At 65.5% G+C, this 55,682-nt stretch carries 52 protein-coding genes (1 of these 52 only partly in view); 35 read left to right on the forward strand and 17 right to left on the reverse strand.

Going from position 1 to position 55,682, the window contains the following annotated elements; genetic code table 11:
• The 7 genes from arnT to AC07R1_RS05020 form a co-directional block, all read left to right on the forward strand.
• Nucleotides 1-1,352, forward strand: the 3' portion of a protein-coding gene (arnT, locus tag AC07R1_RS04990; RefSeq protein WP_495110220.1) for a lipid IV(A) 4-amino-4-deoxy-L-arabinosyltransferase. Its footprint begins 298 nt before the window's first position; only the last 1,352 of its 1,650 coding nucleotides appear in the window; the start codon falls outside the window, past its left edge; the stop codon is at nt 1,350-1,352.
• Nucleotides 1,349-1,693, forward strand: coding sequence for a 4-amino-4-deoxy-L-arabinose-phosphoundecaprenol flippase subunit ArnE (gene arnE / locus AC07R1_RS04995; protein ID WP_011061336.1), 345 nt, complete (start codon nt 1,349-1,351; stop codon nt 1,691-1,693). Before arnT ends, arnE begins: the two co-directional genes overlap by 4 nt.
• A complete protein-coding gene (gene arnF / locus AC07R1_RS05000; protein WP_015635644.1) occupies nt 1,690-2,103 on the forward strand; it encodes a 4-amino-4-deoxy-L-arabinose-phosphoundecaprenol flippase subunit ArnF in 414 nt (137 codons plus the stop codon). The genes arnE and arnF overlap by 4 nt, the downstream gene beginning before the upstream one ends.
• Entirely contained in the window at nt 2,100-3,464 is a 1,365-nt protein-coding gene (locus AC07R1_RS05005) for a UDP-glucose dehydrogenase family protein (RefSeq protein WP_368994948.1), read from the forward strand. Before arnF ends, AC07R1_RS05005 begins: the two co-directional genes overlap by 4 nt.
• Nucleotides 3,465-5,090, forward strand: a complete 1,626-nt coding sequence (locus AC07R1_RS05010) for an ArnT family glycosyltransferase (protein ID WP_368994949.1) — start codon at nt 3,465-3,467, stop codon at nt 5,088-5,090.
• Nucleotides 5,091-5,131: 41 nt separating this feature from the next.
• Nucleotides 5,132-5,647: a GNAT family N-acetyltransferase gene (locus AC07R1_RS05015; RefSeq protein ID WP_495110221.1), complete on the forward strand. Its 516-nt coding sequence runs from the start codon at nt 5,132-5,134 to the stop codon at nt 5,645-5,647.
• Between the two features lie 289 nt (nt 5,648-5,936).
• Nucleotides 5,937-6,641, forward strand: a complete 705-nt coding sequence (locus AC07R1_RS05020) for an HPP family protein (RefSeq protein ID WP_015635647.1) — start codon at nt 5,937-5,939, stop codon at nt 6,639-6,641.
• Between the two features lie 91 nt (nt 6,642-6,732).
• On the opposite strand, the gene AC07R1_RS05025 is transcribed toward AC07R1_RS05020, so the two are convergent.
• From AC07R1_RS05025 to AC07R1_RS05060, 8 genes are all read right to left on the reverse strand, one after another.
• A complete protein-coding gene (locus AC07R1_RS05025) occupies nt 6,733-7,596 on the reverse strand; it encodes a LysR family transcriptional regulator (RefSeq protein WP_011061341.1) in 864 nt (287 codons plus the stop codon).
• Nucleotides 7,597-7,655: 59 nt separating this feature from the next.
• Nucleotides 7,656-8,690 (reverse strand): arginine N-succinyltransferase, encoded by a 1,035-nt coding sequence (gene astA, locus AC07R1_RS05030; protein WP_015635649.1) that lies wholly within the window; start codon nt 8,688-8,690, stop codon nt 7,656-7,658.
• The gene (ctlX, locus tag AC07R1_RS05035) at nt 8,687-9,625 is read right to left on the reverse strand and encodes a citrulline utilization hydrolase CtlX (protein ID WP_011061343.1); all 939 of its coding nucleotides are present in this window, start codon (nt 9,623-9,625) and stop codon (nt 8,687-8,689) included. Before ctlX ends, astA begins: the two co-directional genes overlap by 4 nt.
• Before the next feature lie 256 nt (nt 9,626-9,881).
• The gene (locus AC07R1_RS05040; protein WP_011061344.1) at nt 9,882-10,361 is read right to left on the reverse strand and encodes an Lrp/AsnC family transcriptional regulator; all 480 of its coding nucleotides are present in this window, start codon (nt 10,359-10,361) and stop codon (nt 9,882-9,884) included.
• 12 nt (nt 10,362-10,373) lie between these two features.
• Complete coding sequence (locus tag AC07R1_RS05045) at nt 10,374-11,135, reverse strand: ABC transporter ATP-binding protein (RefSeq protein WP_015635651.1); 762 nt, start codon at nt 11,133-11,135, stop codon at nt 10,374-10,376.
• Between the two features lie 64 nt (nt 11,136-11,199).
• A complete protein-coding gene (locus AC07R1_RS05050) occupies nt 11,200-11,910 on the reverse strand; it encodes an ABC transporter permease (RefSeq protein WP_011061346.1) in 711 nt (236 codons plus the stop codon).
• Nucleotides 11,907-12,632 carry an ABC transporter permease gene (locus AC07R1_RS05055; RefSeq protein ID WP_011061347.1) on the reverse strand — a complete coding sequence of 242 codons (726 nt, stop codon included), beginning with the start codon at nt 12,630-12,632 and terminating at the stop codon, nt 11,907-11,909. The genes AC07R1_RS05050 and AC07R1_RS05055 overlap by 4 nt, the downstream gene beginning before the upstream one ends.
• Nucleotides 12,633-12,704: 72 nt before the next feature.
• A complete protein-coding gene (locus tag AC07R1_RS05060; protein WP_011061348.1) occupies nt 12,705-13,484 on the reverse strand; it encodes a transporter substrate-binding domain-containing protein in 780 nt (259 codons plus the stop codon).
• Nucleotides 13,485-13,944: 460 nt separating this feature from the next.
• Between AC07R1_RS05060 and AC07R1_RS05065 the strand changes: the two genes are divergently transcribed.
• A complete protein-coding gene (locus tag AC07R1_RS05065; protein ID WP_495110222.1) occupies nt 13,945-15,051 on the forward strand; it encodes an enoyl-CoA hydratase/isomerase family protein in 1,107 nt (368 codons plus the stop codon).
• Nucleotides 15,052-15,055: 4 nt separating this feature from the next.
• Nucleotides 15,056-16,207, forward strand: a complete 1,152-nt coding sequence (locus AC07R1_RS05070) for an acyl-CoA dehydrogenase family protein (RefSeq protein WP_011061350.1) — start codon at nt 15,056-15,058, stop codon at nt 16,205-16,207.
• A 161-nt stretch (nt 16,208-16,368) separates the two neighbouring features.
• Here AC07R1_RS05070 and AC07R1_RS05075 read toward each other — a convergent pair whose 3' ends face one another.
• From AC07R1_RS05075 to AC07R1_RS05100, 6 genes are all read right to left on the reverse strand, one after another.
• Nucleotides 16,369-17,142: an enoyl-CoA hydratase gene (locus AC07R1_RS05075; RefSeq protein ID WP_011061351.1), complete on the reverse strand. Its 774-nt coding sequence runs from the start codon at nt 17,140-17,142 to the stop codon at nt 16,369-16,371.
• A 20-nt stretch (nt 17,143-17,162) separates the two neighbouring features.
• On the reverse strand, nt 17,163-18,290 hold the full coding sequence (locus AC07R1_RS05080) for an acyl-CoA dehydrogenase (RefSeq protein ID WP_065364088.1): 1,128 nt from the start codon (nt 18,288-18,290) through the stop codon (nt 17,163-17,165).
• Between the two features lie 12 nt (nt 18,291-18,302).
• Entirely contained in the window at nt 18,303-19,493 is a 1,191-nt protein-coding gene (locus tag AC07R1_RS05085) for an acetyl-CoA C-acyltransferase (protein ID WP_011061353.1), read from the reverse strand.
• Between the two features lie 12 nt (nt 19,494-19,505).
• Nucleotides 19,506-20,267, reverse strand: coding sequence for an SDR family NAD(P)-dependent oxidoreductase (locus tag AC07R1_RS05090; RefSeq protein WP_011061354.1), 762 nt, complete (start codon nt 20,265-20,267; stop codon nt 19,506-19,508).
• Nucleotides 20,268-20,281: 14 nt separating this feature from the next.
• Nucleotides 20,282-21,946 (reverse strand): AMP-binding protein, encoded by a 1,665-nt coding sequence (locus tag AC07R1_RS05095; protein ID WP_011061355.1) that lies wholly within the window; start codon nt 21,944-21,946, stop codon nt 20,282-20,284.
• A 454-nt stretch (nt 21,947-22,400) separates the two neighbouring features.
• Nucleotides 22,401-23,423, reverse strand: coding sequence for an AraC family transcriptional regulator (locus tag AC07R1_RS05100; RefSeq protein WP_041120647.1), 1,023 nt, complete (start codon nt 23,421-23,423; stop codon nt 22,401-22,403).
• Between the two features lie 385 nt (nt 23,424-23,808).
• Here AC07R1_RS05100 and AC07R1_RS05105 point away from each other — a divergent pair, with 385 nt between their 5' ends.
• The 7 genes from AC07R1_RS05105 (at nt 23,809) to AC07R1_RS05135 (ending at nt 32,260) form a co-directional block, all read left to right on the forward strand.
• On the forward strand, nt 23,809-25,080 hold the full coding sequence (locus AC07R1_RS05105; RefSeq protein ID WP_259652304.1) for an ABC transporter substrate-binding protein: 1,272 nt from the start codon (nt 23,809-23,811) through the stop codon (nt 25,078-25,080).
• A gap of 157 nt (nt 25,081-25,237) precedes the next feature.
• Nucleotides 25,238-26,164: a carbohydrate ABC transporter permease gene (locus AC07R1_RS05110; RefSeq protein ID WP_495110223.1), complete on the forward strand. Its 927-nt coding sequence runs from the start codon at nt 25,238-25,240 to the stop codon at nt 26,162-26,164.
• A gap of 10 nt (nt 26,165-26,174) precedes the next feature.
• Entirely contained in the window at nt 26,175-27,005 is an 831-nt protein-coding gene (locus AC07R1_RS05115) for a carbohydrate ABC transporter permease (RefSeq protein ID WP_011061359.1), read from the forward strand.
• Nucleotides 27,006-27,028: 23 nt separating this feature from the next.
• Complete coding sequence (locus tag AC07R1_RS05120) at nt 27,029-28,132, forward strand: ABC transporter ATP-binding protein (protein WP_174394696.1); 1,104 nt, start codon at nt 27,029-27,031, stop codon at nt 28,130-28,132.
• A gap of 16 nt (nt 28,133-28,148) precedes the next feature.
• On the forward strand, nt 28,149-29,630 hold the full coding sequence (locus AC07R1_RS05125) for a mannitol dehydrogenase family protein (protein WP_495110224.1): 1,482 nt from the start codon (nt 28,149-28,151) through the stop codon (nt 29,628-29,630).
• 181 nt (nt 29,631-29,811) lie between these two features.
• Nucleotides 29,812-31,308: a xylulokinase gene (gene xylB / locus AC07R1_RS05130; protein ID WP_495110225.1), complete on the forward strand. Its 1,497-nt coding sequence runs from the start codon at nt 29,812-29,814 to the stop codon at nt 31,306-31,308.
• Between the two features lie 13 nt (nt 31,309-31,321).
• Nucleotides 31,322-32,260 carry a carbohydrate kinase family protein gene (locus tag AC07R1_RS05135; protein ID WP_041752264.1) on the forward strand — a complete coding sequence of 313 codons (939 nt, stop codon included), beginning with the start codon at nt 31,322-31,324 and terminating at the stop codon, nt 32,258-32,260.
• 90 nt (nt 32,261-32,350) lie between these two features.
• Here the strand turns inward: AC07R1_RS05135 and AC07R1_RS05140 are convergent, their stop codons facing one another.
• Nucleotides 32,351-33,652 carry an OprD family porin gene (locus tag AC07R1_RS05140; RefSeq protein ID WP_053158615.1) on the reverse strand — a complete coding sequence of 434 codons (1,302 nt, stop codon included), beginning with the start codon at nt 33,650-33,652 and terminating at the stop codon, nt 32,351-32,353.
• 644 nt (nt 33,653-34,296) lie between these two features.
• Between AC07R1_RS05140 and AC07R1_RS05145 the strand changes: the two genes are divergently transcribed.
• From AC07R1_RS05145 to AC07R1_RS05225, 17 genes are all read left to right on the forward strand, one after another.
• Nucleotides 34,297-35,649 (forward strand): UDP-glucose dehydrogenase family protein, encoded by a 1,353-nt coding sequence (locus AC07R1_RS05145; protein ID WP_011061365.1) that lies wholly within the window; start codon nt 34,297-34,299, stop codon nt 35,647-35,649.
• Nucleotides 35,646-36,665 (forward strand): NAD-dependent epimerase, encoded by a 1,020-nt coding sequence (locus AC07R1_RS05150; RefSeq protein WP_495110226.1) that lies wholly within the window; start codon nt 35,646-35,648, stop codon nt 36,663-36,665. Before AC07R1_RS05145 ends, AC07R1_RS05150 begins: the two co-directional genes overlap by 4 nt.
• Before the next feature lie 57 nt (nt 36,666-36,722).
• The gene (locus AC07R1_RS05155; protein WP_077934151.1) at nt 36,723-37,475 is read left to right on the forward strand and encodes a sugar transferase; all 753 of its coding nucleotides are present in this window, start codon (nt 36,723-36,725) and stop codon (nt 37,473-37,475) included.
• 1 nt (nt 37,476) lies between these two features.
• A complete protein-coding gene (locus AC07R1_RS05160) occupies nt 37,477-38,121 on the forward strand; it encodes a CpsD/CapB family tyrosine-protein kinase (protein ID WP_011061368.1) in 645 nt (214 codons plus the stop codon).
• Between the two features lie 22 nt (nt 38,122-38,143).
• Nucleotides 38,144-39,163, forward strand: a complete 1,020-nt coding sequence (locus AC07R1_RS05165; RefSeq protein WP_011061369.1) for a polysaccharide biosynthesis/export family protein — start codon at nt 38,144-38,146, stop codon at nt 39,161-39,163.
• An 11-nt stretch (nt 39,164-39,174) separates the two neighbouring features.
• Nucleotides 39,175-40,767, forward strand: coding sequence for a GumC family protein (locus AC07R1_RS05170; RefSeq protein WP_495110227.1), 1,593 nt, complete (start codon nt 39,175-39,177; stop codon nt 40,765-40,767).
• An 11-nt stretch (nt 40,768-40,778) separates the two neighbouring features.
• Nucleotides 40,779-41,879 carry a glycosyltransferase family 4 protein gene (locus AC07R1_RS05175; RefSeq protein ID WP_495110228.1) on the forward strand — a complete coding sequence of 367 codons (1,101 nt, stop codon included), beginning with the start codon at nt 40,779-40,781 and terminating at the stop codon, nt 41,877-41,879.
• Nucleotides 41,876-43,246, forward strand: a complete 1,371-nt coding sequence (locus AC07R1_RS05180) for an O-antigen ligase family protein (RefSeq protein ID WP_015635672.1) — start codon at nt 41,876-41,878, stop codon at nt 43,244-43,246. The genes AC07R1_RS05175 and AC07R1_RS05180 overlap by 4 nt, the downstream gene beginning before the upstream one ends.
• Before the next feature lie 144 nt (nt 43,247-43,390).
• Entirely contained in the window at nt 43,391-44,356 is a 966-nt protein-coding gene (locus tag AC07R1_RS05185; protein ID WP_123430743.1) for a glycosyltransferase family 2 protein, read from the forward strand.
• Nucleotides 44,349-45,485 carry a glycosyltransferase gene (locus tag AC07R1_RS05190; protein WP_053158618.1) on the forward strand — a complete coding sequence of 379 codons (1,137 nt, stop codon included), beginning with the start codon at nt 44,349-44,351 and terminating at the stop codon, nt 45,483-45,485. Before AC07R1_RS05185 ends, AC07R1_RS05190 begins: the two co-directional genes overlap by 8 nt.
• 1 nt (nt 45,486) lies before the next feature.
• Nucleotides 45,487-46,485 (forward strand): polysaccharide deacetylase family protein, encoded by a 999-nt coding sequence (locus tag AC07R1_RS05195; protein ID WP_053151723.1) that lies wholly within the window; start codon nt 45,487-45,489, stop codon nt 46,483-46,485.
• On the forward strand, nt 46,482-47,792 hold the full coding sequence (locus AC07R1_RS05200; RefSeq protein ID WP_495110229.1) for a lipopolysaccharide biosynthesis protein: 1,311 nt from the start codon (nt 46,482-46,484) through the stop codon (nt 47,790-47,792). Before AC07R1_RS05195 ends, AC07R1_RS05200 begins: the two co-directional genes overlap by 4 nt.
• Nucleotides 47,789-49,717: a hypothetical protein gene (locus tag AC07R1_RS05205; RefSeq protein WP_495110230.1), complete on the forward strand. Its 1,929-nt coding sequence runs from the start codon at nt 47,789-47,791 to the stop codon at nt 49,715-49,717. The genes AC07R1_RS05200 and AC07R1_RS05205 overlap by 4 nt, the downstream gene beginning before the upstream one ends.
• Entirely contained in the window at nt 49,714-50,418 is a 705-nt protein-coding gene (locus tag AC07R1_RS05210; protein WP_011061378.1) for a GNAT family N-acetyltransferase, read from the forward strand. Before AC07R1_RS05205 ends, AC07R1_RS05210 begins: the two co-directional genes overlap by 4 nt.
• A complete protein-coding gene (locus AC07R1_RS05215; protein ID WP_495110231.1) occupies nt 50,415-51,539 on the forward strand; it encodes a GNAT family N-acetyltransferase in 1,125 nt (374 codons plus the stop codon). Before AC07R1_RS05210 ends, AC07R1_RS05215 begins: the two co-directional genes overlap by 4 nt.
• Nucleotides 51,536-52,315 (forward strand): carbohydrate deacetylase, encoded by a 780-nt coding sequence (locus AC07R1_RS05220; RefSeq protein ID WP_495110232.1) that lies wholly within the window; start codon nt 51,536-51,538, stop codon nt 52,313-52,315. Before AC07R1_RS05215 ends, AC07R1_RS05220 begins: the two co-directional genes overlap by 4 nt.
• A gap of 155 nt (nt 52,316-52,470) precedes the next feature.
• Entirely contained in the window at nt 52,471-52,728 is a 258-nt protein-coding gene (locus AC07R1_RS05225; RefSeq protein WP_011061381.1) for a DUF2790 domain-containing protein, read from the forward strand.
• A gap of 124 nt (nt 52,729-52,852) precedes the next feature.
• Here the strand turns inward: AC07R1_RS05225 and AC07R1_RS05230 are convergent, their stop codons facing one another.
• Complete coding sequence (locus tag AC07R1_RS05230) at nt 52,853-53,116, reverse strand: DUF1652 domain-containing protein (RefSeq protein ID WP_011061382.1); 264 nt, start codon at nt 53,114-53,116, stop codon at nt 52,853-52,855.
• 517 nt (nt 53,117-53,633) lie between these two features.
• Here AC07R1_RS05230 and eco point away from each other — a divergent pair.
• A complete protein-coding gene (gene eco, locus AC07R1_RS05235) occupies nt 53,634-54,110 on the forward strand; it encodes a serine protease inhibitor ecotin (protein ID WP_015635680.1) in 477 nt (158 codons plus the stop codon).
• A 27-nt stretch (nt 54,111-54,137) separates the two neighbouring features.
• Nucleotides 54,138-54,443 carry an NIPSNAP family protein gene (locus AC07R1_RS05240; RefSeq protein WP_011061384.1) on the forward strand — a complete coding sequence of 102 codons (306 nt, stop codon included), beginning with the start codon at nt 54,138-54,140 and terminating at the stop codon, nt 54,441-54,443.
• 74 nt (nt 54,444-54,517) lie between these two features.
• Here the strand turns inward: AC07R1_RS05240 and ilvA are convergent, their stop codons facing one another.
• Nucleotides 54,518-55,555 (reverse strand): threonine ammonia-lyase, biosynthetic, encoded by a 1,038-nt coding sequence (ilvA, locus tag AC07R1_RS05245; protein WP_495110233.1) that lies wholly within the window; start codon nt 55,553-55,555, stop codon nt 54,518-54,520.
• Nucleotides 55,556-55,682 lie beyond the last annotated feature (127 nt).

The following is a 55,682-nucleotide window of genomic DNA, read 5'->3' on the forward strand; positions in this document are numbered from 1 at the left end:
TGCTGGCCCGGCGCCTGTGGAACGATCCGCGCAAGAGCCTGGCCAGCGCCCTGCTCTACATGAGCTTTACCGTGGTCGCGCTGCAGGCCGGCTACGCCAACCTCGATCCGCAATTCACCTTCTGGGTCAACCTGAGCCTGGTGGCGCTGTGGTTCACCTTCGACTGCCGGACAACCCGCGGCCAGGTGCTGGCCTGGGTGGCGCTGGGCCTGGCCTGCGGCATGGGCTTCATGACCAAGGGCTTTCTGGCCTGGCTGCTGCCGGTGCTGGTGGCCCTGCCCTACGCCATCTGGCAGAAGCGCCTGCGCTCGCTGCTGATCTATGGCGGCATCGGTGTGCTGGTGGCCATTCTCATCAGCCTGCCCTGGGCCCTGGCGGTGCACTCCCAGGAACCGGACTACTGGCGTTTCTTCTTCTGGCACGAGCACATCCGCCGTTTTGCCGGTGATGATGCCCAGCACGCCTCGCCCTGGTGGTACTACCTGCCGTTGCTGGTGGGGTTCAGCGTGCCCTGGGTGCTGCTGCTGCCGGCCGGCCTGAAGCAGGCCTGGCAACAGCGGCGCCAGAACAGCAGCGGCTTCCTGCTGCTGTGGCTGGTGCTGCCCCTGGCCTTCTTCAGCCTGAGCAAGGGCAAGCTGCCGGCCTATATCCTGCCGTGCCTGTTGCCCCTGGCGTTGTTGATGGGCAACACCCTGGTGGACCGCCTGGCTGCCGGCAAGACCCGGCTGCTGGCATTCAACGGCGTGCTCAACCTGGTGGCCGGCCTGCTGGGGCTGCTGGCCCTGGTGTACTTCCAGATGAAAAAGCCGGTGTATGTGGACGAGCCGCAGCACCTGGTGCTGGTGTATGTGTTGCTGTTGGGCTGGATCCTCAGCAACCTGCTGCAAGCCATGCGCCCCCTGACCCTGTGGGCGGCGCCGGCCCTGGGCAGCTTCCTGCTGGTGGCCCTGGCCCCGGCAGCGCTGCCCAACTCGGTGGTCTACAACAAGATCCCCGACCAGTTCATCATCGATCACGTGGCCGAGCTGGGCCAGGCCAAGGCCCTGCTGAGCAACGACCTGGGAGCTGCCTCCGCCCTGGCCTGGCGCCTGCGTCGCCCCGACGTGACCCTGTACAACACCGAAGGCGAAGTGAAATACGGCCTGGGCTACGAAGACACTGCCGCGCGCAAGGTCGACCTCAATCAGGTCCAGCCGTGGATCGCCGAGGCCCGCAAGCAGGGTTCGATCGGCGTGGTGATGCGGGTCAAGAGCAGCGACGAGGAACATGAAGTCGAGCTGCTGCCCAAGGATGCCAAGCGCTACGAGCAAGGCAATATCGTGATCTTCATCATTCCCCAGAGCCGGCCATGAGCCTGCTGCTTTTGTTGCTGGCCTGCGGGCTGACCTGCCTGGGCCAGGTGGCGCAGAAGTTCGCCGTGGAAAGCTGGCGCGGCCAGCCTTCCAGCGCCCTGCAGAAACTGCGCTCGGGCTGGCTGTGGCTGGCTCTGTTCAGCCTCGGCCTGGGCCTGCTGGTGTGGCTCCTGGTGCTGCAACGCATGGAGGTGGGCGTGGCCTACCCGATGCTCAGCCTGAACTTCGTCTTCATCACCCTGATTGCCCACTTCGTATTCCGTGAGCACATCGACCGGCGCCACTGGTTCGGCGTGGCCCTGGTGATCGGCGGCGTGCTGCTGTTGAGTCGCCACGCATGAGCCGGGCCAAGGGGTTTGCCTTCGCCCTGGGCAGCGTGGCCCTGGTCAGCGGCGCCCAGCTGGGCATGCGCTGGAGCATGACCCGCCTGCCCGCTCCGGATCAGTGGTTGCCGGCGTTGAGTGCCGGCAGCGTCGACCTGGCCGCCCTGGCGGTGGTGGCAGCGGCCATCGCCGCCTATGCGCTGTCGATGCTCTGCTGGCTGCTGGCCTTGCGCGACCTGCCGCTGGGCCGGGCCTATTCGCTGCTCAGCATCAGCTACGCCCTGGTCTACCTGCTGGCCGCCAGCCTGCCGTTGTTCAACGAACCTTTCACGCTTTCCAAAACCCTCGGGGTGGCCCTGGTCATCCTCGGGGTCATCACCATCAACTCTCGATCTGCACCCGCGACAAGTCCCAGGAATACCCCATGAAAATCAGTGTATTTGGAAGTGGTTACGTCGGCCTCGTACAGGCTGCCGTGTTGGCTGAAGTCGGCCACGATGTCATCTGCATGGACATCGACGAGCAAAAGGTCAAACAGCTGCAACAGGGACACGTGAGCATCTTCGAGCCGGGGCTGGCCAGCCTGGTCAAGGAAAACCTCGAAGCCAAGCGCCTGCACTTCACCCACGATGAAAAACTCGCGGTGCAGCATGGCCAGGTGCTGTTCATCGCCGTGGGCACGCCTTCCAGCGAAGACGGTTCGGCGGACCTGCGCTACGTGCTGTCAGTGGGCGACGCGGTGGCCCGTCACCGTGAGCAGCCGGTAATCCTGGTGGAAAAATCCACCGTACCGGTGGGCACGGGCGACACCTTGAAGGCCCACATCGAGAAGGTCCTGGATGGCCGTGCGCTGCAATTCGATATCGTCTCCAACCCGGAATTCCTCAAGGAAGGCTCGGCGGTCACCGACTGCCGCCGGCCGGACCGGATCATCATCGGCTGCGAGCGCGAAGAAGTGCGCGATGTGATGCGCGACCTGTACGCACCGTTCAACCGCAACCATGACCGCATCATGTTCATGGACCTGCGCAGCGCCGAGCTGACCAAGTACGCCGCCAACTGCATGCTGGCGACCAAGATCAGCTTCATCAACCAGATCGCCGAGCTGGCCGAACACCTGGGGGCCGACATCGAATCGGTGCGCCTGGGGATCGGCGCCGACACCCGCATCGGCTACCACTTCATCTATCCGGGCTGCGGCTACGGCGGTTCGTGCTTCCCCAAGGACATGCGCGCGCTGATTCACAGCGCCCAGGAAGCCCATTGCTCCAGCGACCTTTTGCAAGCGGTGGAAGCCATCAACGAGCGGCAGAAGCACAAACTGTTCGAACGCATCAAGGCGTTCTACAAGGGCGACCTCAAAGGCAAGACCTTTGCCTTGTGGGGCCTGGCGTTCAAGCCCAACACCGACGACATGCGCGACGCCCCGAGCCGGGTACTGCTCGATGCGCTGTTCGCCGCCGGTGCCCAGGTGCGGGCCTTCGACCCCGAAGCCATGCAGGAAACCCAGCGCCTGTACCCGGACGAGCCGCGCCTGATGCTCATGGGTACCCCGGAATCGGTACTGGTGGGCGCCGACGCCCTGGTCATCTGCACCGAGTGGCAGCAGTTCAAGGCACCGGATTTCGACCTGATCCAGCAGCGTCTCAAGGCGCCGGTGATCTTCGACGGGCGCAACCTGTACGACGCCGAGCGCCTGGCGCGCAACGGCTTCACCTACTTCCCGATTGGCCGCGGTGAATCGCGCAACCTGCCGATCCCCCACCAGCAGTGGTCTGCTGAGGCCTGAATGAACACCAGTCACTCCTCCCCTTCGAACACTCTTCTTTGGCAATCGTTGGGGCTGGGGTTGCTGGCCCTGCTGCTGTTCTGCGTCGGCGCCGACCACCAGTCGGCGATCGGCTTCGATTCGCGCTTCGTGCTGTTTGCCAAGGAAATGCTGCGCCACGGGCCGGGGTTCTTCCCCACCACCTACGGCCAACCCTACGCCGACTACTCCAGCGCCTCGACCCTGCTGGTCTGGCTGTTCTCCCTGCCAGGGGGGCAAGTCACCAGCCTTACCGCCTGGTTGCCCACGGCCATCGCCTCGGCCTTGATCGTCAGCCTGATCTATCGCCTGTTGGCGCCCTATTCCCGCACCTGGGCCCTGCTCAGCGTTGCCCTGCTGTTGCTCAGCAACACCTTTATCAGTGAAACCCGCGCCGTGTCCCTGGACCAGATGCTGGCTGCGGTGTCCCTGGCCGTGTTCTACCTGGGCTACGCCCATGACCATTTCGGTACCCGCCGGCGCCTGGGCTGGATCTTCCTCCTGCTGGTGCTGGGCTTTGCCATTCGCGGGCCCATCGGCCTGGTGATTCCCACCGGCATGCTGTGCAGCTACTACCTGCTCAATGGCCAGTGGCGGCGGCTGTTCAGCGTCGGTTTCAGCGCCCTGGCGCTGCTGGTGGCCTGCGTCGGCCTGCTGCTGTGGCTGGCCAAGCTCAGTGGCGGCCAGGCCTTCGTCGACGATGTGATCCGCATGCAGTTCATGGGGCGCATGGACGGCAGCGAAGGCTCCAGCGATGTCTTCTATTACTTCACCAGTTCCCTGGGCAACTACGCCCTGGCCTACCCCCTGGCGATCCTGGCGTGGCTGGCCGTGCTGCTGACCCGCGCCACGGAACAGGGCCCGGGCCTGAAACTGTTGCGCCTGTGCACCGCGGCCGGGTTGATCGTGATGATCGGCCTGTCGATTCCCCAGGCGAAAAAGGCCCGCTACCTGCTGCCGATGCTGCCCATGGCGGCGATCATTGCCGCCTATCCGTTCCAGGCCGGCCGCGGACGGCTGCTGGCCTGGCTGCGCGGGGCGATCCAGGGCCTGTGGCTGCTGCTGCCGGGGCTGCTGATCATCGGCTTGCTGGTGCTGCGGCGCAAATTCCCCGAGCAGCTCGACTCGTTGACGCCGATGCTGCTGGTGCTCGGCCTGTTGCAGCTGTTGTCCCTGGGGCTGCTGTTCAAGCGCCAGTGGCGCGCCGTGGGCCTGGCCTACAGCGCAGTGCTGGCAGTCTGGGCCTGTTACATCGGAGTCTTCGAACCGGTGGAGCACCGTCTCTATGACACGCGCACCTTCAGCCACAGCGCCATGCAACTGATCGAGGCCGACCCGGCACCGGTGGTCCTGCACCGCATGGGCAAGGACGCCAAGGCCATCAAGTTCATGGTCAACCTGGACCGGGATCTGCAACCGCAGTTCACCGAAAGCCCAGACGCCCTGGCTCAGGTACCCGGCCCGGCCTGGGTCATCCTCGATCAGAGCGACCTGGCCAGCCTGCAGAATACGCCGCTGGCCGACCTGAAGCCGGTGTTGAGCGGGCGTTTCGACAAGAACGACTTCGTCCTCCTGCACCTGCCCGGGCCAACCGCCGCGCAACCCTGAAAGCGTTGCACGGCCCCTGCCCGCTGCCTACACTCGCGCCCATGACTATTGAGATCCGCCGGGCGCGGGTGACCGACGCCGACTTTCTTCCCGCCATTGAAACCTGCGCTGCCGAACTGTTTCGCTCCGATGCGCAACTGGCCTGGCTGGCAGACGCCGCAGTGGCCGACGCACCGAGCCACCGCGCCAATATCCAGCGCCACCCGGTCTGGGTGGCGGTGACGGCGGATGACATCCCTTGCGCCTTTCTCAACGCCGAAGCCTGCAACCGGGAACTGCATGTGTGGGAGATTTCCGTCGCCGGCGGCCACCAGGGCCAGGGCATCGGCAAGCGCCTGTTGCAGGCGGCGCGGCAATACGCTCTGGGGCAGCAGCTTGAAGCCCTGACCCTGAGCACCTTCCGCGAACTGCCCTGGAACGAACCCTTCTACCAGCGCCAGGGCTTTGTCACCCTCGAACAGGCGCAACTGGGCCCACGGCTGTGCCAGGTACTGGCCGATGAAGCCCGGTACGGCCTGCCCGCGGCGCGCCGCTGCGCCATGCGCCTTACGCTGTAGAAACCGGTGAGGAATTGGCTGCCTTCGCTGGCTTCCCAGCGAAGGCGTCCGCCAGGGCTACACCACACTCAAGGGCCTCTTCGCCGGCAAGCCGGCTCCTACAGGGGTCGTCGTATTTAAGTGCAAAATAAATGCACTGAAGCAGCATTATTATGAATTTGTCAGGCGCAAGATTCCTCGGCACACTGTGCCGGTTCCTCCCCCAAATGTTGGAACGTTCAAGGGCTTTCTGGTCATCCAGGCAAGCCCTTCTTTTTGCCTGTCGTTCTGGATTGGAAAGCGTTTACCGATGTTCGCCCGCTGGAAACCCGCCGCCATCAATACCCGCCCACTGGAATGGAGCCGCGCCGCCATCGGCATGGCCCTGGGCACCCTGTTCAGTGTCTGGCTCTGTGCCCAGGTCTTCGGCATGCCGGTGGCCCTGCACCTGATCGGCCCTCTGGGCGCGTCGGCGGTGCTGCTGTTCGCGGTATCTTCAGGCGCCCTGGCCCAGCCCTGGTCGATTCTTGGCGGCTACCTCTGTGCCGCCGTCATGGCCTTGGCGGTGGCCCATGTACTGGGCCGTACCTTGGGCAGTGCCTGCCTGGCGGCGGGCATGGCCCTGGTGCTGATGTGCTGGTTGCGCTGCCTGCACCCGCCGGCCGGCGCCCTGGCCCTGACCCTGGTACTGGCGGACCCGGCCAGCGTGGCCCTGGACTGGTACGAGCTGGGGCCGGTGATGCTGGCCGCCGCCAGCCTGTTGCTCAGCGCCCTGGCCTACAACAACCTGACGCGCACCCGTTACCCCAAGGGCCCCAGCGAAGCTCCGGCGCTCCTGCCAGCAACCGCTGCCAGCGACAGCCTGGCGATCACGGCCCAGGACCTGAAACTGGCCCTGGCGGAGATGGAGGAGTTCTTCGACGTCACCCCCGAAGACCTCGAACAGCTGATTCATGCCAGCGAAGCCCACGCCCGGCGCCGCAGCATCGGCCAGGTGCTCGCCTCACGCCGCTGACAGCCAGCGCCAGGAGCCGGCTTGCCCGCCAAGGCGCCCTCAAGGACAATCCATCACTCAAGGGCCTCCTCGCCTGCCAGGTTGCCGGGTTTCAGACCATCGGCGACCAGCGCTGGGACCAGTCGGTGTCGCTTTCGATCACTTCCCGCAGTACCGCGAACGCCTGTTGCAGCTCTGGGGTATCGCGCTCGCGGGCGTACAGCAGGTAGGTGGGGAAGTTGAATTCCGGGGCTTTTTCCACCCGCTCCAGCACACCGCTGTCCAGGTAGCTCTGCACCACGCGTGTGCGGAAATAGCCGCTGCCACCGGCATCGAGGATGAACTGCAGGGCCAGCGGCCCGAGGTTGAAGCCCACTGCCGCCTTGGCCTGCGCAGGTAGCGCGGCGTCGTGCTGGCGGCGAAAGTCCTCGCCCCAATCGATGTACACATAGGGCTCGGGGCGCCCGGCCAAGCGCACCTGGATCAGTTTTTCCTCCAGTAACTGCTCCACCTGCAAGCCCGGCGAGTACAGCGGCTGGAACACCAGCGCGGCGTCCAGCACGCCCAGCTCCAGTTGCCGCTGCAAGCTGGCGCCTTCGCCGATCTGGGTGCGCACGGCGTGGTTGGGCAACGCCTGGCGCAGGCGCCGCACCCAGTTGAGCATCAGCGGGCTGCACAGGCTCAGCTCGCCGCCGATGTGCAGCACATTGCGGTAGCCGGCCAGCAGCGGCAGGTCGCGCTGGGCTGCCTCCCAGGTCTGCACCAGTTGGTTGGCGTAGCTGATGAAGGCCTCGCCGTCGGCGGTGGGCCGGGCGCCGGCGCGGTTGCGCACCAGCAGCTTGCAGTTGAGCTGGCCTTCCAGGTTCTGCACCCTGGCGCTGATGGCGGTCTGGGTCAGGTGCAGGCGCTCGGCAGCAGCGATCAGGCTGCCGCTGCGGACGATTTCCAGGAAGGTGCGGGCCAGATCGATGTCCATGGTGCCTCGCCGGCAGAAAATTCGAGCGCCATTGTAGCGGCGCTCGCGCCACGACGCTTCTAGGCTGCGGACATTTGCCGCGCCGGCACCGCCAGGCTCACCGCCCGCACCGAGGCCCCGGCCGGCAACCCCAGGGCCCGGGCGCTGTCACGGCTGACAATCAGGGTGCCGGCGGCGACCCGCGCCGCCGCCACGCTGATCCGGCAGTCGGCGAACTGACGGTTGTGGACCAGGTAGGGCTGGGCCTGCTCCCCCGGGGTGCCGATGCTCAGTTGCAGCACCTGGCTGTCGCGCACTGCGCGGATGTCGCCGGTGGCGCATTCGATCAGGGGCCCGCCGTCGAAGATGTCGATGTAGTCCTTGAAGGCAAAACCTTCGGCCTTGAGCATGCCCAGGGCCGGTTCGGTATTGGGGTGCACCCGGCCGATCACTGCCCGTGCCGGCTCCGGCAGCAGGCAGGTGGGCAAGGGAAACTTGGGCATCAGCTCGGCGATGAAGGTCTTGTTGCCAAGGCCGGTGAGGTAGTCGGCGTCGGCGAAATCCATCTTGAAAAAGTGCCGGCCCAGGCCTTCCCAGAACGGCGACACACCCTGCTCGTCGGAATAGCCACGCATCTCGGCGATCACCTTGTCGCCGAAAAGCTCGCGGAACTCGGCCAGGAACAGGAAGCGCGCCTTGGACAGCAGGCGCCCGTTGAGCCCCTGGCGGTGGTCGGCATGCAGGAACAGCGAGCACAGTTCCGAATGGCCGGTCATGTCGTTGCCCAGGAACAGGGTCGGCAGTTGCTGGTTGATCCCCAGGTTTTTCGAGGCCGCGACAAACAGCCCGACCCGATAGTTGTACCAGGGCTCGCGCAGGCCCACGGCGCCGGCCAGGGCGCAGATGCCGACCACCTCGCCCTGCGCGCTTTGCAGCACGAACAGGTAGTCGGCATCGGCCCGCGAGGCCTGGCCGGCGAAGGTCTGCTCGGCCCATTGCAGGCGTGACCGCAGGCGCCCGGCGTCGGCGGGCAAGGTGGTCAGGCCGGCACCGGCACTGTGGGCCAGGGCCAGCAGCGCCGGCAAATCGGCCAGGGTGGCGGGACGGACGATCATCGCGAGAGCTCCAGCTGAGGTTGACGTTCGGGCAGGTAGATTTCCGCCAGCATGCAGCGGGCGCTGCCGCCGCCGATGCGTTCAATGGTGTCGATGTTCACCGGCACCGGCTGCACATGGCGCTCGATCAGCCGGCGCTGCTCGGCATCCAGGGAGCGCCAGGCACTGCGGGACATCACCAGCAGCGGCTCGCCGGCACTGTTGTGGACTTCCAGCATATTGCCGGCGAAGGATTCCAACTGGGCCCAGGTCAAGGGCAGCAGCTGTTTGCCGCTGCTTTCCAGGCGCTGGCGCAGGGCCGCCCGCTCCTGTGCATCGTCCAGGGCCAGCAGGCAGGCCACCGCCAGCTGGCTGCCGACGCTCATCATCACGTTGGTGTGATAGATCGGCTCACCCTGGCGGTCCCGGGCATGAAAGGCACACAGCTCGTAACCCAGGTGCGCCACCAGCTGGTCCAGGGCCCGGGCGTGGGTGCGGGTCGAGTAGCCGGCGTAGCAGATGCGCTGCTGGCGATCCAGGACCATGCTGCCGGTGCCTTCGAGGAACAGTTCCTCCTGCTCCAGGGAGGTGAGATCCAGGGTGCGGTTCACCTGGTACTGCTCGTGCAGGTGCGCCAGTACCCCCTTGTAGCGCTCCAGGCGGCGGTTGCGGCCCTGCATCGGGTACAGCACCAGGGTGCCGTCGGGGTGGCTGCTCCAGCAGTTGTTGGGAAAGATCGAATCCGGGGTATGGGGTGCGGCGCCGTCTTCATGGACCAGCACCCGGACCCCATGCTCGCGCAGCGTCGCGACGTAGCCGTCGAACTCCTGCAGAGCCTTGGCCTGCACGTCTTCGGCGGCACCGGGCGGGCGCTGGAAATGGTTGTTGCCGGCAGTGTCCTGGTTGAACGAAAAACGCGTGGGGCGAATCATCAAAACGCTATGGGTAGTCTGCATGGGGCACGCAATCAATGAGGTTTCAGAGGGGCCCATTGTGTTTTTTTGTCGGGACAAAACCCGGCTGAACGGCGGGCCTGCACGGCAGGAAATGGCTGAAAGCACGGGTTGCCCCAGCCGATTTCGCACCTCCTGAAAACATCGACATGCGACCTGCAGGAGCAGGCTTGCCAGCGAAGGCGATCTTGCGAGCGGTGCAAGGCTTGCGGGCCTGTTCGCCGGCAAGCCGGCTCCTGCGGCGGGGGGCGTACGGGGGTTATTCCATGCCGGTCTTGACCATCGCCAGCTCAGGGTGGCTGACCAGTTTGTCGATGTGCAGATCCGGGTCGTCGAACCAGACTTCGGTCAGCACCCGGTAGTGCTCCATGTCCCGGCAGCGCATGCGCAGGCTGTAGTCGAAGGCGCCGCTGATCAGCCGGCATTCCAGCACCTGGGGGCAGGCCCGGACCTTGGCCTCGAAGGCTTTCTGCGCCGCCCGCCCGCTCTGGTTGGACAAGGCCACCAGCACCAGCAGCGACAGCCCCGGGGTGAGTTTCTTTTCGTCGAGGATGGCCCCGTAGCCACGGATGACCCCGAGCTGCTCCAGCTTGCGCACCCGTTCCAGGCACGGCCTGGGGGTCAGGTGCACGCGCTCGGAGAGTTTCTGGTAGGTGATGCGCCCTTCGTGGCGCAGAACCTCGATGATCGCCTGGTCGATTCGATCAAGCACGATCGACAGGTCGCGGATGTCCGCCATGGATGTCTTCCCTCACTTCAAACGGCCGGATAGAAACTGCTGCAAACGTTCACTCTGCGGCTGGTCGAGAATCGCCGGGCTACCCTGCTCCTCGACCCGCCCTTGATGCAAGAACAACACCTGGCTCGACACTTGTCGGGCAAAGCTCATTTCATGGGTGACCATGAGCATGGTCCGCCCCTCTTCGGCCAGGGCCTGGATCACCTTCAGCACCTCCCCCACCAGTTCCGGGTCCAGCGCCGAGGTCGGCTCGTCGAACAGCAGGATCTGCGGCTCCACCGCCAGGGCCCGGGCGATCGCCACCCGCTGTTGCTGGCCACCGGACAGGAACGCCGGGTACTGCTCGGCCACCCGTTGCGCCAAGCCCACCTTGTCCAGGTAGGCCCGGGCACTGGCTTCGGCCTCCTTGCGGCCAATGCCCAGCACCCGGCACGGCGCCAGCATGATGTTCTCCAGCACGCTGAGGTGGCTCCACAGGTTGAAGTGCTGGAACACCATGGCCAGGCGCGTGCGCAGGCGCTGCAACTGGGCCGGGCTGGCCACCTGCATGCCGCCTGGGGCATCGCGGGTGACAATCGCCTCGCCGTCCAGGGCAATGGCCCCGGCATCGGCCCGCTCCAGGAAGTTGATGCAGCGCAGCATGGTGCTCTTGCCCGAGCCACTGGCGCCGATCATGCTCACCACGTCTCCGGCCCGGGCCTTCAACGAGACGCCCTTGAGCACCTCGTTGTCACCAAAACGCTTGTAGAGATTTTCAACGGTCAATTTGTACATCGCAGACTCCTGGAACCCCGCCGCTGGCAGCAAGGTTCTGGATAGGAAAAAGAGGAAAGGAGCGTCAGTGAGCCGGGCCGAGGAAGCTCAGCCAGCGCCGCTCCGCCAGGCGGAAGGCCGCCACCAGGCCGAAGGACAGCCCCAGGTACAACAGGCCGGCGATGCCGAAGGCCTGGAAGGTCATGAAGGTGGCGGCATTGGCGTCCCGGGCCACCTTGAGGATGTCCGGGATGGTGGCGGTGAAGGCCACCGAGGTGGCGTGCAGCATGAGGATCACCTCGTTGCTGTAGTACGGCAGCGCCCGGCGCAGGGCCGAAGGCAGGATCAGCCGCCAGTACAGGCGCCAGCCGCTCAGGCCATAGGCGTGGGCTGCCTCGATCTCGCCATAGGGAATGCTGCGGATGGCCCCGGCGAAGATCTCCACGGTGTAGGCGCAGGTGTTCAGGGTGAAGGCCAGCAAGGTGCAGTTCATGGCATCGCGGAAGAAGGCTTCGAGCAACGGCTGCTGGCGTATCGCGGCAATGCCGTACAGGCCGCTGTAGCAGATCAGCAGCTGGATGTACAAAGGCGTGCCGCGAAACACATAGGTGAACAACTGCACCGGCCAGCGCAGCAGCGCCCAGTGCGAGGTGCGCAGAATGGCCAGGGGCAGCGACAGGACAAAACCCATGGCCAGGCTGGCCACCAGCAGCCACAGGGTCATGGCCAGCCCGGTAAGGCTCTCGCCGTCAGTGAACAGAAACGGCCGCCAGTATTCCTGGATCAGTTCGATCATCGCGACAGCCCTCGCACGCCCTGGTTGTAGTGCCGTTCCAGGCGCCGCAGCAGCTGGTTCGAAGCGCTGGTGATCAGCAGGTACAGGGCCGCCGCCAGGAGCAGGAAATCCAGCATGTTGAAGGTGCTCTTGCCGGCTTCCTGGGCCACCTTGACCAGGTCGGTGAGGCCGATGATCGACACCAGCGCCGTAGCCTTGAGCAGCACCAGCCAGTTATTGCCCAGGCTCGGCAAGGCGAAGCGCATCATCTGCGGGAACACCACGTGGCGAAAGCGCTGCATGCGGCTCAGGCCGAAGGCCGCCGCGGCTTCCTGCTGGCCCCGGGGCACGCTGAGGATTGCCCCGCGAAAGGTCTCGGTGAAATAGGCGCCGTAGATGAAGCCCAGGGTCACGATCCCGGCCACGAAGGGGTCGATCTCCATATAGGGCCAGTCCAGCAGTTCGGTCAGGGCCGTGAGCCAGCCCTGCAGGCTGTAGAAGATCAGCAGCATCAGCACCAGGTCCGGTACGCCGCGGATCAAGGTGGTGTAGCAGGTCGCCGGGATCTGCAGCAGGCGCAGCGGCGAAAGCTTGGCCGCCGCCCCCAGCAACCCCAGGAGCATGCTCACCAGCAGCGCCAGGGCGGAGAGTTTCAGGGTCATCCAGGCGCCGTGCAGCAACAGCGGCCCATAGCCTTGCAGGACCTCGAGGTCCAGGCCCAACAGAGTCAGAAAGGTATTCACGCCAATCACCTTGCTCGGGCCACGGCCGGGCCCGGGATACTGGGTAACAGTCCCGGGGCCCGCCGTGGGCGATCAGTTGTTGTAGAGGTCGAGGTCGCCGAAGTACTTGCGCTGGATCTGGGCGTAGATGCCCTTCTCATGCAGCGCCTGGATGGCGCCATTGAGCATGGCCTTGAGCTCGTCCTGGTCCTTGCGCAGGCCAATGGCGATCTCCGACGGCACCAGAGGGTCGCTGATGCCGACGCTGTTCTCGAAGTCGGCGCCCTGGGGTGATGCGAGGAAACTCATCTGCGCTTGCAGCTTGTCCTGGATCGAGGCGTCCAGCCGGCCGTAGACCAGGTCGGCATAGACCTGGTCCTGGTTCTGGTAGGCCCGCAGCTTGACCCCCGCCGGGCCCAGCTTGGCCCTGGCGTAGGTTTCCTGGACGGTGCCCTGCATGTAGCCCAGGGTCTTGCCCTTCAGCGATTCACCGGTGGGTTCGAGGCCGGAGCCCTTGCGCGTGACGATGGCCGTGGGGCCGGCGTACAGCCGGTCGCTGAAGTCGATCTGCTTGCGCCGCGCATCGGTAACGGTCATGGAGGACTCGATGGCGTCGAACTTGCCGGCCTTGAGTGCCGGGATCAGGCCGTCGAAGTCGTTGCTGACCCACACGCACTTGAGCTTGAGCTCGGCGCAGATGGCGTTGCCCAGGTCGACACCGAAGCCCTGCACGCCGCCGCCTGCCGTGGTGGATTCAAAGGGCGGATAGCTCGGGTTGACGCCAAAGCGCAGTTCTTTCCATTCCTTGGCGCTGGCGCCCATGGAAACGCACGCAATTGCCAGTAACGGCACAGCCAGCCAGTGTTTAGTCATCTTCAGAGTCCCGGATTATTTGGATTTATAGCGGCCCGGCAGCAATGCCAGGCCCCACTTGTGACAGGGGCAGAGAGTGGATGCGGGGTCGCCGCAGTCGGGTTCTTGTTGTTATTGGCCGGGTTTGGCGCGCAGAGCCGAACCCGTTCCTGGTTGCCGCGGTCTACGCTGCAACGGAGCGCCAGAATGCCAACTGCCGAAGTGGCCCAGGTGTCGTAAGGGGCGCCTGAAACAGCCGGGATCGGCTGATCACGGCTATTTCACAGCCGATTCTGTCGTCAAGGCTCTACACCTTGGTCCAGAGCGGTTGCGCAAGGCCAGGGCGTGTTTTTTTGTCATGCAAAAATGCACAGTCGACCTGCAGCTTTCCGGGTTGTAATTGGCAAATTTGCACTGCTACGATCCGCCGATGCTCGCGCGCGAGCCTCATATAAAAAACAATAAAAGCAGGGAGTTAGTGATGACTGCTCAGGTTTCATCCCAGGCGAGCCAGGCCCCCGACGCCACCCCGGACGAAGTGTTGGTCGAGGTGCGCAACCACATCGGCTACCTGACCCTAAACCGCCCCGCCGGCCTCAACGCCATCACCCTGTCGATGGTCCGCACCTTGCAGCAGCACCTGGACCACTGGGCCCAGGATCCGTTGATCCACGCCGTCGTCCTGCGTGGCGCGGGGGACAAGGCTTTCTGCGCCGGCGGCGATATCCGCTCGCTGTACGACAGCTACCACAGCGGCGACAGCCTGCACCAAGACTTCTTCGTCGAGGAATATGCCCTTGACCTGACCATCCACCACTACCGCAAGCCGGTGCTGGCGCTGATGGACGGTTTTGTCCTGGGTGGCGGCATGGGCCTGGTGCAAGGCGCCGACCTGCGGGTAGTCACCGAGCGCAGCCGCCTGGCGATGCCGGAGGTGGCCATCGGTTACTTCCCGGATGTTGGCGGCAGTTACTTCCTGTCGCGCATACCCGGTGAGCTGGGGATCTATCTCGGAGTCAGCGGCGTGCAGATCCGCGCCGCCGATGCCCTGTACTGCGGCCTGGCCGACTGGCACCTGGACAGCAGCAAGCTGGACCTGCTGAACCAGCGCCTGGACCGCCTGCACTGGAGCGACTCGCCCCTCAAGGACCTGCAAGGCCTGCTGGCCAGGCTCGCGGTGCAGACCCTGCCCGATGCGCCCCTGCAAGCCTTGCGCCCGGTCATCGACCACTTCTTCGCCCAGGCGGACCTACCCAGCATCGTCGAGCAACTGCGTACCGTCACCGTTGCCGACAGCCATGAATGGGCGCGCAGCACCGCCGACCTGCTGGAAACCCGCTCTCCCCTGGCCATGGCCGTGACCCTGGAAATGCTGCGCCACGGCCGCCAGTTGAGCCTGGAACAATGCTTCGCCCTGGAACTGCACCTGGACCGGCAGTGGTTCGAGCGTGGCGACCTGATGGAAGGCGTACGCGCCCTGATCATCGACAAAGACAAGACTCCGCACTGGAATCCGCCCACCCTGGCGGCCCTCGACGCCGATCGGGTGGCGAGCTTCTTCAGCGGTTTTGACGGCAGCGGGAGCTGAACTCATGCACGACATTGAACTGACCGAAGAGCAAGTGATGATCCGCGACATGGCCCGGGACTTCGCCCGAGGCGAGATCGCCCCCCATGCCCAGGCCTGGGAAAAGGCCGGCTGGATCGACGATGGCCTGGTGCGCAAGATGGGCGAACTGGGCCTGCTGGGCATGGTGGTTCCCGAGGAATGGGGCGGCAGCTACCTGGACTACGTGGCCTATGCCCTGGCAGTGGAAGAAATCGCCGCCGGCGACGGCGCCACCGGTGCCCTGATGAGCATCCACAACTCGGTGGGCTGCGGGCCGATCCTCAACTACGGCAGCCAGGAACAAAAGCAGCAATGGCTGCCGCGCCTGGCCGCTGGCGAAGCCATCGGCTGCTTCTGCCTGACCGAACCCCAGGCCGGCTCCGAGGCGCACAACCTGCGCACCCGCGCCGAACTGCGGGACGGCCAGTGGGTAATCAACGGCGCCAAGCAGTTCGTCAGCAACGGCAAGCGCGCCCAGCTAGCCATCGTTTTTGCAGTGACCGACCCGGAACTGGGCAAGAAAGGCCTGTCGGCGTTCCTGGTGCCCACCGACACCCCGGGCTTCATCGTCGACCGCACCGAACACAAGATGGGCATCCGCGCCTCCGACACCTGCGCCGTGACCCTCAACCAATGCACCATCCCCGAGGCCAACCTGCTGGGTGAACGGGGCAAGGGCCTGGCCATCGCCCTGTCCAACCTCGAAGGCGGGCGCATCGGCATCGCCGCCCAGGCCCTGGGCATCGCCCGCGCCGCCTTTGAAGCCGCCCTGGCCTACGCCCGGGAGCGGGTGCAGTTCGACAAGCCGATCATCGAACACCAGAGCATCGCCAACCTGCTGGCCGACATGCACACCCGCCTGAATGCCGCCCGCCTGCTGATCCTCCACGCCGCGCGCCTGCGCAGCGCGGGCCAGCCGTGCCTGTCGGAGGCTTCCCAGGCCAAGCTGTTCGCCTCGGAAATGGCCGAGAAGGTCTGCTCCTCGGCCATGCAGATCCATGGCGGCTACGGCTACCTGGAAGACTATCCGGTGGAACGCTACTACCGCGATGCGCGAATTACCCAGATCTACGAAGGCTCCAGCGAGATCCAGCGCCTGCTGATCGCTCGCGAGTTGAAGCATTACCAGCTGTAGACATTGACGCCGAAAACAAAAAATCGCAGCCGGGGCTGCGATTTTTTTTGGCTGTTCCCTCGTAGGAGCCGGCTTGCCGGCGAGCAGGCCCCTGAGTCATGCGCTGCCCTCGGGGACGCCTTCGCTGGCAAGCCAGCTCCTACGTGGCTAGGACGCTGCGGTTACTGATCCTTGAACTGCGGGTCACGCTTGGCGATGAAGGCGGCCATGCCTTCTTTCTGGTCCTGGGTGGCGAAGGCGGCGTGGAATACCCGGCGCTCGAAGCGCACGCCCTCGGACAGGCTGACTTCAAAGGCGCGGTTCACGCTTTCCTTGATCATCATGCTCACCGGGATCGATTTGCCGGCAATCACCGCTGCCACTTTCAGGGCTTCTTCCACCAGTTCATCGGCCGGCACGATGCGTGCGACGATGCCGCAACGCTCGGCTTCCACGGCGTCGATAAAACGCCCGGTCAGGCACATTTCCATGGCCTTGGCCTTGCCTACCGCGCGGGTCAGGCGCTGGGTGCCGCCCATGCCCGGCAGCACGCCGAGGTTGATTTCCGGTTGGCCGAACTTGGCGTTGTCGCCGGCCAGGATGAAGTCGCACATCAGCGCCAGTTCGCAACCGCCGCCCAGGGCGAAGCCGTTGACCGCGGCGATGATCGGCTTGCGCCGGTTGGCCACGCGGTCGCTGTCGCTGAAGAGGTCGTCGAGGTAGATCTGCGGGTAGCTCAGCTCGGCCATTTCCTTGATGTCGGCACCGGCGGCGAAGGCTTTCTTGGAACCGGTGATGACGATGCAGCCGATCTGCGGGTCGGCTTCCAGGCGATCCAGGGCCTGGTTCACCTCGCCGACGATCTGTGCATTGAGGGCGTTCAGCGCCTGGGGGCGGTTGAGAGTGATCAGGCCGACCCGACCCTTGATGTCCAACAGAATGGTTTCGTAGCTCATGAATCAGCTCCTGCTAAAAGTCAGAGATTGCGCGAAATGACCATGCGCTGAATGTCGCTGGTGCCTTCGTAGATCTGGCAGATGCGCACATCGCGGTAGATCCGCTCCACCGGGAAGTCGCTCAAATAGCCATAGCCGCCCAGGGTTTGCAAGGCCGCGGAACAGACCTTCTCGGCCATTTCCGAGGCGAACAGCTTGGCCATCGAGGCCTCCACCAGCGCCGGCTTGCCGCTGTCGCGCAGGGCCGCGGCGTAGTGCACCATCTGCCGCGCCACGGCGATCTGGGTGGCCATGTCCGCCAGGCGGAAGGCCACGGCCTGGTGCTCGACGATCGGCTTGCCGAAGGTTTCGCGCTCGCGGGCGTAATCTCGTGCCGCTTCGAATGCGGCCCGGGCCATGCCCACCGATTGCGAGGCAATGCCCACGCGCCCGCCTTCAAGGTTGGCCAAGGCGATCTTGTAGCCCTCGCCCTCCTCGCCCAGGCGGTTGGCCAGCGGCACCTTCACATCCTCGAAGAGGATCTGGCAGGTGTCGGAGGCGTGCTGGCCGAGCTTGTCCTCGATGCGCGCGACCTTATAGCCCGGCGAGTCGGTGGGCACGATAAAGGCGCTGATGCCGCGCTTGCCGGCCGCCGGGTCGGTGACAGCGAACACGATCACCACCCCGGCGTTCTGCCCGGAGGTGATGAACTGCTTGCAGCCGTTGAGCACATAGTGGTCGCCGTCGCGGCGGGCCCGGGTTTTCAGGCTGCTGGCATCGGAGCCGGCCTGGGGTTCGGTCAGGGCGAAGGCGCCGAGCATGGCGCCACTGGCCAGGGGCTTGAGGAAGCGTTCCTTCTGGTCATCGTTGCCGAACTTGAGGATCGGCACGCAGCCCACCGAGTTGTGCACGCTCATGATGGTGGAACAGGCGCCATCACCGGCGGCGACTTCCTCCAGGGCCATGACATAGGCCAGGTAGCCGGTGTCGCACCCGCCCCACTGCTCGGGCACCAGCATGCCGAAGAAACCCAGCTCGGCCATCTCGGCAATGGCTTCCTTGGGAAAGCGGTGCTCGCGGTCCCAGTCGGCGGCGAAAGGCTTGAGGCGCTCCTGGGCGAATTGCCGGGCCGCGTCGCTGATCTGCAGTTGTTCGTCATTGGGCAACATCGGGATTCCTCGTTACAGGCATTCAACGGCCATGGCCGTGGCTTCACCACCGCCGATGCAGATCGCGGCCACGCCACGCTTGAGGCCTTTCTGGCGCAGGGCCGACAGCAGGGTCACCAGGATCCGCGCACCGGAAGCGCCGATCGGGTGGCCCAGGGCGCAAGCGCCGCCGTGCACGTTGACCTTGGCGTGGGGGATTTCCAGCTTGCTCATGGTGACCAGGCTGACCACGGCGAAGGCTTCGTTGATCTCGAACAGGTCGACCTCGTTCAACGACCAGCCGGTCTTCTTCATCAGCCGCTCGATGGCACCCACCGGGGCCACCGGGAACAGCCCGGGGGTATCGGCGAAGGCCGCGTGGCCGTGGATCACTGCCAGGGGCTTGAGGCCGCGCTTGTCAGCTTCGGAGCGGCGCATCAGCACCAGGGCCGCGGCGCCGTCGGAGATCGAGCTGGAGTTGGCCGCAGTCACGGTGCCACCGTCGCGGAACGCCGGTTTCAAGGTGGGGATCTTGTCCAGCTTGGCCTTGGGCGGCTGCTCGTCGTCGCTGATCAGCTTCGACTCCTTGCCGACCATCACCTGCAGGGGAACGATCTCGTCCTTGAACAGGCCGTCCTTGATCGCCTGCTGGGCACGGGTCAGGGAAGCCACGGCGAAATCGTCCTGGGCCTGGCGGGTAAAGCCGTTGGCCTCGGCGCAATCCTCGGCGAAGGTGCCCATCAGGCGGCCCTTGTCGTAGGCGTCTTCCAGGCCGTCGAGGAACATGTGGTCCAGCACCTTGCCGTGGCCCATGCGGTAGCCGCTGCGAGCGCGGTCCAGCAGGTACGGGGCGTTGGACATGCTTTCCATGCCACCGGCGATCACCACCTCGGCACTGCCGGCCAGCAGCATGTCGTGGGCCAGGATGGTGGCCTCCATGCCGGAACCGCACATCTTGTTCAGGGTGGTGCAGCGGGTGCCCTTGTCCAGGCCGGCGCCCAGGGCGGCCTGACGGGCCGGGGCCTGGCCGAGGCCGGCGGACAGCACGCAGCCGAACAGCACTTCTTCGACCGCCTGCGGTGCAATGCCGGCGCGCTGGACTGCGGCGCGAATGGCTTCGCTCCCCAGTTGCGGCGCGCTGAGGCCTTTGAGGTCCCCCTGGAAACCGCCCATGGGGGTACGGACGGCGCTGACGATGACAATCGGATCTTGGGCAATGGACATGATGAATCCTCCTTACTTGGCGGCCATGCGCAAGGCGCCGTCGAGACGGATCACCTCGCCGTTGAGCATGCTGTTTTCAATGATGTGCCGCACCAGCGCGGCGTACTCGGCGGGCTTGCCCAGGCGTGGCGGGAATGGCACGCCGGCGGCCAGGCCGGCCCGCACTTCGTCGCTCATGCCGGCCATCATCGGGGTTTCGAAAATACCCGGGGCGATGGTCATCACCCGGATGCCGAAGCGTGCCAGCTCCCGGGCCACCGGCAGGGTCAGGCTGGCGATGGCGCCCTTGGAGGCAGCGTAGGCCGCCTGGCCGATCTGCCCGTCGAAGGCGGCGATGGACGCCGTGTTGATGATCACCCCGCGCTCGCCGTCGGCATTGGCCGGGCTTTCGGCAATGGCTGCTGCAGCCAGGCGCAGCAGGTTGAAGCTGCCGATCAGGTTGACGTTGATCACCTGGCTGAAGCTGGCCAGGGCGTGGGGGCCGTTCTTGCCGAGGATTTTCTCGCCACGCACGATGCCGGCGCAGTTGACCAGGCCGTTGAGCCCGCCAAAGGCCTTGACCGTGGCCTGCACCGCCGCTTCGGCCGCGGCTTCCTGGCTGATGTCGGCCACCACGCTCTGGCAGCCCAGCTGCTGGGCCTTGGCCGCCACGGCCTCGGCATTGAGGTCCACCAGCATCACCCTGGCGCCGGCGGCGACCAGCATTTCGGCGCTGGCGGCTCCCAGGCCGGAAGCGCCGCCACTGACGAGAAACACCTGGTTTGCAATGTCCATCATTCAAATCCTGTTCATGCGGTAGCTGTTGACGCCGCGGCCTCTTGAGCCTTGGCGATTTCCTGGTTGCGCAAGATAAAGCGCTGCAATTTGCCGCTTGGGGTCTTCGGCAATTCGCTGACAAATTCGATTTCACGGGGGTAGGAATGAGCCGCCAGGCGCTTGCGCACGTGCTGGCGCAACTCCTCTGCCAGCTCATCGGTGGCGCGGTACTGCTCGCTGAGCACCACGAAGGCCTTGACCAGTTCGGTGCGCTCCGGATCGGGCTTGCCCACCACCGCCGCTTCCACCACGGCCGGGTGTTCGATCAGTGCGCTTTCCACGTCGAACGGGCCGACCCGGTAGCCGGAGGTGGTGATGACATCGTCGCTGCGGCCCACGAAGCTGATGCTGCCGTCCTGGTTCAGCTCCACGGTGTCGCCGCTTAAGTAGTAGTTGCCGACAAAGGCCTTGGTCGGCACCCCGGCGTAACCGGCGAACCAGCACATGGGTGACTGGCTGCGGTCGATGGCCAGAATCCCCGGCTGGCCGACGCCCAGTTCCTGGTAGTGCTCATCCAGCACCACGATGCGGTGGCCCGGCGAGGCGAAACCGGCGGCGCCGACATGCACCGGGTGCTCCAGGCCGTGGTGGTTGCACAGCACCATGCCCAGCTCGGTCTGGCCGTAGTGGTCGTGGATCACCACGCCCAGCTGTTCGGCGAACCAGCGGATGACTTCAGGGTTGAGCGGCTCGCCGGCGCTGCTGACGATACGCAGGCGGCCCTTGATCGAACGGGCGAACTGGTCGCCGCCAGCGATCAGCAGGCGGTAGGCAGTGGGCGAACCGGTGAGGTTGGTGATGCCGTACTTGTTGATCACCCGGCAGGTGCTTTCCAGGGTGAAGGGGCCATCGTAGAAGGTGATCGGGTGGCCCAGGCCCAAGGGCCCGGTGACGCCGAAGTAGATGCCGTAGGCCCAGCCCGGGTCGGCGACGTTCCAGAAGGCGTCTTCCGGGCGCAGGTCCACGGCGTCGCGGGTGTAGGCCTGGAACGCGACTATGGCCTTGAGCGGCACTTCCAGGGCTTTCGAGGGGCCGGTGGTGCCCGAGGTGAACATCAGCAGGAATGGGTCTTCGCCGGTCAGCAGCACGGGCTCGCACTGGGCCGGGTACTGTTCCAGCTCGGCCCAGAAGCTGAAGTCACCGCGCACGATGCCCTGGCCCTTGGCGCCTGCGACCGTGACGATGGTCGGGCATTCGGCGACTTCCGCCAGCTTGGGCCGGTTCACCGCGTCGCTGACCACCAGCTTGGCCTTGGAGCTGTTGAGACGGTGCTCGATGGCCTTGGGGCCGAAGGCGGTGAACAGCGGCTGGTACACCGCGCCAATGCGCCAGGTGGCCAGCACCGTGATCAAGAGTTCGACATTGCGTGGCAGCAGCCCGGCGACCTTGTCGCCCTTGCCGACCCCCTGGGCCAGGAAGAAGTTGGCCAGGCGCCCGGCCTTGTCCTGCAGTTCAGTGAAGGTGTAGCTGGCGCTGCTGCCGTCCCGGCCTTCCCAGAACAGCGCGATGCGCCCGGGCAAGGCATGCCGGTCGCAGCACTCGACACAGGCATTGAGGGCTGAGAGCGAGCCCGCCAGGGCCGACTCCATGGTGTGCTGATAATCGAATTCCTTGATAGCAGACAGGTAGTTGCGCATTGCCAGAATCCCTCACTGTTCTTATTAGGATGGGAACCTCATGAAAATCAGGGAAATACTGGCGCCAGAGCCCTCGCGGAACAATGGTCAAAGCTATCAAGTTGCGTGACCGGTTTGGCCAAGAGCACGCCCCGCCACGGTTGGCGGCGGCACCTGAAATTGCCGTATAAGCTGGCTTGCCAGCGAAGGCATCGGCCCGGGCAGTGCAAGCTTTGCTGGCCTCTTCGCCGGCAAGCCGGCTCCTACGGGGGGATGGGCGTTACCGTCTGTGTAGGAGCTGGCTTGCCAGCGAAGGCGTCGGCCCGGGCGGTGCAAGGCTTGCGGGCCTCTTCGCCGGCAAGCCGACTCCTACGGGGGGATGGGCGTTACCGTCTGTGTAGGAGCTGGCTTGCCAGCGAAGGCGTCGTCTCGGGCGGTGCAAGGCTTGCGGGCCTCTTCGCCGGCAAGCCGGCTCCTACGAGAGGTGCGGGTCGTTGAGGATCAGGCTGCGGTAATGCCCGGGGTTGGAACCGGACCATTTGCGAAAGGCCTTGTAGAACGAGCTGGTGTCGGCAAACCCCAGGCGCCCGGCAATCTCGGCAAAGCTGATCTGCGGCTCGGCCAGCCAGACAATCGCCAGTTCCTTGCGCACGCTGTCCTTGAGGGCCTGGTAGCTCTGGCCCTCTTCCGCCAGGCGCCGGCGCAGGGTCGAGGCGGACATGCACAGGCTCTGGGCCAGGCTTTCGCTCTCGGGCCACTGCTCCCCTGGCAGTTGCCGCAACTGCTGCTTGATGCGGCTGGCCAGGCTCTCGGGGTCGCGGTACTTGACCAGGATGTTGGCCGGGGCATGGGCCAGGAAGCGCTTGAGTTCTTCCTCGCTGCGCTTGATCGGCAGGTCCAGGCAGTCGGCGGCGATGATCATCCGTGTGCGCGGCCGCTCGAAACGCAGGTTGTCGGAGAACATCACCCGGTAGTCGTCGCAGAAATCCGGCTGCGGGCCGCGCAGCTCGATGGCCAGGATCGGAATGCGCCGGCCCGCCAGCCAGCAGGCCACGCCGTGGACAATCATCCAGTAGGTGAAGTAGGTAAAGGCCCGCCGCGGCTCGTGTTCATCCTCCAGCAGGACGATTTCCGCCAGGCTCTGCTGGTGCACCAGCTGCGCCGGCATGCGCTCGAACATCAGCGTCAGAAAGCCCAGCACCGAGTCCAACCCGCTGGCCAGGGTCGGCTGGGCCATGGCCGAGCGGCAGAGAAAGGCCAGGCTGCCGGACTTCAGGCGGCGCGGGTCCATGCCGAAGAACTCATCGTCCAGGCGCCGCGCCAGCAGGCGCCAGAGCCGTGCATAGGCACTGGCCGGTACCCGCGCCGTGCCCTGCTGCAGGCCCGCCGGGTCGATGCCGACCTTGTGCAGCACTTCATCGGTGGCGGCGCCCGGGGCGCAGCTTTGCAGCAGTGCCTCGCGCACCAGTTGCATGGAGATGGTGTCTTTTTCCGACATCGCGGCCAACGGTTTACTCAATCCTGGGATGGCCATCTTAGGCAGTGACCGGGAAAAAGCCAGTGGGCTTTGGGCTAAGTGGCAACCCCTCCTGCCAGGCAAAACCAATACGCATCTGCAAGGCCGCGAACAGGCCCATGCGCCAGCGAGTCCCGCAGAACGTCTGCCCAAGCCAAGGGCCCTTTGGCGGGCCAGTGCAAAAAAGTATCAATTCAAGTGTCAGGGATGATTTGTCAGCACCGCGTTTGAGGGCTGTAATCAGCCCACCTTCTTCCTCGGCAGAGGAAGACATAACAACAATAACCGTCCTTCTGCAGCCCTCACCGGCGCAGGACAGGAGTGAACGATGAAACCCTGCAGCAAAGCCCTGCTCCTCACCACCTGCATGACCCTCAGCAGCGTCACCCTTGGCGCCCAGACCCTGACCATAGCCACCGTCAACAACAGCGACATGATCCGCATGCAACGCCTGTCCAAGACCTTCGAGGCCGAGCACCCGGACATCAAGCTGAACTGGGTGGTGCTGGAAGAGAACGTGCTGCGCCAGCGCCTGACCACCGACATCGCCACCCAGGGCGGGCAATTCGACGTGCTCACCATCGGCATGTACGAAGCCGCACTCTGGGGCGCCAAGGGCTGGCTGCAACCGATGCAGGACCTGCCGGCCAGCTATGAGCTGGACGATGTCTTCCCTTCGGTCCGTGAAGGGCTGTCGGTCAAGGGCACTCTCTATGCCCTGCCGTTCTACGCCGAAAGCTCCATGACCTACTACCGCACCGACCTGTTCAAGGAGGCCGGCCTGAGCATGCCCGAGCGGCCGACCTGGGAGCAGATCGGCGAATTCGCCGCCAAGCTCAACAAGCCCGACCAGGAGCAGTACGGCCTTTGCCTGCGGGGCAAGGCCGGCTGGGGCGAGAACATGGCCCTGATCACCACCCTGGCCAACAGCTACGGCGCACGCTGGTTCGATGAACAATGGCAGCCGGAGTTCACCGGGCCGGAATGGAAGAACGCCCTGACCTTCTATGTCGACAACATGAAGAAGTCCGGCCCGCCGGGGGCTTCGAGCAACGGTTTCAACGAAAACCTGGCGCTGTTCAACAGCGGCAAGTGCGCGATCTGGGTCGATGCCAGCGTGGCCGGCTCTTTCGTCACCGACAAGAGCCAGAGCAAGGTCGCCGACCATGTGGGCTTCACCTACGCGCCGCACCAGGTCACTGACAAGGGCAGCGCCTGGCTGTACTCATGGTCCCTGGCGATCCCCGCCAGTTCCAAGGCCAAGGACGCCGCCAAGACCTTCAGTGCCTGGGCCACTTCCAAGCAGTACGCGGCCCTGGTGGCCGAGAAGGATGGCATCGCCAATGTGCCGCCGGGCACCCGCGCCTCCACCTACAGCGAGGCCTACATGCAGGCCGCGCCGTTCGCCAGGGTCACCCTGGAATCGCTGAAGGTCGCCGACCCGAGCAAGCCCACTCTAAAGCCGGTGCCCTACGTCGGCATCCAACTGGTGACCATCCCCGAGTTCCAGGCCATTGGCACCCAGGTCGGCAAGTTGTTTTCCGCCGCCCTGATCGGCCAGACCACGGTGGACCAGGCCCTGGCGGCCGCGCAGCAGAGCACCGAACGGGAAATGAAACGCGCCGGCTACCCGAAATAACCCGGCTCTCCCTGTAGGAGCCGGCTTGCCGGCGAAGAAGCCCTTGAGTCTTGCGCAGTGTTCAAGGGCGCCTTCGCTGGCAAGCCAGCACCTACGGGCAGCCCGGCCGTGCCAGCGCCGTGTCGCGCCCCCTTGTACCCAACTGGTTGTGACCCTTATGAATACCTCGACTGCCAAGCTGCATGTGCAACCGCAGGCGGCGCCTCGCAAAAGCCGCCTGGCCAACCCCGGCTGGTTCCTGGTCAGCCCCTCGGTGGCGCTGTTGCTGCTGTGGATGATCGTGCCCCTGGGCATGACCCTGTACTTTTCAGTGATCCGCTACAACCTGCTGTACCCCGGCGAGAACCAGTTCGTCGGCCTGGAGAACTTCAGCTACTTCCTCAGTGATTCGGGCTTTGTGCCCGGGGCCACCAACACCCTGTTGCTGGTGGGCAGCGTACTGCTGATCAGCGTGGTGTTCGGGGTACTGATCAGCGCCCTGCTGGAGGCCAGCGAGTTCCTCGGCCGGAGCATCGTCCGGGTGCTGCTGATCTCGCCGTTCTTCATCATGCCCACGGTGGGCGCGCTGATCTGGAAGAACCTGATCTTCCACCCGGTGTCGGGGATCCTCGCCGCGCTGTGGAAACTGTTCGGCGCCCAGCCGGTGGACTGGCTGGCGCACTACCCGCTGCTGTCGATCATCGTCATCGTTTCCTGGCAGTGGCTGCCGTTCGCCATCCTGATCCTGATGACCGCCATGCAGTCCCTGGACCAGGAACAAAAGGAAGCCGCGCGCCTCGATGGTGCCGGGCCCATCGCCATCTTCTGGCACCTGACCCTGCCGCACCTGGCCCGGCCGATTGCCGTGGTGGTGATGATCGAGACCATCTTCCTGCTGTCGGTGTTCGCCGAGATCTTCACCACCACCAACGGTGGCCCGGGCTACGCCTCCACCAACCTGGCGTACCTGATCTACAACCAGGCCCTGGTGCAGTTCGACGTCGGCATGGCTTCGGCCGGCGGGCTGATCGCCGTGGTCATCGCCAACATCGCCGCGATCATCCTGGTGCGGATGATCGGCAAGAACCTGACTGACCAGAGCTGAGGTGGCCGCCATGACCCTGCAACAATCCCGACGCCTGCAAAGCCTGCTACTGGGCACCCTGGCCTGGGCCATCGCGATCCTGATCTTCTTCCCGATCTTCTGGATGGTGCTGACCAGCTTCAAGAGCGAGATCGACGCCTTTGCCACGCCGCCGCAATTCATCTTCACGCCAACGCTCGAGAACTACCTGCACATCAACGAGCGCAGCAACTACCTGGCCTTCGCCTGGAACTCGGTGGTGATTTCCTTCAGCGCTACCGCCCTGTGCCTGCTGATCGCGGTGCCGGCGGCCTACTCCATGGCCTTCTTTGAAACCCGCAACACCAAGCGCACCCTGCTGTGGATGCTCTCCACCAAGATGCTGCCGCCGGTGGGCGTGCTGATGCCCATCTACCTGCTGGCCAAGAGCTTCGGCCTGCTGGATACGCGCATCGCGCTGATCGTGATCTACACCCTGATCAACCTGCCGATCGTGGTGTGGATGGTTTACACCTACTTCAAGGACATCCCCCGGGACATCCTCGAAGCCGCCCGCCTGGACGGCGCCACACTGGCCCAGGAAATGCTGCGGGTGCTGATGCCCATCGCCAAGGGTGGCCTGGCCTCCACTGCACTGCTGTCGCTGATCCTGTGCTGGAACGAGGCCTTCTGGTCGCTGAACCTGACCTCTTCCAACGCCGCACCGCTGACCGCGCTGATCGCCTCCTACTCCAGCCCCGAAGGGCTGTTCTGGGCCAAGCTCTCGGCGGTCTCGACCCTGGCCTGCGCGCCGATCCTGATCTTCGGCTGGATCAGCCAGAAGCAGTTGGTGCGCGGCCTGTCCTTTGGCGCGGTGAAGTAACTCTGAAATTGCGGAGACATCCCATGGCTCACCTGAAAATCAACAACCTGCAAAAAGGCTTCGAAGGCTTCGACATCATCAAGGGCATCGACCTTGAGGTGAACGACAAGGAATTCGTGGTCTTCGTCGGCCCCTCGGGCTGCGGCAAGTCCACCCTGCTGCGGCTGATCGCCGGGCTGGAGGAAGTCAGCGGCGGCAGCATCGAGCTGGACGGTCGCGACATCACCCAAGTCAGCCCGGCCAAGCGCGACCTGGCCATGGTGTTCCAGACCTACGCCCTGTACCCGCACATGAGCGTGCGCAAGAACATGTCCTTCGCCCTGGACCTGGCGGGGGTCGACAAGGCCCTGGTGCAGCAGAAGGTCGACGAAGCGGCGCGCATCCTGGAACTGGGGCCGATGCTCGAACGCAAGCCCAAGCAGCTGTCTGGCGGCCAGCGCCAGCGCGTGGCCATTGGCCGGGCCATTGTGCGCAACCCGAAAATCTTCCTGTTCGACGAACCGCTGTCCAACCTCGATGCCGCCCTGCGGGTACAGATGCGCCTGGAACTGGCGCGCCTGCACAAGGAACTGCAGGCCACCATGATCTACGTGACCCACGACCAGGTGGAAGCCATGACCCTGGCAGACAAGGTGGTGGTGCTCAATGGTGGCCGGGTGGAACAGGTGGGCTCGCCCCTGGAGCTCTACCATCGCCCGGCCAACCTGTTTGTCGCAGGCTTTCTCGGCACGCCGAAGATGGGCTTTCTCAAGGGCCGCATCAGCCACGTCGACGGCCAGGGCTGCGAGGTCCAGCTGGATGCCGGGGCACGGCTGCGCCTGGAGCAGAGCGGTGCGCAACTGAGCCCGGGCAGCGAGGTGACCCTGGGCATCCGCCCCGAGCATCTGGAGCTGGGCGAGCCCGGCCCGGGCAGCCTGGCAGTCACCAGCGACGTGGCCGAGCGCCTGGGCAGCGACACCTTCTGCCATGTCCGCAGCAGTTGCGGTGAAGCCCTGACCCTGCGTATCCGCGGTGACCTGGCGAGCCGCTACGGCGAACAGCTGCACCTGCACCTGGCCCCCCAGCACTGCCATCTATTCGATGCCCAGGGGGTCGCCGTGTCCCGCCCCCTGCGCGCCGCCGCCTGATCCCAGAGAGCCCTGCATGAAACTCAAACGCTTGAACCTCAGCCAACTGCCGCCCCAGGTGCGGGTACCCGCCTACACCGTCACCGCCACCCGCCAGGGCATCGCGCACATTGGCGTCGGCGGCTTTCACCGGGCCCACCAGGCCTATTACACCGATGCCCTGATGAACCTGGGCCAGGGCCTGGACTGGAGCATCTGCGGGGTCGGCCTGCGCTCCGAAGACCGCCGCGCGCGGGACGATCTGGCCGGCCAGGACTACCTCTACACCCTGTACGAGCTGGGCGATGGCGACGACCACGAGGTGCGGGTGATCGGCGCCATCAGCCAGATGCTGCTGGCCGAGGACGACGCCCAGGCGCTGATCGACAAGCTGGCCAGCCCGGAGATCCGCATCGTCTCCCTGACCATCACCGAGGGCGGCTACTGCATCGACGACAGCACGGGCGAGTTCATGCTGCACCTGCCGCAGATCCAGCACGACCTGGCCCATCCGCAACAGCCACGCACGGTATTCGGCTTTCTCTGCGCGGCCCTGGCCCTGCGCCGGGCCGCGGGGATCCCGGCCTTTACGCTGATGTCCTGTGACAACCTGCCCCACAACGGCGCGGTGACCCGCAAGGCGCTGCTGGCCTTCGCCGCCCGCCGCGACGCCGACCTGCATGACTGGATCGAGCGCCACGTGAGCTTTCCCAACGCCATGGTCGACCGCATCACCCCCATGACCAGCACCGCCCACCGCCTGCAACTGCACGATGAGCACGGCATCGACGATGCCTGGCCGGTCGTCTGCGAGCCCTTTGTGCAGTGGGTCCTGGAAGACAAGTTCTGCAATGGCCGGCCGGCCTGGGAACAGGTCGGCGTGCAGTTCACCGACGACGTCACGCCCTATGAAGAGATGAAGATCAAGCTGCTCAACGGCAGCCACCTGGCCCTGACCTACCTGGGCTTTCTCAAGGGCTACCGCTTCGTCCACGAAACCATGAACGACCCGCTGTTCGTCGCCTACATGCGCGCCTACATGGACCTGGACGTAACCCCGCAACTGGCGCCGGTACCGGGCATCGACCTGGCGGCCTACAAGGACACCCTGGTCCAGCGCTTCTCCAACCAGGCGATCGCCGACCAGCTGGAGCGGGTGTGCAGCGACGGTTCGTCGAAGTTTCCCAAGTTCACCGTGCCTACCATCAACCGGCTGATCGCCGATGGCCGTGATACCGAGCGTGCGGCCCTGGTGGTGGCGGCCTGGGCCCTGTACCTCAAGGGCCTGGACGAGAATGGCCTGAGCTACCGGGTTCCCGACCCGCGGGCCGAGTTCTGCCAGGCCCTGGTGGCCGACGATACCTTGCTGACCCAGCGTTTGCTGGCGGTGGAAGAAATCTTCGGCTCGGCGATTCCCCATTCCAGCGCGTTTGTCGATGCTTTCGAGCGCTGCTTCAACAGCTTGCGCGAACATGGCGTGAGCAAGACGCTGGAGCGGTTGTTGGCCAGGCCCGTGTAGCCGCTGCCGCAGGCTGCGAACGGCCTGGGCGGCACTGCGTCGAAGGAGATGCGGCGATTACAAGGACGCTGCAGGTTCGGCTGCAGATCGCCAGGCAAGGACCTGCGGGCCTTAGCGCAGCCTCGCCTCAGGCTCGGCAGCGGCTACAGCTCGACAGTAATCACCCACACCAGGAGCGACGATGACTCAACCCGCGCTTTTTCTCGGCCTCGACTGCGGCACCCAGGGCACCAAGGCGCTGATCCTCGACAGCCGGAGCGGCACCGTCCTGGGCCGGGGCGCTGCGCCCCACAGCCTGATCAGCGGCGCCAATGGCTGCCGCGAACAGGATCCCGCGCAGTGGCTGCAAGCCTGCACCAGCGCCACTCGGCAGGCCTTGCAGGCGGCCGGGGTGGATGGCCGGCAGGTGCTCGGTGTCGGGGTTTGCGGCCAGCAGCACGGTCTGGTGCTGCTGGATGACCAGGGCCAGGTGCTGCGCCCGGCCAAGCTGTGGTGCGATACCCAAAGCAGCGCCGAAAACCAGCGCCTGCTGGACTGGCTGGGGGGCACCCAGGGTTCCCTGGAGCGCCTGGGGCTGGCCATTGCCCCGGGCTACACGGTGTCAAAACTACTCTGGACCCGGGAGCAGCACCCGGAACTGTTCCAGCGCATTGCGCATATCCTGCTGCCCCACGACTACCTCAATTTCTGGCTGACCGGGCGCTGCTGCAGCGAGTACGGCGATGCCTCGGGCAGCGGCTATTTCGATGTGCGCAGGCGCGACTGGGACCGCGCCCTGCTGGCCCATATCGACCCCAGCGGGCGCCTGGAGCGGGCCTTGCCGCCGTTGCTCGAAGCGCACCAGCCTGTGGGCCGGATCCTTGCGCCGGTCGCCCGGCAACTGGGGATCAGCGCGGATGCCTGGGTGGCCAGCGGCGGTGGCGACAACATGCTGGGGGCCATCGGCACCGGCAATATCCAGCCCGGAATCATCACCATGAGCCTGGGCTCCTCCGGCACCGTGTATGCCTACGCCGAGCGCCCGCTGATCAGCCCCGAGCCTTCGGTGGCGACCTTCTGTTCGTCCAGCGGTGGCTGGCTGCCGCTGATCTGCACCATGAACCTGACCAACGCCACCACCCTGGTGCGCGAACTGCTGGGCCTGGACCTTGCCGCTTTCAACCAGCGCCTGGAGCAGGCCCCCATCGGGGCCGAGGGGCTGTGCCTGCTGCCGTTCTTCAACGGCGAGCGAGTGCCCGCCCTGCCCCAGGCCCAGGGCAGCCTGCACGGCATGACCCTGGACAACCTGACCCCGGCCAACCTGTGCCGCGCGGTGGTGGAAGGCACCACCTTCGGTTTGCGCTACGGCCTCGACCTGTTGCGCGCAGCGGGCCTGCACAGCCAGAGCATCCGGCTGATCGGCGGCGGTGCGAAAAGTCTGCTGTGGCGGCAGATGGTCGCCGATATCATGCACGCCCCGGTGATCTGCCCCCGCGAGGCCGAAGCCGCCGCATTGGGCGCGGCGATCCAGGCAGCCTGGTGCCATGGCCGGCAGGACGATCCGGACCTGGACCTGCAACAACTCTGCGAGCGCTGCGTGCGCCTCGACCCGGGCTGCGAAACCCAGCCCCGGGCCGAACACGTGGCGGCCTACGAACCGGTGTACCAGCGCTATCGACAGCAACTGGCAAGCCTTTGAAGAGCGAATGACTATGTATCTGGTGTGTGGCGAAGCGCTGTTCGACTTTTTCAGCGCGGATGAGGCCGGGGCCCCGGCCAGTAAAGTGGCGTTCCAGGCGATCGCCGGGGGCTCGCCGTTCAACGTGGCAGTGGGCCTGCGCCGCCTGGGCGTCGATGTCGCCCTGCTGGCCGGGCTGTCCCGGGACTACCTGGGCCAGCGCCTGCGGCGGGTGCTGGAAAACGAAGGCGTGGATACCCGCTACCTGCGGGAATTCGACGCCCCTACCACCCTGGCCATGGTGGCCGTGGGCGCCGATGGCTCGCCCCACTACAGCTTTCGCGGCGAGGGCTGTGCCGATCGCCAGTTGCAAGAAGAGCACCTGCCGCAGCTCGACGCACAGGTGCGCGGGCTGCATATCGGCTCGTTTGCCCTGGTGGTGCAGCCGATTGCCGATACCTTGCTGGCCCTGGTGCGCCGTGAGCGGGGGCAGCGGCTGATCAGCCTGGACCCCAACGTACGGCTCAACCCGCAGCCGGATATCCAGCTGTGGCGCCAGCGCATCGCCGAACTGGCCGGCCATGCCGACCTGATCAAGGTCAGCGACGAAGACCTGGCCCAGCTGTACCCCGGGCAGGCGCCCGAAATGCTGATCCGGGGTTGGCTGCAAGGCAATGCCCGGCTGGTGTTCCTGACCCGTGGCAGCCAGGGCGCGACGGTGTTCAGCCGTGGGCATGGCAGCTGGTCGGTGGACGCGCCCCGGGTGGAGGTTGCCGACACCGTGGGCGCCGGAGATACCTTCCAGGCTGCGCTGATCACCTGGCTGACCGAACAGGGCCTGGATTCCCCCCAGGGCCTTGAACAGCTCGATCGCGAACAGACCGACGCCCTGCTGCGTTTCGCCGTCAACGCCGCGGCCCAGACCTGCACCCGCACCGGCCCGGACCTGCCGTACCGACATCAACTCCCGTAGCCGCCGGCTTGCCGGCGAAGAGGCCCGCAAGCCTTGCGCAATTGCGGCTACCGCCTTCGCTGGCCAGCCAGCTTCTACCAGAGTCGTCGGTCAGAGCAGCGAGAAGTTGTAGCTGACGATCAGGCGGGTTTCGTCCATGTCGCGGGCGATCTTCTGGTAGTTGCTGCGGTAGGTGGCGTTGCGCAGGCGCAGGCTCACGTCCTTGAAGGTGCCGCTCTGCACCACGTACTTGAGCTCGCTGTCGCGCTCCCATTCGCGGCCTTCGCGCAGGCTGCCCGGGACCTTGATGTGGTCGCCGCTGACGTAGCGGGTCAGGAAGCTCAAGCCATTGAGGCCAATGGCCTTGAAGTCATAGTCATAGCGCAGTTGCCAGGAACGCTCCTGGATCGCAGCGAAGTCGTTGACCTGCACGTAGTTCACCAGGTACGGGTTGCTGCCATCCAGGTAAGGCATGGAGTTGTCGCCGTACATGCGCTGCCAGCCGGCACTGAACACGTGCCCGGCCACGCTGTAGCCGAGCATGGTGCTCAGGGCGCGGTTGTCGATGCCGCCGGCGCGCTCGGCGCCGGTGTCGGCACTCTTGAGCAGGCGCAGGTCGCCTTTGAGCACGCCGGGCCCCAGGGGCTGGTTGGCCAGCAGGCCGACAAAATGCTGACGGTAGATGTCTTCCAGCTCGGCGTAGTGATACTGGCCGGTCAGGCGATCGTTGAACTTGTAGTCCACCCCATAGGTGTCGAAGTGATCCGCCGTGGTGTTGCAGGCGTAGCGCTTGTTCTTGCAGTGCACGCGGATGTCCTGGGCATCGCTGGAGTCCCGCGCGGTGTAGCGGTTCAAGCGGGCCGCGGTCAGGGTCAGGTCCTTGACCTCCCGGGAAGTCAGCACCGCGCCGTTGAACATGGTGGGCAGCAGGCGCCCGTCGTTGTACTTGAGCAGTGGCAGGTCCGGCAACTGGGCGCCGTACTTGAATACCGTCTGCGAGACCCGGACCTTGGCGGTCAACCCCAGCTTGGCGTACTGGTCCGCCGAGCCCCGCGGGTCGTGACCGCTGGAGGGCAGCAGGCCGCTGTTGCTGCGGTCGGGGCTGGAGTCGAGCTTGATCCCCAGCATGCCCAGGGCGTCCAGGCCGAAACCCACGGTGCCCTCGGTGTAGCCCGATTGCAGGTTGAGAATAAAGCCCTGGGCCGATTCTTCACGCTTGGATGCGCCCTGGTCGGTGCTGGTGTGGCCGTCGCGAAAGTCCCGGTTGAAGTAGATCGTGCGCGATTCCAGCTTGGCGCTGCTGTCTTCGAAAAAACCCGCCGCATTGGCCAGGGGGGCAAAACCCGCGCACAGCACGGCAGCGCCGAGGCCCAGCAATGGGCACGGATTGAGTAAGGGGAAAGGGGGACGCATGAACAGGCTCCAGCAGCAAATCAGTGACGCGAGGTAAAGAAAAAGACCCAGGTGAAATTCATCCAGCGAATCTGTGATCGCCAGCTGAATTGATTGAATCAATGAAGACCGGCAATGATGGCAGATAGCCCCTACCCTCCCAACCCGACTTTAGTCTGACGCCCGCCTGGTCATAACCGGCGCTACCCGTCCCGCCTTGCCAGCCATATCTTTGAAAAAACCGATCAATTTCAACAGTTTTCAAGCTGCAGAAAAGCGTCAAAAAAACTGTCCGACTGCTCAGCTTCACCTTCGGAACCCAGGATGCCGTAGCAGGTAATGTCAAAAAGGCATTAGCTTTTCGTCTCACCTCACTACCGTTCGTCGGTTTTTTAAGTCATTTATTAACAAAAACCAACTATTTGACGCTTTCCATGATGACCATCATGAAGACGCTTAACTAATTGTTTTTAAACATTATTTTATGAATCGAAAAATAAACAAAACACAGCTGTCATTTATGTAACACAGCAAAACGTCAATTAAACGTCTCTACGTTATGGTAGTGTCAAAAAAAGAGCGTGATAGCGGCAATGTGCCATACGCCTTTTCAGAAGGTGAGAACCACCCTCACCCCAACACTCATCATGGACGAGGTCGTTCCCTTGGAAGTCAGCGTTTTTGGTACTGGCTATGTTGGCCTGGTGCAAGCAGTTGCCCTGGCCGATGTCGGGCATAACGTGGTCTGTGTCGATATCGACAGCCACAAGATCGCCCAGCTGCAACGTTCTATTCCGCCGATTCACGAGCCGGGCCTGGCGACCCTGATCGAAGAGAATCAAAAGGCCGGCCGATTGCACTTCACCACCCAGGCCAGCGATGCAGTGGGCCACGGCAAGGTGATTTTCATCGCGGTCGGCACTCCCTCCAACGAAGACGGCTCCGCCGACCTCGACCATGTCCTGGCGGTGGCGCGCAACATTGCCTGCCTGATGTTCAGCGACAAGACCCTGGTGATCAAATCCACGGTGCCGGTGGGCACCGCCGATCTGGTGATCGAGACCGTCGCCGAACAACTGGCAGACCTGGGCAAATCCGAACTGCGGGTGCACGTGGTCTCCAACCCGGAGTTCCTCAAGGAAGGCTCGGCCGTGGCCGACTGCATGCGCCCGGACCGGATCATCGTCGGTTGCGCCGACGACCTGCCCCGCCAGCAGTTGAGCGAGCTATACGCGCCCTTCAACCACAACCATGACCGCCTGATGTTCATGGACAACCGCAGCGCCGAGCTGGTCAAGTACGCGGCCAACGCGATGCTCGCCACCCGCATCAGCTTCATGAACGAGATGGCCAACCTGGCGGAACGCCTGGGGGTGGACATCAATGCCGTGCGCAAGGGCATCGGTGCCGACCCGCGCATTGGCTACCACTTCATCTACCCCGGCGCCGGCTTCGGCGGCTCGTGCTTCCCCAAGGACCTGCGGGCGCTGATCCACACCGCAGAAAGCCACGGGCTGGAACCGCACATGCTCAAGACCGTGCGCGACGTCAATGAGCAGCAGCGCCATGTGCTGTTTCGCAAGCTCAAGGCGCACCTGGGGGACAACCTGCAGGGCAAGGTCATCGCGCTCTGGGGCCTGGCCTTCAAGCCCAACACCGACGACATGCGCGAAGCCACCAGCCGCTACCTGATGCAGGCACTGTGGGAAGCCGGGGCCAAGGTCCAGGCCTACGACCCGGAAGCCATGACCGAATGCCGGCGCCTGTACGGCTACCGCGATGACCTGCAACTGTGCGCCACCCGTGACGACACCCTGCAAGGCGCCGACGCGCTGGTGATCTGCACCGAATGGAAGGCCTTTCGCGTGGTGGACTTCACGCTGCTGCGCGAGACCCTCAGGGATCGCCTGGTGGTCGACGGCCGCAACCTCTACAACCCGCAACAGGCAGCGGATGCCGGCCTGCATTACCTGAGCATCGGCCTGCCCTACCGTGTACCGGAGGCATTGCGCGCATGAATATCCTGATCACCGGGGCCGCCGGATTCATCGGCGCCCATACCGCACTGCGTTTGCTCAAGGATGGGCACCAGGTCACCGGGCTGGATAATTTCAACGACTACTACGACCCCCAGCTCAAGCGCGACCGGGTGCGCTGGGTGGAACGCCAGGTAGGGCACTTTCCCCTGCAGCGCCTGGACCTGGCCGACGGCGAGGGCCTGGAACGGCTGTTCGCCGAAGTACGGCCCCAGGTGGTGATCAACCTCGCCGCCCAGGCCGGGGTGCGCTATTCCCTGGAAAACCCCAAGGCCTACCTGGACAGCAACCTCAGCGGTTTCCTCAACCTGCTGGAGATGTGCCGGCGCTACCCGGTGCAGCACCTGATCTACGCCTCGTCCAGTTCGGTGTACGGGGCCAACCAGCAGACCCCGTACAAGGTCAGTGACAACGTCGACCACCCGCTGTCGCTGTATGCGGCCAGCAAGAAAGCCAACGAGCTGATGGCCCATAGCTACAGCCACCTGTTCGGCGTGCCCGCCACCGGCCTGCGCTTCTTCACGGTGTACGGCCCCTGGGGCCGACCGGACATGTCGCCGATCCTGTTCGCCGACGCCATCAGCCAGGGCCGGCCGCTGAAACTGTTCAACTACGGCATGCACCAGCGCGACTTCACCTACATCGACGACATCGTCGAATCCCTGGTGCGCCTGCTGGGCAAGCCGCCAGTGCGCGATCCGCTGTGGGACCGGGAACAGCCGGACCCGTCCACCAGCATGGCGCCCTGGCGCCTGTTCAACATCGGCGGCCAGCGCCCGGTGGAGCTCAAGGACTACGTGGCGACCCTGGAAAAACTCCTCGGCCACAAGGCCCAGGTGGAATACCTGCCGCTGCAGCCCGGCGATGTGCTCAACACCTGCGCGGATGTCAGCGCCCTGGAAAACCTCACCGGTTTCGGCCCCCAGGTGCCCCTGGAGGAAGGCCTGCGCGAGTTCGTCCAGTGGTACCTGAGCTACTACCCGGGCGCGGCGTCCTGAGCCGCGACAGCCGAACGTTTTTACCCAACCCCTGCAATGGAAGTATTCCCGGTGGATATGGATAGACCTCTCTCAGCGCCCACAACCGAGGTGCCCGCCCCGCTGCACATCGACCGGCGCAACGACCCGTTCCGGCGCAAGGTCCAGGCCGCCATCGACCTGCAACAGCACGGCTGGATCACCGGCCGCGACGGCGGGCGGCCCTGGACCCTGTCGCGCAGCAAGCGCCTGACCTCGGCGCTTTTGGCCGCGGTGCTGCTGGTGCTGCTGTCGCCGGTGCTGCTGGTCGTGGCCTTGCTGATCAAGCTCACCAGCCCCGGCCCGGTGTTCTTCGTGCAGTTGCGCACCGGTTTTCGCGGCCGGCGCTTCGGCATGTACAAGTTCCGCACCATGGTGGTCAACGCCGAGGCCCTGAAGGATTCGGTGCGCCACCTGAACAAGCACGGCGCCGACTCGGTGGATTTCAAGATCGACCGCGACCCGCGGATCACTGGAATCGGCGGTTTCCTGCGCCGTACCAGCCTCGACGAGCTGCCCAATCTGATCAACGTGGTGCTCGGCCAGATGCGCATCGTCGGCCCGCGCCCCACCTCGTTCCACGCCCAGACCTACAAGGAACACCACCTCGGCCGCCTGAGCATCTACCCGGGGATCACCGGCCTGTGGCAGGTCTCCGGGCGCAGCGACGTGGACTTCGACGGTCGGGTCACCCTCGACATGACCTACATCTTCCAGCAGAGCCCCTGGCTCGACCTGAAGATCCTGATCAAAACCCCTTTCAAGGTCCTCAATGGCCACGGAGCAAGTTGAAATGGCGGCAGCAACCTTTGCCAGTCTGAAGATCCAGAGCCCCAGCGAAAGCAACCTGGCGGTGACCGTACTCGACCAGGAACTGCGGGTCATCCTGCTGACCGCGGCCAACCGCAACAGCGGCGTCACCAGCAGCAGCCTGAGCATGGCCAACGAACTGGCGCGCACCAGCCGCGGCCGGGTGCTGGTGGTGGACACCAGCCTCTCGGACAGCAGCCTGACCCGGCGCCTGGCTCTGGATGAGCGGCCCGGCTTCCTCGACCTGGCACTGGCCGAAACCCCGCCGCCCCTGGCCTCGTGCATCGAGAGCAGCGACGCGGTGAATTTCGACTTCCTGCCCCTGGGCCGCCGCCAGCAGTACAGCGAGCGCCTGACCCCGGAACTGCTGCGCGAACTGCTGCAGGCCCTGGCCGAGGAATACCGCTTCGTGATCATCGACGGCGACCCGGTCTACAGCAGCGGCGACATCCTCACCCTGGCCACCCAGGTCGACGGCGTGGTGCTGGTGGTGCGCAGCGAGGAAACCCGCTGGGAAGTGGCCCAGGCCGCCGCCCAGCGCCTGATCCAGGCCGAGGCCAAGTTGATCGGCAGCGTGTTCAACGCCCGCAAGTACTACATGCCCAAGTGGGTTTATGACCGTCTCTGACCGGCACAAGGACCGTGTAACCATGAACAAGCCAAGACTTTCCCTGCTGAGCCTGTCACTGCTGCTGGCCCTGGGCGGCTGCGTCAATCGCGAGCCGCAGCAGATGCCGGTGCAGATCCTCAGCGCCCCGGCCGACCAGGCCCAGCTCACCGAGGTGGTGCCCATCGAGCAGGTGCTGCGGCCCCAGGACGTGCTGGACGTGATCTTCCATATCGGCACCACCAGCCAGCAGCGCTACCTCGTGCAGCCTGGCGACCAGGTGGATGTGACCTTCCTCACCGCTCCGGAACTGGGCGGCAGCAAACTGGTGCTGCCCGACGGCAGCATCGACATGCCCTACGTGGGCAACATCCAGGTCGCCGGGCTCTCCGCCGAACAGGCGCGCCAGGTCCTGGAAACCCAATACGCCAAGGTGCTGAAGAAGCCGCAGATCAACTTTTCGATCTCCCACGCCATGGCCCAGCTGGACAACCTGCGCACCAGCCTGACCAACCCGGCCACCGGGCTTAGCCGCGAGATCGTCGTGGGCTCCGACGGCCGCGCCAGTTTCCCGCTGCTGGGCAGCCTGTCGTTGCAGGGCAAGAGCCTCAGCGAGCTGCAGACCCTGGTCAACCAGCGCTATGCCAAGGAGGTGGGCTCGGTGAGCGTCGATGTGCTGCTCAAGACCACCGCCTCCAACGAGGTGTTCGTCATGGGCGAAGTCGGCCAGCCCGGAGCCTACCCGATCCGCCGGCCGATCTCGGTGCTTGAGGCCCTGACCCTGGCCAAAGGGGCCGGCCCCACTGCACGCCTGGATTCGGTGGTGATCATGCGGCGCAAGGGCAACCAGGTCGAAGCCCGGGTCTACGACGCCGACGCGGCGCTGGACGGCAAGGCCCTGCAATTCGCCTACCTGCAGCCCGACGACATGCTCTATGTGCCCAAGACCCGCCTGGCCAAGGCCGGCGCCCTGAGCAAGCAGCTGGCGGACGTGATCATGTTCCAGGGTGTCGGGTTCAGCTTCGGCTACCGCGTCGACAACAAAGAAACGAACAACAACTGAGTTCCCTCTTGATGACCAAGATCGAAAACTACCTGCACGAGTTCCTGCTCGTGTTCTTTGTCAATCGGCGCCTGATCAAACGGGTGTTCCTGGGTTTCGCGGTGATCGCCCTGCTGCTGCCCCTGGTGCTCAAGCAGAGCTTCGAGATCACTGCCGAAGTCATCGTGCAGTCCAAGAAACTCTCGCAGACCGACGCCAACACCGTGCTCGCCCCGGACTCCGACAAGTTCATCCCGCCGTCGCTGGCGGACATGGAGACCGAGAGCAACATCCTGCGTTCACCCACGCTGATCCGCGACACCATCGACCAGTTGCGCCGCGAGGGCCAGTTCGGCGGCAGCGAGGGCCTGTTGACCCGGCTGATCGTAAAGCCGATCCGCAATGGCCTGATCGACCCCCTGCGCAACCATGTGATCAACCCGGTGCGCGGTTTCTTCGGCCTGGCCGTGGACCCGGTGCGCGATACCAGCCTGGATGCCTTCACCGACCAGGCGGTCAAGGACCTGAAGATCGGCACCCTGCCCGGCTCCAACGTGATCTCCATCGTCTACGCCAGCCCCAATGCCGCCGAAGGCACGCGCTTTGTCGAGCGCCTGCTGGCCAACTACCTGAAGAACCGCCAGGACCTGCAATCCAACGAACTGCCCGAAGCCTTCTACGAACAGAAGAAGGCCCAGTACCAGTCGCGCCTGGATGACCTGGAAGGCAAGCGCCAGGCCCTGCTGGAAGCGGCCCACGCCTCCGACCCCAAGGAAGAGATCACCTTCCGCCTGAACGCCATCAACACCGAAGAGCAATCGCTCAACGGCTACCGCGACCAGGCCCTGGAGAACCAGCGCCGCCTGGATTACCTGCAGAAGAACCTGGCTGCCGCGCGCAAGGCCGGCCTCACCGACTACACCTTCCCCTTCGCTTTCGCCAACACCGTGGACAACGTTGCCTACGAAGACCGCGAGATCAAGCAACTGGGCGAACAGCTGACCAACCTGGTGAGCCAGTACGGCACCACCGCCGACACCTACCGCGCCGACAGCGTGCCCATGCAGCAGCAGCGCGAGCAGATCGTGCGGACCCGGGCGCAGTTCCTCAAGGTGGTGGAAAACCGCGTGCGCGAGCGTAGCAGTGACTTGCAGATCACCCAGTCGGTGATCGCCCAGAAGACCGCGCGGATCAACGACTACAAGGCGCGGGTGCGCGACCTGCAAGAGGTCCTGAGCAAACTGCGCCAGCTGGACACTGAAATCGATGCCTTGCACAAAGCCTTCTTCACCTACACCCAGCGCTACGAAGAGAGCCGTGGCGAGCGCCTGATCAGTGGCGAGCTGTCCAACGCGCGGGTCCTGAGCCAGCCTTACGAACCCAGCGAAGCGGCGTTCCCCAAGCCGATGCTGATCATTCCCCTGGGCCTGCTCACCGGCCTGCTGCTGGCCATTGCCCTGGGCTATGTCTACGAGTTCTTCGACCATCGCTTCAAGCACCCGGCCCAGGTCAGTGATCACCTCGGCCTGCCGGTGCTGATGGTGCTCAACGCGGTCGAGCAGCCCCAGGTCAACCCGTACCCGCGCTGGACCTGGCGCTGGGCCTGGCATTGGGCCAAACAGTGAGCGACCTGAGCATGGCCGCGCAGCCTATCGTGCACCTGATCCACAGCGGCGGTTTCTACGGTGCCGAGCGCATGCTGCTGGATCATTGCCTGGGCACCCCGGGGCAGCATCGGGTGGTGTTCATCAATGCCCCCGATGCGCTGCTGCAGCGTTTCGCCGAGGCCGGCGTGGCGAGCCACAACTGCCACTGCCTGCAGGAACTGCTGGCGCACCTGCGGCAACAGCCGGGGCTGCTCAACGCGCACAACTTCAAGGCCCAGGTGTTTGCCTGGGTCTGCGCCCGGCGCCTGCGCCTGCCCCTGGTCATGACCCAGCACGGCTTCACCCCGCGCAGCCTGAAACAGAAGTTCTACACCTGGCTCAGCCTGCGCCTGTGCCGCAGCCGCCGGGTGCGCCGGGTAGCCTGCGTGGCCCAGAGCATTGCCCTGCTGCACCTGGAGGCGGGGGTCGCCGAGGGCAAGCTGCGGGTGATCCCCAACGGCCTGCCGGAGCCGGCCCTGGAACTGCCGGCGAGCCTGGACGGGCCGCCGCTGCGCGAGCCCGAAGTACGCCGCGACGAAATGGACCCCTTGGTGGGTTTCGTCGGGCGCCTGAGCGCGGAAAAAGGCCCGGACCTGTTTCTCGATGCGCTGATCGGCCTGTGCCAGCAGCGCCCTGCGCTCAAGGCCGTGCTGTTGGGCGATGGTGAGCAGAACCAGGCCCTGCGCGAGCGCATTAACGAAGCCGGGCTGGCCACGCGCATCCTGCTGCCGGGCTATCAGAACGACATGCAGCCCTGGCTCAAGCGCCTGAATGTGCTGGTACTGAGTTCACGCACCGAAGGCACACCGATGATCCTGCTCGAAGCCATGCAGGCCGGCACCCCGGTGGTGGCCTTTGCCGTGGGCGGGATTCCCGATGTGCTGCAGCACCGGCACAACGGCCTGCTGGCCAAGCCCCTGGACAGTGCCGGGCTGGGGCGCTGCATCGGCCAGTTGCTGGACGACCCGATACTGGCCGGGGAGCTGGCCAAGGCCGCCCAGGTCACCCAGCGCAAGCACTATCACTTGCCCACCCTGGCTCGCCGCTGGGATGAGCTGTACCGCGTCGCCAGAGAGAGCTCCCGAGTATGATCGCCGCTCCGTTCCTGGGTTTGCTGCTGGGCCTGGCCGCACTGTTGCTGCTGGCCAGCCCCTGGCCGTTTCTTGCGCCGCTGGTGGTGGTCGGGCTGTTCGGCCTGGCGCTGCTGTACCGGCGCCCGGGCTGGGGCCTGCTGGGGATCTGCGCCCTGGTGCCCTTCGAAGGCCTGTTCAAGGACAGCGCGTTCTCCGGGGCCAAGCTGCTGGGCGCCTCGCTGATCCTGATCATGCTGTTCAAGCTGTTGCTGCGGCAGATCCCCGACACCCGCCTGCGCAGCAATCTGTGGCGGGCCCTGGGGCCATTCCTGCTGTGCCTGCTGCTGAGCATGCTGTACAGCGAGAACCTGCTGGTGTCCCTGGACAGCCTGCGGGAGCTGGCAGTGGGCCTGGTGCTGTTCTTCGTCACCCTGCTGATTGCCCGGGAAGTCAACCTGCTGATGCTCTGCCGCCTGCTGGCGGTGAGCGTGGCCATCACCTGTGTGATCGCCCTGGTATCGGCCAAGTACCAGGTGGGCGGCCGGGCCATCGGCCTGTTGCAGGATGCCAACTACTTCGCCCTGCTGATCGCCATGGCGGTGCCGCCGGCGATCTTCCTCGCCCTGCGTTCGCCCCATTGGCCGGTGCGGCTGTTCTGGGTCGGCATCAGCCTGACCCTGATGGCCGGGATGACCAAGACCGACTCGCGCTCGGGCCTGCTGGTGGTGCTGTTCACCATTGCCATCGGCGTCTGGCACTACCGCGACCGGCTCAAGGGCCTGCGGCCCAAGCACCTGGGCTTCGCCATGTTCGCCGTGGCCATCGTCATTCCCCTGGGCATTGCCGTACTGCCGGCGGAGTACGTGGCGCGGATCCAGTCCCTGAGCATGCTCAAGTCCGGCGCGCACTCGGCGGACACCTCCCTGGGCCGGCGCACCTCCTACCTGGTGGTGGGCGGCCAGATGATCCGCCAGAACCCGCTGCTGGGCTCGGGCCTGGGGACCTTCCCGATCCACTACGCGCAGACCGGCTTTGCCAGCAGCTTCTCGGAAAACATGAACGAGCCGGACCTGTTCCGCCGGGCCCACAACACCTACCTGGAGCTGTTCAGCGAGCTGGGCATTCCCGGCGGCCTGAGCTTCGTGGCGCTGATGCTGATGGGCCTGCGCAACTTCGAACGGGCGCGCCAGGGCTTTCTTGCACGGGGCCAGCGCGAGCAGGCCGATATCGCCACCCACCTGGGCCTGAGCCTGTTGGCCATGGCGGTGTTCCTGCTGTTTCTCAGCGCGCCGAACCACAAGTACCTGTGGATCTTCCTGGCCCTGTCCAGCGTCCTGCGCCTGCAGGCCGAAGACGCTCCCGTGCCGCGCCCGGCCCCGGCCTGACAACGCCGCGTGTAGCCACTGCCCCAGGCTGCGACAAGGCCCGAAGGGCCTTCTGGCCCCCAGGAGCAGCACCGACAGAACAGCAACACCGCGCCCTCACCCGGCGCCCACGACAACAACGCAATCTGGCCAAGGGAGGCAAAGATGCAAAGGATCAGCGTGATCGTGCCCATGTACAACGAGGCGCGTCACATCACCCGCACCCTGGACAGCGTGCTGCGCGCCGCCCGGGCGGCGACCCTGGACTGCGAACTGATAGTGGTGGACAACGGCTCCACCGATCAGGGGCCGCAACGGGCCCGGGAGCTGGGCGCGCGGGTGCTGCTGTGCCCGGGCATCGGCATCGGCGCCCTGCGTAACCGCGGTGCGGCGGTGGCCACCGGCGATAGCCTGGCGTTCCTCGACGCCGACATCGAAGTGCCCGGCAATTGGCTGCAGCTCTGGCAGCAGGCCCAGGCCGAGCGGCGTGCCGAGGTCTTCGCCCTGGACTGCGCGGCACCCGCCAGCGCCCCCTGGTTCGCCCGGGCCTGGCAGCGCCGCAGCCTGGCCGGCGATCCGCAACCCCGGCTACTGCCGTGGATGCCCACCCCCAACCTGTGCCTGCAGCGGGCCTGGTTCGAACGGGTCGGCGGCTTCAACGAGCAGTTGCGCACCGGCGAGGACAAGGATTTCGGCCTGCGCCTGCACGCTGCCGGCGCCCGCCAGTTGAGCCTGCCCCAGCCCCAGGTGCTGCATTGGGGCTACGAGGCCAGCTGGGCCGAATGGGCCGGCAAGGAACGCTGGCGCCAGGGCAGCCACGTGCAATTGCTCAAAGGCAGCGGCTTCAGCCTGCGCCTGTTGCGCTTTCCCCTGTTGTGCCTGGCCTGCGCCCTGCTCAGCCTCGTGGCGTTGCTGTGCCTGCTCGCGGGCCTGCCCGGCGCCGCGGGCCTGTGCCTGCTGCTGGGAGCGCTGGCGCCCCTGGCCCTGGCCGTGCGCCAGGGCCTGCGCCAACGCGACCCGCTGTTCGTCCTGCAACTCTGGCTGCTGCACTGGGTGCGCCTGCACCTGGGCGCCCTGGCCCTGGTGCAGGCCCTGTTCAACCGTTCTGCCGAGAGACCTGACCGTGGCTAAAACACTTTTCTGGCTGTGCCTGCTACTGCCTTTCTATGCCTGGGTCGGCTACCCCCTGCTGCTGGCCCTGCTCAGCCTGTTCGTCAGGCCGCGGCCGGTGCAGGAAGGCGCGCCGCTGTCGGTCAGCGTGATCATCGCCGCGCACAACGAAGGCCCGCACATCGAGCACAAGCTGCGCACCCTGTTGCAGCAGGACTACCCGGCCACCGACTTGCAGATCATCCTCGCCAGCGACGGTTCCAGCGACGACACCGTGGCCACGGCCCTGGGCGTGCGCGACTCACGGATCGTGGTCCTGGACCTGCCCCGGGTGGGCAAGGCCGGGGCGCTGAACGCCGCGGTGGAACTGGCGCGCAACGACATCCTGGTGTTCACCGACGCCGACAACCAGTGGTCCCACGACACCCTGGGCAAGCTGCTGGCGCCCTTGTCCGACCCGCAGGTGGGGGCCTGTGGCGGGCACATGATCATCCCCGACCCCGGGCACAACCTGAGCCTGGGAGACAGCCTGTACCGGCACTACGAGGCCTGGTTGCGCCAGGCGGAAAACCGCACCGGCTGCATGGTCTCCGCCGACGGAGCGCTGCTGGCCCTGCGCCGCGAACTGTTCCAGCGGGTTCCGGCCGAGGTCAACGATGACTTCTTCATCAGCACCTGCGCCCCGGTGGCCGGCAAGCGGATCGTCTATGTCGAGGAGGCCCAGGTGCTGGACCAGGGCGTGGACGAAGCCGGCAAGCAGTACCGGCGGCGCCTGCGGGTCACCGTCGGCGGCCTGCAGAGCCTGGCCCAGCGCCGCGAGCTGATGAACCCACTGCGCCACGGCGCCTACGCCATCGCCCTGATCAGCCACAAGCTGATCCGCCGCCTGGCCCCGGTGCTGTTGCTGCCACTGCTGGTCAGCAGCCTGCTGCTGTGGAATGCCGGCGCCTTCTACAGCCTGGCCCTGCTGGCCCAGGTGCTGGGTTACGGCGCCGGGATCATGGGCCTGCTGGACCGCCGCGGGCGCCTGCCCAAGGTGTTTCGCCTGGCCGGTTTCGTGCTGGTGACAATGGCCGGCATGAGCATGGGCCTCTGGCAATTTCTCCGCGGGCAGCGCTATGCCCTGTGGAACCCACAACAGAACCGCTGACATGAACCTCAAACTCAACCTCAAGCGCCTGCTGGGCAACGCCTACTTGCACAGCGTCGGCCGCGCCCGCCTCAGCGAAGCCGGGGTGGTGCTGATGCTGCACCGGGTGCTGGCCGACGAGCAGGCCGCCCGCCGGCCGCACCGGGCGCCACTGTGCGTCGGCCAGCGCCAGTTCGAGCACCTGCTGCGCTGGCTGCGGCGGCATTTCGACTGTGTGCCGCTCAATCACCTGCTGCAATACCCCGGCGGTGACCGGCCGCGCCTGGCCCTGACCTTCGATGACGGCTGGCGCGACAACGCCGAGGTGGCCTACCCGCTGCTGGAGCGCTACGAGGTGCCGGCGAGCATCTTCCTCTCCACCGACTTCATCGGCAGCGCCCAGGGCTTCTGGTGGGAGTCCATCGGCGAAACGCTCTGGCTGCGGCCCGCAAGCGCCGCGGCCCGGCCGCTGCTGGAACAGTTGCAGGCGCTGCAACTGGCACCTGCGGCCGAACTGTTGCAGCCGGGTGACAGCGACGCCCGCAGCCGGCTCCTGGGGCGCTACCTGCAACGCTTGAAGACCCTGCCCGGGCCCACTCTCCAGGCCCTGGCCGACAGTTGCCCCAACGAGCACGGCCCCCACAGCCTGGACTGGGCCCAGGTGCAGCGCCTGGAGCGTTCGGCACTGGTGCGCTTCGGGCCCCACGGCGCCAGCCATGCCATTCTCACCGGCCTTGACGAGGCCGCGCTGAAAGCGGATCTGCAACGCTCCCATCAGGCGTTGCAGAACCATTGCCAGGCGCCGCTGGGGGTCTATTGCTACCCCAATGGCGACCACAATGCCCAGGTGCGCGCCGCCGTCGCCGGGCTGGGTTATCGCTACGCCCTGGGCACCCGCCCCGGGCTGATCGAGGCCAGTGGCAACCCGCTCCTGGCCTTGCCACGCATCGACGTCAGCCACGCCAGCGCCGCCCGCCCCGGCTTGCTGGCCTGGCGCCTGCTGCAGGGAGCCCGGGCATGAAGCGCGGCGGCTACCTCTGGCACCTGGCCCTGAGCATGGGCACGCGCCTGGCGATGATCGGCCTGCGGCTGCTGCGCAACGTGCTGCTGGCTCGCTTGCTGGGCCCGGCGGATCGCGGCCTGTTCGCCCTGCTCAGCACCCTGCCGGACCTGATTGCCGCCCTGACCAGCGGCGGGCTGAACACCGCGGTCGGCTATGAAGCCGCGCGCCAGCGGCCCATGGGCCTGCTACTGACCCAGGTGCTGGTGTACGGCTGCCTGCTGGCCAGCCTGCTGACCCTGGCCGGGCTGGCATTGATGAACACCCTGGGCAGCCAGTGGGAACTGAGCCTGCAACTGGGGGACCTGGCCTGGCTGTTGTTGCTGGCGGTGCCCATCACCGTGCTCAAGAGCGGCCTGCTGACCCTGCACAACGCCGATGGCCGGGTCGAAGCCTTCAATGCCCTGCGCCTGCTGGAATCCCTGGTGCCGCTGCTGCTGTTCGTCGGCCTGTGGTGGATCTGGCGCGACCAGCCGCTGTCGGCGGCCCTGGTCAGCTGGCTGGGGGGCACCTTGCTGGTGGTGGTGGTTGGCTGGTGCTGGTTGCGACGCTTCCACGACCTGGGCCTGCGCTGGCAGGCCGGGGAACAGGGCAAGCTGCTGCGCTACAGCGCCCAGAGCCACCCCGGGGTGCTGTCGCAACAATTGATGCTGCGTTCGGACTACCTGTTCATCGGGGCCCTGCTCGACCCCGCGGCCCTGGGCTGGTACGCCATGGCCAGCGCCGCCGCCGAGCTGCTGCTGATCATTCCCGAGGCGGTGACCACGCCACTGATGAAGCGCCTGCTGCAACAGGGGTCGGGCATCGAGCAACTGACCGCCCTGGCCCTGCGCCTGACCGCCACGGTGATGCTCGGCGCCTGCCTGTGCATGGCGCTGATCGGCCAGTGGCTGATTGTCACCCTGTTCGGCGCCGACTACGCCCCGGCCTACGGTGCACTGCTGGCCTTGCTGCCCGGGCTGTTCGGCCTGTGCTACGCGAGCATCCTGCGCCTGGACCTCTTGGGCAAGCAGCGCCCCGGCACGCTGTCGCTGCTGCTGGCCGGTGGCGCCCTGCTGAACCTGGCGCTCAATGCGCTGCTGATCCCGTCGCTGGGCATCGTCGGCGCCGGCCTGGCCTCGTCCATTGCCTACCTCGCGGTGAGCCTGGCCATGCTCGGCCTGTATTGCCACCTCAGCGGTGTGGTCTGGTACCGCACCCTGATCCTGTTACCTGGAGACATCGTCTACGTGCGCCAGTTATTGCGCCCTAAGGAAAGGCTTCAATGAAACCCTGTTCCCTGCTCGCCCTGATGCTGATCTCGGCGGCCACTGCCCTGCACGCCGCGCCCCTGCAATGGGGCGATATCCGCGACGGCAGCCTGTACCTGCAAGCCGAGGCCGGCGACACCCTGCACCTGCGCTGGAGCCCGGCCTGGCAGAGCGACGCCAACCAGGAGCAGCTGTACCTGCTGCGCCCGGACGGCCAGTTGCTGCAACAGCTGGAGATTCGCGCCGACCAACCCTACGGCCAGCGGGAAGTCCAACTGCCCGCGGCCCAGGGCGACTACAGGCTGCAGGTACCGGGCTACAGCTTTCGCAACTTCAAGGTCAGCCACGACAGCGCCACCCGGGCCCAGTTCGAACCGGCCAAGGTGCATTTCAGCGCCGACGTGCCCAGTGGCGTGGAGCTGTATTTTCGCGTGGCCGCCGGAGAGCAGGCGGTACTGGCGGGCAAGTATTACGGTGGGGTCAGCGTGCTCCAGGCCACGCGCCTGAGTGACCACCAGTTGCTGCGCCTGAAGCTGGTGGAGCACCCGAAGTACGGTCAGTTCGACCAGATCCAACTGCCGGTGGCCCAGCAGGACGAGGTCTGGCGCCTGTCCCTGGGCGGCTCGGGCAAGGTGGCGTTCTGGCTCGACGGCACCGCCAACCTGTTCGCCCAGGACCTGCGCCAGTTGCACCCGCTGCAATGGACACCGGGCCGGGTCGAGCTGAGCCTCAAGCCGCAGATGCTCGGCCCCAGCCCGCACCTGGGGATCGCCCTGCCCTATGCCCAGCCGCCGCAGTCGACCTTTGAACTGCTGCGGGCCCTGGGGCCGCGGGCGGCCAACTTCTACAGCTTCGTCGATGTGATCCAGCAGGAACCCCAGCGCGAGCTGGGCTTTCGCCGGCTGTACCGCGAAACGTTCAAGATCGACCGCGACATCACCCTGCTGGCGGGCACCGGGCGCCGGGCGGTGCTGGCAGCCGACAGCCAGAGCTTCGCCGGCCTCGACGCCTGGCTGGCGGACAGCGTGCGCCTGGGCAACCAGGGCCTGCACTACCTGGCGTTCGCCGACGAACCCAACCTCAACTACCCCAGCTACGCCGTGTTCGCCAGCTACTTCGGGCGCATGCTGGAGCACGTCAAGGCCAACCCCGAGGCCCGGGCCGCAGGTGTGCGCATTGCCATGCCGGTCAGTTCGCGGCTGCTGGACGGGCCGTTTCGCATCGGTGCCGGGCAGCGCCGCGGCATCGACTGGGCGCGCCAGTTGCTGGAGGCCCACGGCGCCGATATCGACGCCATGGCCTGGCACGAGTGGATGGTCCGCGACCTGCTGGCCACCCGCCGCTACCGCGCCAGCGTGCGCGCCGCCGCCGACCTGGTGGGCCTGAATGACCTGGGCCGGCCGCGCAAGGCGCTGTTGCTGAGCCAGACCAATATCTCCAGCGGCCCGGACCTGAGCCCCTATCAGCAGGACACTCACTACGCCGCCCTGTGGTGGATGTCGGTGGTGGCCAATGCCTCCCAGGACGGCCTGCTGGAAATGCTCAACTGGTTCCAGGCCGCCGATGAGCCCGAGTACCCCAAGGGCATGCTGGCCCAGCACGACGCCCAGCGCTTCAGCCTGAAGCCGGTGGCCGTGGCCCAGCAATTCATCCAGCGGCACTGGCTGGGGCAGGTCCAGGCGCTGGACAACCCGGCCTTCGAGGTGGATGCCCTGGCACTGCGCGATGGCCCGCGCCACAGCCTGCTGGGCGTGACCAAGACCCCGCGCGCACAAACCATCGACCTGGACGGCGCCGAGCAGATCTGCCAGGCCGGCCCGAGCCTGGAGCTGCTCGGCGCCGACGGGCACAGCCGCTCCGCCGCCGTGCAGTGCAGCAATGGCCGGGCCCAGTTGCAGGTGCCCGGTGAAACCCTGTTTGCCTTGACCTGGAAAACCCTATGAGTCGCTTGACCGGCCTGTTGGCCAGAATCCGCCGCAAGGGCCTGCGTGGCAGCCTGCGGGTGCTGCGTGAACGCTTCTTCTATTACCACTGGGAACTGCTGACCCTGGAACGCTCCCTGGCCTTGCCGGTGCCCTGCCCCATCAACCCCGGCCGCTGGCCCCAGGTGCCCATCACCCGCGAGCTGCTGCCGGCCTTCGACAAGTACTTCAAGGCGCAACTGCCGGCCATTCGCGGCCTGCTGGACAAAGGCAGCCGCGGCAGCGCACACCTGGATGAAGACGGCAACGTGATGATGATGGTGTGGATCAGCGAGCGCGATTACTACGACGACCAGTTGTACCGCTGCTGGATGCGCATCCCGCCGGGCTGCCTGTATCAGTTCGCCGGAGAGTGCGCGGTGCCATATCGCGGCTCGGGGGTGGTGATCCTGGCGCAGAAGCTGCTTTGGGACGAGTACCGCGAGCGCGGCTTCAAGGCCACCCGGGCCCTGGTCAACGTGCGCAACGAGCCGGCGCTGAAGATGCACATGCGCCTGGGGTTCCAGGAAGTGGGTGAATCCCTGCATGTCTACTGCCTGTTGCGCTGCCTGCACTTCCACCGCCGCCGGCCCTACCACCAGACACGCCTGCACCACCTGCGCCGCGGGCGCCTGGCACAGCAGCCCAGCGGTTCCAGCCCTATCGACAAGGAACGTTCGTGAGCCTGCGTTGGCAATGGTGCGCCAGCCTCTGCACCCAGGACTTTCCCGTGGCGGCCTATGAGCAACTGCGCCAGCAAGTGCCACAGGCCACGCCGTTCAATCGCTTGAGCTGGCTGCAGGGGGCGGAACGGGCCCTGGATCACCGGCACTTGCAGATACTCCTGGGCTGGCACGGCCAGCGCCTGGTGCTCTGCCTGCCGCTGACCCTGGGCCGCGAAACCCGGGCCGGCCTGCGCCTGCAGGTGGTACGCCACCTGGGGCATCCGCTGAGCGACCGCCTGGCGCTGCTGGTCGCGGACCCGGCGCAAGGCGCCATGCCCGAGGTGCTGGAGCAGATCCGCCAGCGACTGCCCCATGACCTGCTGCAACTTCATGAACTGGTGGACGCCGAGCGCCTGCTGGCACCCTGGCGCCGGGCCAGCTGGTACAGCGAACAAGCCCTGAGCTGCCGGGCGCCGGAACACCTGATTGTCGACAGCGACCGCGAGGAAGCCACCGGCACCTTGCGCTACGAGCTGCGCCGGGCGAAGAAACGCTGCGCGGAAATCGACGCTCGGGTGATCCGCATGGCGCCCCAGGCCGACGGCATGGACGGGGTGCTGGAGATGCTCCGCGAGGTGGAACAGGCCAGTTGGAAAGGCGCAGACGGGCTGGGGATCTTCTCCGGGGAGCTGCGCTGGCAATGGATGGCCAGCGCCCTGCGCGGCCTGGCCGCCGAAGGTTGTGTGCGGGTGGTGATGCTGGAACACCAGGGCCGTTGCATCAGCTATCGCCTCGGCCTGCTGGAGCGCGGCCGCCTGTACGACTACAACATCGCCTTCCTGGCGCAATACAAGAACCTGGGCAGCGGCCGGCTGCTGCTGGATGAGTGGATCCGCTGGGGGCTGGACGAAGGCTGGCAGTGGGTCGATGCCTCGCGGGTCAGCCTCAGCCGCTCCAGCCATCAGTTGCATGAACGCATGAGCGGCCTGGTGGAACACCAGCGCTGGAGCTTCTATTCCTGGCGCCCGCGAGCGCTGCTGGCCGGTACCGCCGAACGCATCTGGCAGTGGCTCAAGCCGCGCCTCAAGGCCTGGCGCGAACGGCGCCAGGCCAACACCGTACAAGGATCCCGCCCATGAACCGCCCCCTGACTGCCGCCCGGGCCCACCGGGTCATCGTCAATGCCGACGACTTCGGTCTCGACCTGGACTACAACCAGCTGACCCTGCGCGCCTTCAAGCGAGGGGTGATCAGCTCGGCGACCCTGATGGCCAACATGCCGGCGTTCAACGACGCCTGTGAACTGACCCAGCAGCACGATTTGCTGGGACGCATCGGCCTGCATTTCAACCTCACCTACGGCGCGCCACTGAGCCCGGCGATGCGCCACCAGCCGTTGTTCTGTGACCCTCAGGGGCAGTTCGACCTGAACCTGCGGCGCTCGGCCCTGCGCCTGCCGGGCGCGGCGGCCGAGGCGGTGCGCGAGGAGTTGCAGGCCCAGTGGCAGCGCTGTGTCGATCAGGGTGTGCGGCCCAGCCATATCGACTCCCACCAGCACGTGCACAACCTGTGGCCGGTGGCAGCCATCGTCGCTCGCTTCGCCGCGCAGCAAGGGGTGCCGGTGCGCCTGGCGCGCAATGTGGGGGGCAACATCGGGCCCCTCAAGCGGTTGTTCAAGAGCGCGCTCAACCTGCGTATCCGCTGGTTGTGCGGGGCCGGGGCCCAGAGCGTGTGCACGCCCAGGGACCTGCTGGAAGGTTTTCGCCCGCCCGGCGTGATTGAAGTGGTGGCCCACCCGACCCAGCTGGCCGAGGGTGATTTCGGTGACGATTACCTGCCGGCGCAGCAGTCTCTGGAACAACTGCTGCAACAGGCATTGCCCGGGTATCAACGCATTGCCTACAGCGAGCTGTAAAAAACATTAGCTCCCTATGCAATTTAATCGGCAATTAATCCGTCAGGCTAAAAGTGTCATTGACCGCGCCAGCTCAGAACAATCTGAAGCGCTGCGCGGCAAGTTCTAACGCCTGATTGGCGCGGAACTGACGTAGCCTGCATCGGAGAATTGCCATGAACCTGCGTATCGGTTTGACTGCCACCGCCCTGCTGTTGAGTGCCCTCAGTGGCCTGGCCCAGGCAGACAGCACCACCGCCGTGCCCTACCACTATGGAATGCCGCTGCATGTGGGCAAAGTGATCTCGATGACCGAACCTGCGACCCAGGAGTGCAAAGTGATCACCGCCGACATGAAGTTCATCGACAACCAGGGCAAGCCCGAGGAAATCACCTACAGAAAGATGTCGGATGCGTGCACCACCGATAATTGAGGCTGTGCAACACGCTCACACGGGGCCGCGCTGCGGCCCCTCATCACGCCCGGTGCCGATCGGCAAGCCGGGTTTCGCGGCGGCCTGGCGGCCCCCCTGTTGAATTCCCTACTCCCGAAGGCGCCTAGAATGCACGCCGCAGAGGGGCAACCTGGCGAGGGTTGTGCGCCAGGTCGTAGCGCAATTCGGCAATCAGCTCGTTGATTTCCCGACAGCCGTTGAGCTGCGAGGCGTCGATGCCGGTAACCACCAGGTCGACCCGGTCGGTTTGATGGTCGCCGAAGACCTTCACGGTCATCGACAGGTCGGGGCTTAGGGTGCATTGGCAGCGTTTGGGCAGAAAGCTGCTTTCAATGATATTTCGCAGTTCAAGGGCAGATAGAAACATGGCGACTCTCTCCTTTGTTCGAGACGGCCAATCAATAGGCAAACAACCTGACAACAATGACGTCCGTGTTCGGTAGTGATCCGGGCCCGGTCTTGATCCTTGCAGACGGAGCCAAGCTACAGACTAAGCCGCTTTCCCGAGGCTGCTAAATTCGATTTCGCTCTGAGCACCGGGGTTTTTCGCTTGGTTGGCTGCCAGCCCATACCGGCCGCCGGCCTATCCCTCCATTTGCGTGCAACTGGTCTTGTTTCAAGGTTTTGCTCAATCGCGGGCCTGATTGATAAAGCAGCAGGAAACGTGCCTGGCCGGCAGCGCCACAGGGCCCTGCGAAATCGGCATGCGGCGCACGAGCAGCCGTGCAAAGTGCAAGAAAGCAGGCAGTTGGCCTTGCAAAATGCCCTGCTACCCAGGACGTTTGCATTGCGCCTCGGGCGCCGGTCAGAATGCCCGAGCCGGACTTTCCCCAAGGCGCCCACTCAAACGGGTGTATCGCGCTTTCAATCAGCCAGGAGGCTTCATGCGTCTGCTCCCCCTTGCCAGCGTCACCCTGCTTTCGGCTCTCTGCGCCCAGGCCTTTGCCGCCAAGCTCGAAGACACCGCGCCCTACCCCAAGGCCGAAGACGGCTTCACCCGCCAGGTCATCCACCTGCCCAAGCAACAGCACGAAGACCGCTACAAGGTCGAGATCCTCGCCGGCAAGACCCTCACCGTGGACTGCAACCTGCAGCGCCTGGGCGGCAAGCTGCTAGAGAAGAACCTCGAAGGCTGGGGTTATCCCTACTACCGCCTGGACCAGGTCAGCGGCCCGATAAGTACGCGGATGGCCTGCCCCGACGGCAAGACCCGCGAGGATTTCGTCCCGGTGACCGGTGACGGCTTCGTCTTGCGCTACAACAGCAAGCTGCCGATCGTGATCTACGCGCCCAAGGACGTGGAAGTGCGCTACCGCCTGTGGAGCGCCGCGGACAAGACAGAAAACGCCCGCCAGGAATAAGCCATCCCCCCAGCCGGAGTGCCTCCCTTGATTACCTGCCATGTCAAATACGTGATCGACCCCTACCAACTGGCCGAGTTCGAAGCCTACTCCAAGGCCTGGATCGCGGTGGTGAGGCGGCTGGGCGGCACCCACCACGGCTATTTCCTGCCCTCCGAAGGTGCCAGCAACATCGCCTACTGCCTGTTCAGCTTTCCTTCCCTGGCGGACTACGAAGCCTACCGCCAGAGCGCCCTCAGTGACCCGGAAAGCGTGGCCCTGGTAGCGGCGGTGGTGCAAAAGCGCTTCATCCTCAGCTACGAACGCAGCTTCATGCGCCCTCTGCTGTCGTAGGAGCCGGCTTGCCGGCGAATGGGCCCTTGAGGCCTGCATCGCTGTGCAGGACGCCTTCGCTGGCAGGTCTGTTCCTACAAGGCGGCGTTGCTCAGGGCGGCGCGTTCGGCGACGTGGCGCAAGCTGTCAAAGTTGATGTTGGCGCCCGAGTCGATCGCCACCAGGGTCTGGTCGCGGACGCCGCTTTGCGCCACGTATTCCTTGATGCCCGCCACCGCCAGGGCGCCCGAGGGTTCGGTGATGGAGCGGGTATCGTCGTAGATGTCCTTGATCGCCGCACACAGCTGGTCGTTGCTGACGCTGATCACTTGATCCACGTGATGCCGGCAGATCTGGAAACCATGCTCACCGATCTGCGCCACCGCAACACCGTCGGCAAAGGTTCCCACTTCAGGCAGCACCACCCGCTGCCCTGCCGCCAGGGCCTGTTGCAGACAGTTGGATTGTTCGGACTCGACACCAACGATGCGGATCTGTGGCCGTAGGTATTTGACATAGGCGGCGATCCCGGCGATCAGCCCGCCACCGCCGACCGGAACGAAGATCGCGTCCAGTTCGCCCTGCTGCTGGCGCAGGATCTCCATGGCCACGGTGCCTTGCCCGGCAATCACATGGGGATCATCAAAGGGTGAAACAAAGGTACTGTCGGTGCGTTGGGCCAGATCCAGGGCATGCTCCAGGGCGAAGGGAAAGCTCTGGCCATGCAGGATCGCCTCGGCGCCGCGGCTGCGCACCCCCAGCACCTTGAGTTCCGGGGTGCTGGCGGGCATCACGATGCTTGCCTTGATCCCCAGCTCCCGCGCCGCCAGCGCCACGCCCTGGGCATGATTGCCGGCGGACGCGGTGACCACTCCGCGCAGCTTCTGCTCCGGGGTGAGGTGCGCCAGGCGGTTGTAGGCGCCACGGATCTTGAAGGAAAAGGTCGGTTGCAGGTCTTCGCGCTTGAGCAGGATCTGATTGCCCAGCCGCTCGGACAGCGCCGGCGCCGCCTGCAAAGGCGTACGGATCGCCAGGTCGTAGACCGGCGCCGCAAGAATCATCTTCACGTAGCGCTCCAGCAACGCCATGTCGGCACTGGGCTGGGGGGTAGCAGGACGGCTGGGGCGACTCATGGTGGATCTCCTGGCTGTGTACGAAGCCCGGGAGACAGAGAGAAAAAACCCGCCTCCAGGGCGGGTTGGGTGCAGTCGTCAGCAAGCCCGCCAATAAGGAATGGCGGTAATAATGCTTGGCTGGGAA

This window comes from Pseudomonas sp. GW821-FHT07F01, from assembly GCF_059418825.1.

What these genes read in the sequence shown, in the direction of transcription:
- arnE (WP_011061336.1), top strand. Translation starts at nt 1,349, where the DNA reads ATGAGCCTGCTGCTTTTGTTGCTGGCCTGCGGGCTGACCTGCCTGGGC.
- arnF (WP_015635644.1), top strand. Translation starts at nt 1,690, where the DNA reads ATGAGCCGGGCCAAGGGGTTTGCCTTCGCCCTGGGCAGCGTGGCCCTG.
- AC07R1_RS05005 (WP_368994948.1), top strand. Translation starts at nt 2,100, where the DNA reads ATGAAAATCAGTGTATTTGGAAGTGGTTACGTCGGCCTCGTACAGGCT.
- AC07R1_RS05010 (WP_368994949.1), top strand. Translation starts at nt 3,465, where the DNA reads ATGAACACCAGTCACTCCTCCCCTTCGAACACTCTTCTTTGGCAATCG.
- AC07R1_RS05015 (WP_495110221.1), top strand. Translation starts at nt 5,132, where the DNA reads ATGACTATTGAGATCCGCCGGGCGCGGGTGACCGACGCCGACTTTCTT.
- AC07R1_RS05020 (WP_015635647.1), top strand. Translation starts at nt 5,937, where the DNA reads ATGTTCGCCCGCTGGAAACCCGCCGCCATCAATACCCGCCCACTGGAA.
- AC07R1_RS05025 (WP_011061341.1), bottom strand. Translation starts at nt 7,596, where the DNA reads ATGGACATCGATCTGGCCCGCACCTTCCTGGAAATCGTCCGCAGCGGC.
- astA (WP_015635649.1), bottom strand. Translation starts at nt 8,690, where the DNA reads ATGATCGTCCGTCCCGCCACCCTGGCCGATTTGCCGGCGCTGCTGGCC.
- ctlX (WP_011061343.1), bottom strand. Translation starts at nt 9,625, where the DNA reads ATGCAGACTACCCATAGCGTTTTGATGATTCGCCCCACGCGTTTTTCG.
- AC07R1_RS05040 (WP_011061344.1), bottom strand. Translation starts at nt 10,361, where the DNA reads ATGGCGGACATCCGCGACCTGTCGATCGTGCTTGATCGAATCGACCAG.
- AC07R1_RS05045 (WP_015635651.1), bottom strand. Translation starts at nt 11,135, where the DNA reads ATGTACAAATTGACCGTTGAAAATCTCTACAAGCGTTTTGGTGACAAC.
- AC07R1_RS05050 (WP_011061346.1), bottom strand. Translation starts at nt 11,910, where the DNA reads ATGATCGAACTGATCCAGGAATACTGGCGGCCGTTTCTGTTCACTGAC.
- AC07R1_RS05060 (WP_011061348.1), bottom strand. Translation starts at nt 13,484, where the DNA reads ATGACTAAACACTGGCTGGCTGTGCCGTTACTGGCAATTGCGTGCGTT.
- AC07R1_RS05065 (WP_495110222.1), top strand. Translation starts at nt 13,945, where the DNA reads ATGACTGCTCAGGTTTCATCCCAGGCGAGCCAGGCCCCCGACGCCACC.
- AC07R1_RS05070 (WP_011061350.1), top strand. Translation starts at nt 15,056, where the DNA reads ATGCACGACATTGAACTGACCGAAGAGCAAGTGATGATCCGCGACATG.
- AC07R1_RS05075 (WP_011061351.1), bottom strand. Translation starts at nt 17,142, where the DNA reads ATGAGCTACGAAACCATTCTGTTGGACATCAAGGGTCGGGTCGGCCTG.
- AC07R1_RS05080 (WP_065364088.1), bottom strand. Translation starts at nt 18,290, where the DNA reads ATGTTGCCCAATGACGAACAACTGCAGATCAGCGACGCGGCCCGGCAA.
- AC07R1_RS05085 (WP_011061353.1), bottom strand. Translation starts at nt 19,493, where the DNA reads ATGTCCATTGCCCAAGATCCGATTGTCATCGTCAGCGCCGTCCGTACC.
- AC07R1_RS05090 (WP_011061354.1), bottom strand. Translation starts at nt 20,267, where the DNA reads ATGGACATTGCAAACCAGGTGTTTCTCGTCAGTGGCGGCGCTTCCGGC.
- AC07R1_RS05095 (WP_011061355.1), bottom strand. Translation starts at nt 21,946, where the DNA reads ATGCGCAACTACCTGTCTGCTATCAAGGAATTCGATTATCAGCACACC.
- AC07R1_RS05100 (WP_041120647.1), bottom strand. Translation starts at nt 23,423, where the DNA reads ATGTCGGAAAAAGACACCATCTCCATGCAACTGGTGCGCGAGGCACTG.
- AC07R1_RS05105 (WP_259652304.1), top strand. Translation starts at nt 23,809, where the DNA reads ATGACCCTCAGCAGCGTCACCCTTGGCGCCCAGACCCTGACCATAGCC.
- AC07R1_RS05110 (WP_495110223.1), top strand. Translation starts at nt 25,238, where the DNA reads ATGAATACCTCGACTGCCAAGCTGCATGTGCAACCGCAGGCGGCGCCT.
- AC07R1_RS05115 (WP_011061359.1), top strand. Translation starts at nt 26,175, where the DNA reads ATGACCCTGCAACAATCCCGACGCCTGCAAAGCCTGCTACTGGGCACC.
- AC07R1_RS05120 (WP_174394696.1), top strand. Translation starts at nt 27,029, where the DNA reads ATGGCTCACCTGAAAATCAACAACCTGCAAAAAGGCTTCGAAGGCTTC.
- AC07R1_RS05125 (WP_495110224.1), top strand. Translation starts at nt 28,149, where the DNA reads ATGAAACTCAAACGCTTGAACCTCAGCCAACTGCCGCCCCAGGTGCGG.
- xylB (WP_495110225.1), top strand. Translation starts at nt 29,812, where the DNA reads ATGACTCAACCCGCGCTTTTTCTCGGCCTCGACTGCGGCACCCAGGGC.
- AC07R1_RS05135 (WP_041752264.1), top strand. Translation starts at nt 31,322, where the DNA reads ATGTATCTGGTGTGTGGCGAAGCGCTGTTCGACTTTTTCAGCGCGGAT.
- AC07R1_RS05140 (WP_053158615.1), bottom strand. Translation starts at nt 33,652, where the DNA reads ATGCGTCCCCCTTTCCCCTTACTCAATCCGTGCCCATTGCTGGGCCTC.
- AC07R1_RS05150 (WP_495110226.1), top strand. Translation starts at nt 35,646, where the DNA reads ATGAATATCCTGATCACCGGGGCCGCCGGATTCATCGGCGCCCATACC.
- AC07R1_RS05155 (WP_077934151.1), top strand. Translation starts at nt 36,723, where the DNA reads ATGGATAGACCTCTCTCAGCGCCCACAACCGAGGTGCCCGCCCCGCTG.
- AC07R1_RS05160 (WP_011061368.1), top strand. Translation starts at nt 37,477, where the DNA reads ATGGCGGCAGCAACCTTTGCCAGTCTGAAGATCCAGAGCCCCAGCGAA.
- AC07R1_RS05165 (WP_011061369.1), top strand. Translation starts at nt 38,144, where the DNA reads ATGAACAAGCCAAGACTTTCCCTGCTGAGCCTGTCACTGCTGCTGGCC.
- AC07R1_RS05170 (WP_495110227.1), top strand. Translation starts at nt 39,175, where the DNA reads ATGACCAAGATCGAAAACTACCTGCACGAGTTCCTGCTCGTGTTCTTT.
- AC07R1_RS05175 (WP_495110228.1), top strand. Translation starts at nt 40,779, where the DNA reads ATGGCCGCGCAGCCTATCGTGCACCTGATCCACAGCGGCGGTTTCTAC.
- AC07R1_RS05180 (WP_015635672.1), top strand. Translation starts at nt 41,876, where the DNA reads ATGATCGCCGCTCCGTTCCTGGGTTTGCTGCTGGGCCTGGCCGCACTG.
- AC07R1_RS05185 (WP_123430743.1), top strand. Translation starts at nt 43,391, where the DNA reads ATGCAAAGGATCAGCGTGATCGTGCCCATGTACAACGAGGCGCGTCAC.
- AC07R1_RS05195 (WP_053151723.1), top strand. Translation starts at nt 45,487, where the DNA reads ATGAACCTCAAACTCAACCTCAAGCGCCTGCTGGGCAACGCCTACTTG.
- AC07R1_RS05200 (WP_495110229.1), top strand. Translation starts at nt 46,482, where the DNA reads ATGAAGCGCGGCGGCTACCTCTGGCACCTGGCCCTGAGCATGGGCACG.
- AC07R1_RS05205 (WP_495110230.1), top strand. Translation starts at nt 47,789, where the DNA reads ATGAAACCCTGTTCCCTGCTCGCCCTGATGCTGATCTCGGCGGCCACT.
- AC07R1_RS05210 (WP_011061378.1), top strand. Translation starts at nt 49,714, where the DNA reads ATGAGTCGCTTGACCGGCCTGTTGGCCAGAATCCGCCGCAAGGGCCTG.
- AC07R1_RS05220 (WP_495110232.1), top strand. Translation starts at nt 51,536, where the DNA reads ATGAACCGCCCCCTGACTGCCGCCCGGGCCCACCGGGTCATCGTCAAT.
- AC07R1_RS05225 (WP_011061381.1), top strand. Translation starts at nt 52,471, where the DNA reads ATGAACCTGCGTATCGGTTTGACTGCCACCGCCCTGCTGTTGAGTGCC.
- AC07R1_RS05230 (WP_011061382.1), bottom strand. Translation starts at nt 53,116, where the DNA reads ATGTTTCTATCTGCCCTTGAACTGCGAAATATCATTGAAAGCAGCTTT.
- eco (WP_015635680.1), top strand. Translation starts at nt 53,634, where the DNA reads ATGCGTCTGCTCCCCCTTGCCAGCGTCACCCTGCTTTCGGCTCTCTGC.
- ilvA (WP_495110233.1), bottom strand. Translation starts at nt 55,555, where the DNA reads ATGAGTCGCCCCAGCCGTCCTGCTACCCCCCAGCCCAGTGCCGACATG.